Raw genomic sequence first — 57,671 nt, 5'->3', positions numbered from 1 at the left:
TTCATGGACCAGCCCAGACCGGTCCCGGGGGCCAAATGCGTATCCACCAATTTCTACGATTCCGCCTACCAGGCTGTCGGCCACCTGATTGAGCATGGCCACCGGCGTATTGACATGCTCTTCGGCGGCTCGCCCAAGGACTCCACCGACATGCGCATCCAAGGCTGGTATGAGGCGCACCTGGACGCCAACCTGCGCGCTGGCACCGTCATGCAGTCCTTCTATTCGCGTGAAGGCGGCTACCAGGCCACACTCGCGCTCCTGGACGAGCCGGAACCACCCACCGCGATTTTCGCCGCCTCGGACCTGGAGGCCATGGGCGCGCTGCGGGCCCTGCACGAACGCGGGCTGCGCATACCGCAAGACGTGGCGATCGTATCCTTTGACGGAACCGTGGACTCGCTCTACACCTGGCCGCAGCTGACAACCATGCAGCAGAACACGCGCGGCATCGCGGAACGCGCCATGCGGGCGGCCTTGTATCCGGACTCCACCCCCGACGTGCAACTGGTCGACGCCGAGCTGGTCATCCGTCAATCCTGCGGCTGCTGAACCGCCAGGGAGGACGGTGAGGACACCGTTGAACCGCCCATCCCCGGCAGCATGACGTCAAACAGGACCAAGTTCGGCCGCACGGCTAATCATCGGTACCGCGCGAGAGGAGCGCGTTCAGGCGCCGATCAAATCGAGCATCTCAGGGACGGATTTCTTGCCGAATTCAACGATCTGCTCACCGCCATTGTTGACCACAATGCAGGGCACGCTCATCACACCGTACTGGTCCTTGAGCTCGGGGAAGCGGGCCACGTCGTAGGCCTGGGCGCGCACCTTCGGGTTGTCGGAGGCTATACGCTGGGAAGAGAGCACGGTCGTGGGGCACATCGTGCAGGTCAGGGAGACCAGGAGCATCACGTCGATAGGGGCGCTGATGGCCTCGATGCGCGCCTGGGTGTCCGCGTCCAAGGACTGGCCGGGGCCCGCCACATTGTAGAGGGCCAGCACGAAGGAGTTGAACTCATGGCCGGAGGGGACCCCGTGGAAGCCTAAACCGCTGTGAACCGGGTCGCCCGTAGCGCTCCGCCGGCAAATCTCCACGTAGGGCCGAGCCAGGGGCATGTCGGCCGCAGGGTCGTAAGAGGCATCGGAGCGCTCAGCCACACGGCTGTCCAGCTTGCCGCTCGATAAGGCCACCAGCTCGCCGATGAAGCCCTCCAGCTCCTTGGACAAATCCGTCGAATCCAAGGTCAGCTCCAGTGTGAGCGGCTGGCCCATCTTGCCGAAAACCACCGCCAGTTGCTGACGAATCGCGTCGTTAAAGAAGCCGGATGCCTTGCCCTCACTGACCTTGCCGGATGCGGCTGGCGCCGGCGAGGTGCCTTCTTCGGAAGCGCTTCTGGCGGCGGCCGCCTCTTCCTTCTCGTAGGGGGAATCGTTCGGGCGCGGTGGCAGCAGACCGGTCTTTTCCGACATCTCGGAGGCGTAACGCTCCATCTCCACGGCGGCCACAGCACCGTCGGCGGTGGCGGTAATCACCTGGCGCAAGTTCTTTTCGCGCAAGTCGCCGGCCGCGTAGACGCCAGGCACCGAGGTCTCAAGGTTGCCGTGGGTGACGATGTAGTCGCGTTGGTCCAGCTCGACCACGCCTCGGACCAGGCTGGTCTGCGGCACATAGCCCGCGAAGACGAACACGCCGAAGGATCCGCCGTCAGCGGCCGTCCAAGTGGACTCCTGCCCGGTCTTATTGTCCTTAATCCTGGCTTCCACCAAACCGCCCTTGCCTGCGGAGACGCCAAGAAGTTCGGTATTGTAGCGAATCTCGATGCCGGGATTGGCCTTGGCGTCCGCGGCCACAGCCGCGTCGCAGGTGAAGTCCGGCTCCCGCACCAGGAGCGTGACCTTGGAGGCGTACTTGGTCAGGAAGACAGACTCCTCGGCGGCCGCGAACCCGCCGCCTACCACCAGCACCTCACGCCCGGAGAAGAATTCGCCGTCGCAGGTGGCGCAGTAGGCCACGCCCCTGCCGGCGTACTCCTCCTCGCCAGCGAAGCCAAGCTTGCGCGGGGTGGCTCCGGTGGCGATCAGGATGCCGAAAGTCTTAATGTCCCCTCTCGTGGTGTGCACGGTCTTCACATCGCCATCCACATCCAGGCCGGTGGCTTCGGCGCTCATGAACTCTGCCCCGAAACGCTGAGCCTGCTGGCGCATGGTCTCGGTCAGCTGGCGGCCATCCGTGTTAGCCACGCCTGGATAGTTGACCACCTCAGCGGTAATGGTGATCTGCCCACCGAAATCGCCTTTCTCCAAAATCAGCGTCCGGTAGCGAGCGCGGGCCAGGTAGAGCCCAGCCGCCAGCCCCGCAGGACCCCCGCCAATGATCACCGCATCGTACAAATCCTCTTGGTTCACGGAAATACCGTTCCCTCCACGTAGTGCTTCCTCATGCGTCTTGTCGCATAGTGGTTGCATTGATCTTGTGTGCTCAGGCACAGGGCCTACAGGCCGCGTCTTTCAAACTGGCCCAACTCCTGGATGGACGGCAGGCGAAACGTTCACTGGGCCAGCCGCTTACCGTCCGGGAGAAAGCTTGGGCCCCCGCCACAATCCTTGAGGCGGGGGCCCAATGGCGGGGCCATTGGAAGCTGGCCCCACCTGGCGGCGCTCAGAGCTGGCCGACCAGGTCCAGACTGGGCTCGATGGTCTCCTCGCCTGGCTCCCACTTGGCCGGGCAGACCTGATCGCCATGCTCGTAAACGAACTGGGAGGCCTGCACACGGCGCAGGATCTCGTCGGCGTTGCGGCCCACGTTGGAGGAGATGACCTCGTAGGCCACGACCTTGCCCTCGGGGCTCAGGATGAAGTCGCCGCGCTCAGCCTTGCCCTCGGACTCGTTGTAAGTGTCCAGGTCGCGCGCCAACGTGGCGGTCGGATCGGCCAGCATCGGGAACTGAATCTTGTTGATCTTCTCATTGGCCTCGTGCCAGGCCTTGTGGACGAACTCAGTGTCGCAGGAAACTGAGTAAATCTCGCAACCGACCTTTTGGAAGTCCCCATAGCGGGTGGCCAGGTCCTCCAGCTCGGTGGGGCAGACGAACGTAAAGTCCGCCGGATAGAAGAAGAGGAGGGACCAGTGTCCCAGCAGGTCCTGCTTGCTCACCTCATGGAATTTATTGTCCTGGAAGGCCTGGGTCTTGAACTCGGTCAGCTCATGTTGCAGTAGGGTCATCATTACCTCTTTGTCGTCGTGCGGAGTGGCATGCGCACCGACTGCGGCGCATGTTGCATCATACAAGCCTGGCCGCCGCGCGGAAACGCTGCCAAGCAGCGCTACCCGCTCCAACGCCCGGAGCCATGCGCTCCCCATGCTACCCGTCGCCTCCGCGCAACATAAGACCCCCGAGCATCCGAGAGTGTGGCCTTACGCACAAATCCCCACCATGCCCTCCTCCGGTCTCCGCAGCCTGGGACGGCGCTTATCTCGCTGACATCGTAAATTAGAAGGCATGGCACTCTGGCTGAACATCCTGTTGGTTTTCGTCTTTCTGCTGATTGGGTCCATCTTTTCGGGCACTGAACTGGCGCTGGTCTCTTTGCGCGGCTCGCAGCTGGATCAGATGGAGCAGGAGGATGCGCGGGGCGCGCGCGTGGCGAAAATCGCCCGTGACCCCAACACCTTCCTGTCCACCGTGCAGATAGGTGTGACCCTTTCCGGCTTCCTTTCGGCTTCCTTCGGCGCCTCTTCGATTGCGCCTTCGGTGATTCCGCTGGTGCGCTCCTGGGGGGTGCCCGCCAGCCTGGCTTCGACGCTGACGACAATTGTGCTGACCCTGATCATCTCTTACTTCTCGATCGTCATCTCCGAGCTGGTGCCCAAGCGCATCGCCATGCAGCGCGGCGAACAGATCGCGCGGGCCGTGGTGCCGGCCATCGACGTGTTCTCCACCGTTTGCAAGCCGCTCATCTGGCTGATCGCCAAGAACACCAACGGCCTGGTCCGCCTCTTGGGCTTCGACCCACAGCAGACCGACACCGAGGTCTCCGACGACGAGCTGCGCGTCCTGGTTTCGTCCAACACGAACCTCAGCAAGGACGAGCGGATCATCCTAGGCGACGTGTTCGACGCCTCCGAGACCTCCGTGGCCGAAGTAATGCGTCCTCGGGCCGACGTGGTCTTCATCAGCGCTGACATGAGCCTGCGCGAGGCCGCCGCATTCGTGCGCAAGGAGCCGTATTCCCGCTACCCGGTGACCGGCCGGGACTTCGATGACGTGCTCGGTTTCGTCCACGTGCGCGACCTGCTGGACGTGCGCGACCCCCAGGCGAAGACCGTAGCCGACGTGACCCGCCCTGGCATCTCCCTGCCTGGCACCTCCAAGCTCCTGCCCAGCCTGGAGAAGCTACGCAAGCGGGGCATCCATTTGGCCGTGGTCATCGACGAATACGGCGGCACCGACGGCATCGTCACTTTGGAGGATATGACTGAGGAGCTGGTGGGCGACATCCGCGACGAATACGACCTGCCGGAGGAGAAAGGCGGTCCCAGGCCCAATCGCACCGCTTTCGTGGGCGGCGTGGCCACAGTGGAAGGAGGCATGACAATCGAGGATTTCGCTGACCTGACCGGCATTGAGCTTGAGGACGGACCCTACGAGACGGTGGCTGGCTACTTCCAGGCCCACACCGGCAAGCTGGGTGAGCCAGGCGATGTCCTGCGCTCCGACGACGGCTACGACATGATCGTGGCCAGCATGGATGGCCGGCGGATCGAAACCGTCCAAGTGCGCAAACGCGAAGGAGAGGGAAAGGGCGAGAAAGACGGTGGGAGCGAGGCGCCTGACGACGACCAGGCGGAATCAGCGGCCGGTAAGGCAGGCAACGCGAGCGAAGCGGGCGGCGCCAGCGGCAAGGCTGACAAGGACCGATAGAGGCAGCGGCCAGCGGCCAGCGGAATCCTGAGCGCTGAGCGCGCACCGAATCGTCTGGCGAATCACACAAGTCGCAGGCCTCATGAGGTTGACTTCCTACACAGGTCATCTACTCTAGAAGTAAGGCCGAGCCCAACCTTGGCCGATTAGCTGTCAGGTGCAAAAGCCAGACCGGAATCGATCCGGCAGACAGCGGACAAAGGAGTAATCATGGCATTGGAATTCACCGTTCCCGGGCTCGACGCAGCCACCTGCGAGAAAATCGTTGCAATCTTGCAGAGCCGCCTGAGCAATGAGCAGGAATGCGCTCTGCTGCTCAAGCACGCTCACTGGAACATGAAGGGGAAGAACTTCATTGGCATCCACGAAATGATGGACCCGGAGGTCGACTCGGTGCTGGCTATGGCCGACGAGACAGCCGAGCGCATCGCCACTCTGGGCGGCCAAGCGGATGGACGTCCCGACGACATCATTAAGAACCGCACCTGGAAGGGCCTGGACCTCGCTGGCCGCCAGGAGGCCCTGGACTACCTGAAGGCCATGGACGCCTACTACAGCGAGTTCATCAAGGCTGACCGCGAAGCCATCAAGCAGCTCGACGACCTGGATGTGATTTCCTCGAACATCGTCCAGGACCACGTGCAGGAGCTTGAGCACTTCCAGTGGTTCATGCGCAGCCATCTGATCTGATTCGATACAGCAAACCTTGAGTGCGTAAGCGCCCTTTTCTCTAGCGGGGGCCGCAGGCCGCGGAAGGCCCGCGGCCCCCGCTCGCTTTCAGCCCTCGCGCAGCCGGCCGAGGAATCACCCCGGCCCGATTAAGACCCCTGGCGGTAAACCTTGGTGTAGGAGCCCTCGGCCCGAGGGCGGACCACGATTTGGTCGATATCCACGGTGTCAGGCTGGTCCAAAGCCCACTGAACGCAGCCAGCTACGTCTTCTGCTGTCAGAGGGTCAGGCACGCCAGCGTAGACGGCCTGGGCCTTGGCCTGGTCTCCACCGAAGCGTTTGACAGCGAACTCGTCGGTGTGAACCATGCCCGGAGCGATGTCTATCACCCGAACCGGCTGTCCAATCAACTCCAAGCGCAGGATTCGAGCCATGACGCGCTCAGCCGCCTTGGCGGCGCAATAGCCACCGCCGCCCTCATAAGGCTCGATGCCAGCGGTCGAGGAAATGACCAGGACCGTGCCCTCAGCTTCCTTCAGCGCCGGCAAAAGCTTTTGGGTAATCCGCAGAGTGCCCAGCACGTTGAGCTCGTACATGGACCGCCAGTCATCAAGGTTGGAAGCGGCCACAGGGTCCTTGCCAATCGCTCCGCCGGCGCAGTTGACCAGCGCTTTAACCGGCCCCGCCCCGAGGATTCCCTCCACAGCCGCCTGAGTGGAGGCCTCATCGGTCACGTCGCACACCCGGTAGGAGAAAGCACCGGCCAGCTCGTCAGACAGCTCCTTGAGACGGTCCTCTCGCCGGGCCAGGCCCACGACCTGCCAGCCAGCCGCCACCAGGGCCCGGGCCGAAGCGGCCCCGATCCCGCTGGAAGCGCCGGTCACAACCGCCCGCTTCACATCCTTACTCTGGTTCGTCATCCCGTCTCCTTCCAGTGGCAGCCGCCAGACGCAACCCCGGGCCAGCCAACCGTCCAACCTACTCATCGCCCTATGTATTACCTTATTCCACAAGATACCCCGCCCTTACCACCAGCGTCAGCTTCATGAGAACTGTGGTCGAACGTGCCACTTATCCACATAATTATCAACATATATCCACAGCCTGCGGCCGTCTCAGACGATGACATACCGGTTGAGCTCCCGCCGCACCTCCCGCCATCCAGGCAAGTAGGAGTCCATCAGCCCTTGGAACCGAGCCCCATGCCCCGATGCCCGCAGGTGTGTCAGCTCATGGACCAGGACATACTCCAGAAACCGGGGCTCCAGCCATGCGAGTTCCAGATTCAGCCGAATCCGCCCGCTAGCCGGCGTACATGAGCCCCAGCGAGTCGTCATTCTCCGCAGGGTGATCGACGTGGGCCCCCGACCCACCACGGGCACCCACCTGTCCAGCAGACCGGGCAACTGGCCGGACAGGATCCCGCGCGCCTGCCGCAGCCGCTCCTGCTCGTCATGCTCACCCCGGGCGGCAGGCCTCTCCCTTTCCGAACCTTCAGCACGGCTGGCCACGGCACCCGAACCGCCACCAAGCGCCCGCCGCGAACGCGCGATCCGCTCGCGCGCCCCTTCCACCCAAGCCATCCGGGAACTAACGAACCGTCGGATTTCAGCCTCAGGCAGGCGGGCCGGCGCGGTCACTTCAATCCGCCCCTCCGGCGGTTTAACGCGCAAGTAGACGTTCTTCACTCGCTTGCGAATCAGCAGCGCCCGCTGGCCGTCCACATCGATCCACCGGCGGGAGAACTCGCCACGGCCCCCTCGCCTGGGCCGACTTTGATCAGGAGTAAGAGGCATGGCCCTATTCTCCCCCGACCCGCTGATTTCGCCAATCCACGAAACACTCGCATCGCCGAGGCAAATTGACTTTCTGCGTCCATATGATAATCTGTCTGCTTGTGTGATTGCTTACCACACGGTTTGGGCCTGTAGCTCAGCTGGTTAGAGCGCATCCCTGATAAGGATGAGGTCGGAGGTTCAAGTCCTCCCAGGCCCACGCAGCGGATTCTTAATGGGCCGCGATAGTTAAATCCACATATTTTGGGGCTGTGGCGCAGCTGGTAGCGCATCTGCTTTGCAAGCAGAGGGTCAGGAGTTCGAGTCTCCTCAGCTCCACTTTCGGGAATCGTCCAGGGCTATCCTTGAGCCGTAGATGGCTGTTCACCGATGTATATCTGTTTCCCAGGCTGTGACTTCTGTCTAATGACCGCCATCACTGACTTTCGATTTGTCCAATCGTGTGCCAATCCCATCTTGAGAAGCCCCCGGCATCCAATAAACTCGTCGACTGTTGGGGTAGGGTGGAGGTATGCCACGACAGCTATTCACTGATGAGGAATGGGCGGCGTATGCACTGGACTTTGGACGGAACCTTCGCCGCTTGCGCGCCGAGCGCGGGCTCAGCCAGGAGGAGCTTGCTGCAGCGGCTGGTCTGAGTCGCTCACAGTGCCAACGGCTGGAATCCGGGGCCAACCGCAGCGGGCAGCCCAGCAACCCCAGCTTGCGCAACCTGCTGAGCCTGGCCGAAGCCCTCTCTATCGACCTGGATACGCTCATCCCTGAGCCTTCGCACAAGAACGAAGCCCGATAATCGAAGCGGTAGGGACGGCTGCGACGCATGGTGGGCGGGCGAGCCAGGCTCATCCGGCGACCCCTTGCCGAGCACCGGCAACCTGCTAGTCGGCCAGCCCACTAATAGCCAGCGAGCGCGAGCGCGCACAAATAAACGTGACTTCGCGCACATCAGCCCGCTCTTCCCGCCGTCCGGCGTCTTCGCGATGCCATAATTGGATGGTGAGCGAAGAACTGTATCAAAGCATCAATGAAGGCGAGCCGTCGGACCCTTCCAAGCCGGGTGCGACCCCCGGCAGAACCCCAGGCGCAACATCCACAGATGCGGACCAGGCGGCCCCCCAGCCCCTCTTCCCCGGGCGCACCTTCATCTCCACCGTGCTGGACGTCGCGGACAGCAAGGACACGATGACCGGCCGGATGACCAGCAAGTACTTGCAGCGGGCGGTCATGGCCGGCCTGTTCGTCGGCATCTTCTTCACCGCCTTCTTCTACATCATCGGCCAGTTCTCCGCCTATCCCGCCAACCCCGGACTCAAGCTGGCGGGCCGCGTCCTAGCCGCGCTCACCTTCGGCTGGGCCCTGGTGCTGATTTACTACACCAACTCGGAGCTGCTCACCTCGAACATGATGGTCGTCACGATCGGCGTCTACCACAAGCGCCTAGGCTGGCTGCACTCCTTACGCATCCTGGGCCTGTGCCTGCTGGGCAACCTGGCTGGCGCCCTGCTCATCGCGCTCATCCTGCGCTGCTCGACGATCATCTCCGGCCCGACAATGGCGCAAATGCTAGCGGCGTCAGCCACCAAGACCGGCTACATCACGGGCGGCTGGCAGGGGGTCGCGGACCTTTTTGTGCGCGGCATCCTGTGCAATTTCTGCATCAACATCGCCATGCTCATGGTCTATAACGGCAAACTCACCAATGATTTCACCAAGTGCACGATCATGGTGGTGGCGGTCTTCGTCTTCGCCTTCTGCGGCTTCGAACACTCGGTCGCCGACTCCGCCCTCTTCCTGATTTTAGGCACCTACGGCGCGGTCAACGCCTGGCAGGCCATCGGTGTGGTAGCGGTCGCCATGCTCGGCAATTTCGTCGGCGGCGGCATCCTTATCGGTCTCAACTTCGCCACCATGAACGACGAGCGCCGCTACGCCGCGTCCCTAGACAAATCCCTTGCCGAGGGCTGAGCGCCGGCTGGCCGGACTGGCTTAAGAACGGCACCAGCAGGCCGTGGGATGCGGGCACTAGCCTACTGCGCACAGCCAGCGTGGAAAGAGCGTGACGTGAGCACCGCATCGTGCAATCGATAAGGCCGCGGCCAGCGGGTTCCGCCAGCAGGTTTTCGACAACTAGGACTTCAACGACCTCGATCGCTTCATGCGCGAGGACTGCATCCGGCACAACCCCGCCAGCGCCGACGGCCTATCCTGATGCAGCCCCGACGAGGTCCCGAAGCCCGGCAACCGCTTTGACCGTGCCGCCCATGACGCGCTCCAGACCCCGCAGAGGGTCGCGAGCGCGCCCCATCAGCGTGATTCTTACTCTTATCTTGTCCATAGGCCGCTATTTTGCTAGGGTCGCAAGCAGTCACTTCGATTCTCCTACGACTAGGGTATGAGACATGATCAGTAAAGAACTCTTGAATCTTCCCGGCGCTGACTTGCGTCGATCCACCATCATCGGCGGGCTCCAGACTATCGGGGCCCTGGCTGAGACCCTGATGCTGCCACTTGCCATTTTCGCCCTCGGACGGCTCTTCGGCCTGGTTGCTCCGGCCTGGACCGCCTCGTTCATCTCCGACCCCCTCGCCGCCATCATTTGGCTGATGGTCCTGGCCGCGGTCAAGTGCCTGTGCGCCATAATCGCTAACCAGAGCTCGATTAAGCTGGGCGACGGCATGAACGCCGCGCTTTCCTCCGACCTCTACCTCTCCTTGTTCAACCCGGAGACCACGGAACGAGACCAAGCCGGCAAGGAACTACGCACGCCGCCCAGCCAGAGCATGGCGGCGCTCTCCACCGAGGGCGTCAGGTCGGTAAGCTCGTATTTCACCAGCTTCCTGCCCACCTTGATTCAATCCGGCTTGATGATCCTGGTTGCCGCCCTGGTTCTCCTGCCGATCAACTGGGCAGCCGGCCTGATTGTGATTGCAGGCATGGCGGTGATGCCCTTCGCGGCAAGCATGGCCCGACAGAAGAACATCGCTGCCCAAGTGACCCACCTCAAACGTTACGAGCGCGTTGGAGTGCGCTTTGAGGAAGCTCTGCGCGGTCTGGGGACTTTGAAGGTCTTCGCGACGGACGGCGACGAGGCCAAACGTTTGAGCGAGGACTCCGAAGGCTTCCGCAAGGCCACCATGCAGCTCCTGGCAGGGCAGCTGCGCAGTCTGGTCAGCTCCGATGCGGTCATCTGCCTGGCGGTCATCTTGGCCAGCCTCACGGCCGCGTTCATGGAGCGCTCCAGCCCGACGGGCCTCATATGCTCGATTGCTGTCGCGGCTGTCGGCGTCCGCCTTTTCACTCCGGAACGGCAGCTGGTGTACTTGACTCACTCCGCCACCGTTGCGATGCGGCAGGGCAAGGCCATCGCGGCTGCTCGGGCGCTCCGGGCGGGCGCTCCGAACCGAGCCAAGGATGCCACGGCCGAGGACGCCAAGTCCGCAGACACCCAGGCCAGTGATAAGGCCACGGTTCCAGTTCAACTAACCAGCGGCATATGTGTGAAAGGCCTCTCCTACGCATATCCAGATGGGTTCAAAGCCCTGCACGACCTGTCCTTCGACCTGCCTGCCCATGGTCATTTCGGTCTGGCTGGCGCCTCCGGTTCCGGCAAGAGCACCCTGGCTGGCCTGCTCTCAGGCCGTCTGACAGGTTACGAGGGTTCCATCACCATCGACGGCGAGGAACTGTCCAGCCTGCCTCAGGACCGCCTTATCGCCCTGGAAACCATGGCCGCCGGCAACGACCACCTTTTCAGTGGCACAATCCGCACCAATCTGGATCCGGCTGCCAGCGGCTACACGGACGAGCAGCTGACCGATGCGCTCAAGCGGGCCGATCTCGCGGATTTAGCAACCGCTCGCAGTGGTTTGGATGCGCCAGTCGAACAGGCGGGTGCCAACCTATCCGGCGGACAGCGGCAGCGTCTGGCTATTGCCCGAGCCCTCCTGCGCCGTACCCCGATTTACATTTTCGACGAAGCGACCAGCGCTGTCGACCGCGATCATGACGAAGCCTTGGCAAGCCTGATGGACGAGCTGGGACGCGACCACCTGGTCATCACAATCACCCACCGTCTGGCGGGTGTGCGCCAGGCGGACCGCATCCTGATGCTGGATGAAGGCCGAATCGCGCAGTCCGGCGATTTCTATGAGCTCACCATCCAGAACGGCCTGTTCGCCGACCAGTGGAAGGAGCAGAACCGCCTCGAAGGGTTGACCGAAGAGGAATCGCGAGCGGTGGCCAACCCCCTGTCATCCTACAATCTGAGCCTTCAGGTGCCGGAACTCGCCTCGCAGGGCGCGCCAGCCGGTCAGGCTCCAACTGACAGCCGTTTAAGCGCCGCCAGCACCAGCATGGACGGCAATCCCAGTAACCCTGATGGCCACGCTGCCGCTTACGCCGAAACCGCCGGCCATACGGGTCAGTCCAAGCGGGCTTCCCACGCCGGTGATCGATCCCAGGGTGCAATCGGGACGATGCGACGCATGACCAAGCTCATGCGGCCCCTCCTCCCGATTGAGCTCAGGGCCATCATCTGCGGGACCTTGAGACACTTGTGCGCTGTATGGGCCATCATGTGCGCAAGCGCGGCCATCATCGGCTTCTTCATCGGGGGCAAATCCCTGATCGGCCACTGGCAGATACTGGCGGTCACAGCGATTGTCCTTGCCCTGCTGCGAGGCCCCCTGGCTTACGGTGAGCAGCTCTATAACCATCAGATGGCCTTCAGCGCCTTGCGCGACCTTCGCGGCAGGGTCTTCGACGCCATGCGCGCCCTGGCCCCGACTAAGCTCAAGGAGCGTGGCCGCGGCGATTTGGTCAGCCTGATCACCGACGACATCGAGCTCCTGGAGATTTTCTACGCGCACACCCTATCCCCTGTCGCCATCGCCATCATCACCTCCGTGGTCAACGTCATCGTCCTGGCTTGCCTGTCGCCGCAGATAGCCCTGGCCGCCCTGCTTTGCTACCTGATCATCGGCCTCGCTCTCCCGCTGATGACCGCCCGCACCGCCTTCCGCTCGGCCCTGATTGAGCGCAACGCCGAAGGAGACCTCCATTCCATGCTTTTGGAGACGCTCGACGGACGCCGGGAGCTCTTCGGCCTCGGGGCAGCGGCTCGGACACGTCAAAGGCTTGCTGAAGCCACAGACACCATGCTCCAGGCCCGAAGCGACACCCAGTTCAACACCGGCTGGAATAAGATTTTCACGATGACGGCCTGCCTGATCGCCTTCTCCGGTGTCGCTTGCCTGGCTTGGATTCTGGTTCTCACCGGCCACATCGGTTTCATAGGCGCTATTGTCTCTTTCATCGGTTTCGTCTCCTCCTTCGCCCCTGTAGCCGCGATCTCGAACCTGGGCTCTGGCTTGCAGCCCACACTCGCCGCCGCCCGCCGTGTCTTCTCCCTGTTGGACGAGCGGCCTGCAGTCGTTGAGAATGAAGATGGAACCGAGGTTGAGCGCTTCTCCGGTATCCAAGCCAACAACCTGTCGTTCTCCTATGCTTCAGGTTCCGGCTCCAAGCCGGTCTTGGACGGCGTCAACCTGAGCATCCAGCCTGGATCAATCGTGGGCATCCAAGGGGCGAACGGCTCCGGCAAGTCCACCCTGATAGACCTGCTCATGCGCTTCCGTGAGCGCACCGGCGGTCGTCTGGAGGTGTGCGATCGCCCAATCGAGGACGTGCGCACCTCCAGCCTGCGCGGCCTGGAGACCTTGGCCAGCCAGGAGACCTTCATCTTCTCCGTGTCCATGGCGGACAACATCGCCATAGCGCGTTCAGATGCCAGCCGCGAGCAGATTGCGGATGCTGCTCGCCAGGCCTGTCTGGACGATGTCATCGACCAGCTTCCCAACGGCCTGGACCACATCCTGGCGCGCAACGGGGCCGAGCTGTCAGAGGGGCAGAAGCAACGGGTCGCTCTGGCACGCGCTTTTCTCAGCCAAGCCCCGTTCGTAGCGATGGATGAGCCGACCTCGAACATGGACGCCCTGCTGGAGGGAAGGGTCATCGAAGCGCTCTTGTCCAGTAAAGCAGGCAAGACCTATCTGATCGTCTCCCACCGCCCGTCAGTTCTGGCCCACGCCAGCCAGCTACTGACCCTGAGCGAAGGCCAGCTCACCGCGGTCCGCTGAAGGTAAGCACCCGCCCGTCATAGCGAGAGGGCCAGCAGGCACATCCGTGTCCGCTGGCCCTCTCCCCTTATCCGCCACACATACCGCCAATCGGTAGCGCGCCCGTCGGTATATATATACCCGCCTCGGGCCGACAGCCCACCGAGTTACGCTCACCACACCAGCGCGTCGAAACGGCGGAGCCGCACCCAGCCCCAGCCGCGTCCTTACTGCAGGGCCTGCGCGATAGGCGTGTCCCCCTGGATGATCTGGTACACCCGCCCCACGCTGCCCAGCTGCCCCAGACTGTCCACCAGCATGGCCGCCACATCCTCGATGGCTATGGGCCCGGTCTGCCGCCCATCCACGTTGACCGCGCCCGTCCTGGCCTCTTCCACCAGCGCCCCCGGCTCCACAATCGTGTAGTCCAGCCCGGAGTGCATCAGATGGTCGTCCGCAAAGTACTTGGCCGGGTAATAGTCCGGCAGCTGGTCGATGGCCCGCTTGACCTCAGGCTCGTCCCAACGCTCCAGTTCCGCCGCAAACAGCGCCCCCAGCAGCACATAGCGCTTGATGCCGGCCCCCTTGGCCGCTTCCATCGTCTTGATAGCCCCCAGAGCGTCCACATGAATGACGTCCGCCCCGCGCGATCCAGCCGTAAAGATGATGGCATCGGCCTGTGCGTCCTTAAATACCGTGATCATGGCATTCAGCGGCGCGGCCATATCAAACGCGACCGGCGTCACCAGTTCACTGGCCTCTATGCCGTCCAAATGCCTGGCGCAGGCGATAACGTGCCGCCCTTGCGCCTCCAGCCGCCGCACACACGCCCGACCAACCCGACCGCTGGCTCCTACGACTATGATGTTCATACCTATCTCCTTTGTGCGCCTAAACGCTGCCCTGCCAGCTAATCCACACTCTTCTAACCGCTTTTAATACTCTCGTGCTAGACACGCCAGGCAGATCCTCTTGAGCGTGAGTTTCAACATTTTGTACTATTCTGTGGAACTTCAATTTTTGCCGAAAGGATTTTTGCATGTGCATAACGGCAATCACATCTGCCTACCACAATTTAACCGTATCATTGTCAACTGACACCGAATTCGACTTTCCCGTCCATATCAACCCGGTCTTAGCAGAGGAAGCGAAGTCTTTGTTAAATCAATGGTTGGCCAGAGTTCTTGTTTTTTTGTGTCTCCTCATTATCATTCTCATTATCATTTTTCCGCTCGGCTACTTGTACGACTTTGTAAGAAAAGGCAAATACACAGATGAGTATTTTGCCAAGCATGTTAGGACCTGGCGTTTACTCCGAGCAGGGAGCGAAGAAGATCTGTACATAAACTACTGGATATGGCAACGGTACAAAAGGAAAGCTGCCCTCGTATTTCTTAGTTCTTCATGCGGCTTAAACAATGCGTATACGCGCCATGCCAGAAAACGTCACAAGGATGAAAAGTCGAAAATCCCCTTCAGAGAATCGGTAGTCAAGAAACATGGCTAACTACCATCTTGGTAACGTTTCATCTTATAGTTGCAGATTCGTTTAACACTTGCTCAGTACTGTGCTGTAAACAATAAATGTAGTGCTAATGCTGATTTACCCTACAGGTAGACTCTTCTTGGTGTCATTAATGATAGAATTCGTTGATACGGGTCAGTTACTTACTGTTAACAAGTGCCGGCTTCACACATGGCTGGGAAGTCTAACCAAAATAGAAAAAAGCGAGTCAGTGTCCGATTCGCAATTGCCTAATTATAAGGGCATCAACTCAACCATTGACATACCCTGCTTCAGCACAATGTTCTAACCTAGAAGCACATGAGAAGGTACACCTATGGCGGCGCTATATGAAGATCGCAACCTGGATTCCACTGATTGAGAAGAAAGAATCGGCATCGGCTGGATATGCAAAAAGCCCCGGGAAGCGTGGTGCTTGCCGGGGCTCTCGAACGTTTGTGTTGCGGCGGTGCGCTACTCTCCCACACCCTACCGAGTGCAGTACCATCGCCGTGCTGGGTCTTAGCTTCCGGGTTCGGAATGGGACCGGGCGTCTCCCCCAGGCTATGACCACCGCAAAACAAACAACAATCCATGAACCACCCCCGCGTTGACGGGGATGCTTGGTGCTGGCTCGGGGACCGGCTAGCGGACGCGTGTTCCTCATGATCGCTTGAAGCGCCGGACCCTGACCCGTTGAAGGCCGTCCGTCACGGCAAGCTCACGCCACGCCACGACCCCCACCACACGGCAAGGGCGTGATCGTGTCGTCATCGGCCGTTAGTACCGGTCGGCTCCGCCCCTTACGGGGTGTCCACCTCCGGCCTATCAACCACGTGTTCTGCGTGGGGCCTCCCGCGCCTCGAAGGCGCATGGAATCCTTATCTTGGAGGGGGCTTCCCGCTTAGATGCTTTCAGCGGTTATCCCATCCGAACGTAGCCAACCGGCCGTGCCACTGGCGTGACAACCGGCATACCAGAGGTTCGTCCACCCAGGTCCTCTCGTACTATGGGCAGGTCTCCTCAAGATTCCAACGAGCGCAGAGGATAGAGACCAAACTGTCTCACGACGTTCTGAACCCAGCTCGCGTGCCGCTTTAATCGGCGAACGGCCGAACCCTTGGGACCTGCTCCAGCCCCAGGATGCGACGAGCCGACATCGAGGTGCCAAACCATCCCGTCGATATGGACTCTTGGGAATGATCAGCCTGTTATCCCCGGGGTACCTTTTATCCGTTGAGCGATGCCGCGCCCGTGCGCCGGCACCGGATCACTATCTCCGACTTTCGTCCCTGCTCGAGCCGTCGCTCTCGCAGTCAAGCTCCCTTGTGCGATTACACTCGAAACCCGATTGCCAACCGGGCTGAGGGAACCATTGAGCGCCTCCGTTACTCTTTAGGAGGCAACCGCCCCAGTTAAACTACCCGCCAGGCACTGTCCCTGACCAGGATCACTGGCCGAGGTTAGAAGCCAGACAACAACAGAGCGGTATTTCACATCACGGCTCCACACGGGCTGGCGCCCATGCTTCGAAGCCTCCCGCCTATCCTACACAGTCGTTGCCTAACGCCAATACCAAGGTATAGTAAAGGTCCCGGGGTCTTTTCGTCCTTCTGCGCTTAACGAGCATCTTTACTCGTACTGCAATTTCGCCGAGCTCCTGGTCGAGACAGTGGGGAAGTCGTTACGCCATTCGTGCAGGTCGGAACTTACCCGACAAGGAATTTCGCTACCTTAGGATGGTTATAGTTACCACCGCCGTTTACCGGGGCTTGAATTCACCGCTTCGCCCGCGAACGGGCTGACGGATCCTCTTAACCTTCCGGCACCGGGCAGGCGTCAGTGCATATACAGCGGCTTACGCCTTCGCATGCACCTGTGTTTTTGGTAAACAGTCGCTACCCCCTGGCCTGTGCCGCCCCAAACCGCTCCGAGAGCAAGTCTCTTCACCGCCCGGGGCCTCCCTTATGCCGAAGGCACGGGAGCAATTTGCCGAGTTCCTTGACCAGGATTCGCTCGATCGCTTTGGTATGCTCTACCTGACCACCTGTGTCGGTTTCGGGTACGGGCGGCATGAGAACTCACGCCGGAGGTTTTCTAGGCGACAGGACACACCGGATTCGGGGCACAAGACCCCCCATCATCACGCCTCACGCTCATGCCAGGCGGATTTGCCTGCCTGGCGCGCCACACGCTTAACCACGGACTACCACCGCCGCGGCCCGGCTATCCCATCGCGTCGCTCCCGCGCTGCCATCCCCGCCCCCGCCATGAACCACCAACCCGGCGAACCGCCCGAAAGCGGCCGCCCGGCCGATGAAGGACACAGCATCGACGGTTCAAGCCTGACGCGCTCACGCCGGTACGAGACTATCAACTCGTTCATCCATTCGACTACGCCTGTCGGCCTCGCCTTAGGACCCGACTCACCCAGGGACGACGAACGTTGCCCTGGAACCCTTGGTCATCCAGCGGGCGGGATTCCAACCCGCCTCTCGCTACTCATGTCTGCATTCTCGCTTCCGCGCGGTCCACGGCCCGGTCACCCGGCCGCTTCACCCCCCGCGGAACGCTCTCCTACCCAGCGCGACGAACGCGCTGCCGCGTCTTCGGTGGCGTGCTTAAGCCCCGCTACATTGTCGGCGCGGAGCCACTAGACCAGTGAGCTGTTACGCACTCTTTCAAGGATGGCTGCTTCTGAGCCAACCTCCTGGCTGTCTATGCGACTCCACATCCTTTCCCACTTAGCACGCGCTTAGGGACCTTAAACGACGATCTGGGCTGTCTCCCTTTCGACGACGGAGCTTATCCCCCGCCGACTCACTGCCGCGATACACCTGACCGGTATTCGGAGTTCGGCTGCCCTCGGTACCCAGCAAGGGCCCTCAGGCATCCGGTAGCTCTACCCCCGGCAGACACTCACGCGACGCTGCACCAAAATGCATTTCGGAGAGAACCAGCTATCACGGAATTTGATTGGCCTTTCACCCCTAACCCCAAGTCATCCCCTCAGTTTTCAACCTAAGTGGGTTCGGTCCTCCACGCGGCCTTACCCGCGCTTCAACCTGCTCAGGGCTAGATCATCCCGCTTCGGGTCCAGGGCGCGCGACTGAAAAACGCCTTTTCAGACTCGCTTTCGCTACGGCTGCCCCACACGGGTTAGCCTCGCCACGCACCACTGACTCGCAGACTCATTTTTCGATAGGCACGCCGTCACCCAGGGCAAACCCCAGGCTCCGACGGATTGTAAGCGCACGGTTTCAGAAACTATTTCACTCCCCTCCCGGGGTGCTTTTCACCTTTCCCTCACGGTACTCGTTCGCTATCGGTCAGACAGGCATATTCAGGCTTACACCACGGTCGGTGCGGATTCACACGGGATTCCACGAGTCCCGCGCTACTCGGGAGCGCCCACAAGCAGGCCACGCGCTGACGGCTACGGGGCCATCACCCTCTACGGCCAGGCATTCAATCCTGTTCGCCTCACACGCGGCTTTATCACTGCCCCCAGGGTCGCCGGCCCCTGGACGGAACGTCCCACAACACCCCTACCGCAACCCCCGACGGGTATCACACGGCAAAGGTTTAGCCATCATCCGCTTTCGCTCGCCACTACTCACGGAATATCTCTTCCTGCAGGTACTGAGATGTTTCACTTCCCTGCGTACCCCCCGTTCAAAAACGGTGCCGGCCCATGACGGCCGGCGGGTTACCCCATTCGGAAATCCTCGGATCAAAGCCCTGTCGGCGGCTCCCCGAGGCTTATCGCAGCCCCATACGCCCTTCATCGGTCCTGTCTGCCAAGGCATCCACCATACGCCCTTACCAACGACGCGACCCCCAAGGGCGAACCCCCGGGACCACGACGCGGCGCACAGCCTACCAGACGACACATCAACACAATCAAGATCACAAAAACACATCAAACGATCAACCAGACCCCTGAACAACAGAGGCCCGGCGAAAAACATGCAGCAACCACGACCAGCCAACGGCCAGCCATGATCGCTCGCGTCCACTATCCAGTTCTCAAGCCACCACCACGCCACCGCCGACACGACCCACGAAGGGCCAGCCAGCCATGGATGGCGCCCAGGCGCCGCGAACAGCGGCCCGGGAACCCAACAGCATGCCCATACCACCCACAGCGATGATCGCTTCCGCACCAGTGGAACAGCCCACGCGCGCCCGCCCAACGGCGGCCGCCAGGGCCACGACCCCACGTCAAACAACGCGAGGATTCCAAGAAATCTCCGTAGAAAGGAGGTGATCCAGCCGCACCTTCCGGTACGGCTACCTTGTTACGACTTAGTCCCAATCACGGGTCCCACCTTAGACGGCTCCCCCCAGCGAACTGGTTGGGCCACCGGCTTCGGGCGCTACCCACTTTCATGACTTGACGGGCGGTGTGTACAAGGCCCGGGAACGCATTCACCGCGGCGTTGCTGATCCGCGATTACTAGCGACTCCGCCTTCACGGAGCCGGGTTGCAGGCTCCGATCCGAACTGAGACCGGTTTTCAGGGATCCGCTCCATGTCGCCATGTCGCATCCCGCTGTACCGGCCATTGTAGCATGCGTGAAGCCCTGGACGTAAGGGGCATGATGATCTGACGTCATCCCCACCTTCCTCCGGGTTAACCCCGGCGGTCCCTCGTGAGTTCCCGGCACTACCCGCTGGCAACACGAGGCGAGGGTTGCGCTCGTTGCGGGACTTAACCCAACATCTCACGACACGAGCTGACGACGACCATGCACCACCTGTGAACCCGCCCCGAAGGGAAGCCGCGTCTCCGCGACCGTCGGGAACATGTCAAGCCCAGGTAAGGTTCTTCGCGTTGCATCGAATTAATCCGCATGCTCCGCCGCTTGTGCGGGCCCCCGTCAATTTCTTTGAGTTTTAGCCTTGCGGCCGTACTCCCCAGGCGGGATGCTTAACGCGTTAGCTCCGACACGGAACCCGCGGAACGGGCCCCACATCCAGCATCCACCGTTTACGGCGTGGACTACCAGGGTATCTAATCCTGTTCGCTCCCCACGCTTTCGCTCCTCAGCGTCAGTGACGGCCCAGAGACCTGCCTTCGCCATCGGTGTTCTTCCCGATATCTACACATTCCACCGTTACACCGGGAATTCCAGTCTCCCCTGCCGCACTCCAGCCTGCCCGTACCCGGCGCCGATCCACCGTTAAGCAGTGGACTTTCACACCAGACGCGACAAACCGCCTACGAGCCCTTTACGCCCAATAAATCCGGATAACGCTTGCGCCCTACGTATTACCGCGGCTGCTGGCACGTAGTTAGCCGGCGCTTATTCAACAAGTACACTCACCCGAAGGCTTGCTCCCTGCTAAAAGCGGTTTACAACCCGAAGGCCGTCATCCCGCACGCGGCGTCGCTGCATCAGGCTTGCGCCCATTGTGCAATATTCCCCACTGCTGCCTCCCGTAGGAGTCTGGGCCGTATCTCAGTCCCAATGTGGCCGGTCACCCTCTCAGGCCGGCTACCCGTCGAAGCCTTGGTAGGCCATCACCCCACCAACAAGCTGATAGGACGCGACCCCATCCCATACCAGAAACCCTTTCCCACGCCACCATGCGATAGCGCGGAGCATTCGGCATTACCACCCGTTTCCAGGAGCTATTCCAAAGTACAGGGCAGGTTAGTCACGCATTACTCACCCGTTCGCCACTCTCACCAAACAGCAAGCTGCTTGGATCCCGTTCGACTTGCATGTGTTAAGCACGCCGCCAGCGTTCATCCTGAGCCAGAATCAAACCCTCCACAAAAAAAATGAAAGGGCAGAAACAAGCCCCAATACAAAACTGACAAAAAAGCCAACCACCAAACCAAACGGTCCAATGGAAGGCCCACACAAAAAAACCCGACACCAATTAAGCGCTCCCACGCACCCAACGCAAACACGCCAGGCAGGCATCAGACTGACAATCAAAAAACTATAAGCAGTACAAACACACTATTGAGTTCTCAAACCACTCTTACACACCCCTCTGCAAAGAACCCCTGTGGACTCTGTGCAGCTGAGCGGCAGCAAGTGATAAACTTACTACGAACAAGCTCCTATGGCAAATCGTACCCTTTTGACAGGGCATAAAACGGCGTTATTCCGCCATTCTACGGCGTGTCGTCATTAAAGTCTTCCCTGCACAGACGCAGCACCTCCCTATTGAAACGCCCCGGCTCCTCCCACTGCGGGCAGTGACCGGAGTGGTCGAACCAGACGAATTCGTGCGGACTTGTCAACCTGGCGGCATAGCGAGCCACCAGCTGGGAGGGCAGGTGCTGGTCGTGACGCCCCTCCAAAAAAGCCACAGGGGCAGTGAACGAACGGATGGCAGAGAAATCCACCCTATCCAGCTGCGAATCAAGGCGGGCATGCGACTGGTGCGCCCCTAGCAGCAATCCCCATAAACCGGCCAGCCCGTAGTCCGGGGACCGCAGGTAGGCGGCCACCCGGTCCAGACTTTGGCGCAGTCCACGCAACCAACCAGTGCGGCCCATCTCAACCAAGAGCAAGAGGAGGTCAGCCAGATTGCTCTCCTGGGCCACAAGCCGCCCCAGCCAGGCCGGGCTGAAGCCCGGGGTGGGGAGGGAACGCGCGTGGTGACTGGCAGGCATGCAGACCACCTGGCCAACGCCGATGAAACGGCGAATCAAAGAGGGCCAGCGGCGGGCGAACTCCAGGCCCAGGACACTGCCCCAAGAGTGCCCCAAGAGGGTGATAGGCGCGCCAGGATAGGCTCGGGCCAGGAGGGCGACGAAAGCGTGGATGTCCTCCACCATGCTCTCGATGGTGATGCTCTCACCCGGGCGGAAGGGGTAATAGGAGAGCCCACAGCCGCGCTGGTCCAGGTTGATGACGCGGAAATAGCGCTCCAGGGGCGTGTTGTAGCGCTCGGTCAGAGGGATGCAGGCATCGCCGGGACCGCCGTGCAAGTAGAGGAGGATTGGAGCCTGGCGAGGGGCTGGATTCATCGAAAAGGCCAGATTTGCGCCATTGATGGCGACCCTGTGTATACGGCTGGTGGAGTGAGGCAACGGACGGCCGTCCTCGTCCCTGGGCCCAGACAGGCGATGCGCACGCATCATGGGGCAGCCCTCCTCGATGCTTATCGTCACTCGCTGCGGCCGGGCTCGGACCCCGATAGCCTAATGGCTGACCTTGCACCGACCGGTATCTGATAGTTTGATAATAACTGCCTGCTGTGTGGAACGATTACCGGTTCGGCGGCCTGCTGAAAGCGTGCGGGGGGAAATCTGCTTTTATTAGCGTTCGAACCAAGTAGAAGCGCGCTCGATAAGCCGAAAATCAGTGGTACACATTCTGGCCGGCCCCTGATAGCCTTCTATACGCTCGATCACCATATCGACGGCACGCTGAGCGAAATCACCGGTATTGGGGTCGATAGTCGTCAGGGCTGGGTTGGAGTAGCGCCCTTCAGCCACATTGTCAAAACCTACAATCTGTACATCTTCAGGGATACTAAAACCTCGGCGTTGCAACTCATGCATGGTCCCAAACGCGAGCGCGTCATTGAGGCAAACTATGGCCTCAGGCAGATCAGCATTGGCTAGCATCGTACTCACCGCCCGTTCACCGTCACTGCTGATCCACTTATTGCCGGACACCATAATCCGCCAATCCACCCGCATTCCGCGTTCTTCAAAAGCCTCAATATACCCCCGGGTACGCATGGGACGCCCGCCTTCCTGGGCTTCGAAGACAAGCTGGCGGTCCGCACCATCAGGAGCACCGATAAGGCCTATGCGTTCCACCCCACCGTCGAGCAATCTTCCCACAACGGCTTTGACCGCATCGACGTTGGGCATCATAACGCTATCCACTTTCCCGTAGGACAGGTAATCACCAGCCAATACCAGAGGATAGTTCTGGTCGAGGATGGACTTGGGATGGGCCGGTCGGTCCATTAGGAAAACCCACCCATCCGCCCCAAGCTGGGGAATCTCTTTAAGGATCGTGCTCAGCCCTTCCCCGTCGCTGTCGTATGTATCGACGACGACCCCGTACTGGCGTTTACGAGCTGCCTTGACTACCGCGTCAACGAAAGTCGCTGGGAATGGTTGGGCGAAGTCGAACGTAGCCAAACCCAAGAGACGTGATTCGCCGGTTTTCAGCAGGCGAGCCGACATGTTAATCGAATATCCCAGACTGTCGATAGCCTGTTCGACCCGTTTTCGGGTTTGCGGCCTCATGCTTCCAGAATCATTGATGACGTTCGAAACAGTTTTGATCGACACATGCGCTTCGCGCGCCACATCTTTGATAGTCGCTCGCTTTTGCATGCTTCATCACCTTTTTACCTTCAGCATCGCGGGTGAGTCCGTTCACAACAAGGGTATACCGGCCCACTGCAGACGTGGGCCGGTTTTACCCATTAGGCCTTCACGGAACCAGCCGCCAGCCCTCCTACCCAGTATCGCTGAAGGAAAAGGAAAGCCAGAACGAGCGGTATAACCGATACCAGCGCACCCGACGTGATCAGGTTCCATACCTGCTCCGACCCCGCACCAGCATTCGATTTTACCTGCCACTGAGTCAAACCTACTGTAATCGGGAAGAGCTTGGTGTCAGAAAGCACGACCGATGGCAGGAAGAAGTTGTTCCAGCAGCCCACTACCGACAACAGGAAGACAGTTGTGATAGCGGGGGTCATAATTGGCAACGAAACCTGGAAGAAGGTCCTGAGTTCGCCAGCACCATCCACCCTCGCCGCCTCCATCATTTCATCCGGTAAGGAGCCCATGCAGTAAATCCTCATGAGGTAGGTGCCGAACGGAGATAGCAGGGAAGGCAAAAGAACTGCCCAGATAGTGTCGGTCATGCCAAACTGGGACATCAGGATAAAGGTGGGAATAACCAAGGCGGTCGTCGGGATCATCAGCGCGCCCAATACGACATTGAAGTAGAACTTCCGGCCATGGAAGCGGAACTTGGCAAAACCATAGCCAGCCATCACCGATATGGCTGTGGCCCCTATACCACCGACAACCGCGTATAAGAGGGAGTTGAACAGCCACCGCCAGTAAATACCGCCCTCATACGTGCTTAGCTGCTTGATGTTGCTCCACAACGCAAAATTATTGTCGAACCACATAGCTCCGTGAGCGCCGGAGAACAAGCCGGCGTTGTTTTTGGTAGCTGCCACTAATAGCCACCAGACAGGGAACAGGAAGTAAACGCAGCAGATAAGTAGCAGCACATAGGCTAAGCGGTGAGAGCTGCGGACGCGGCCGCCATCGGTAACTTGATTGCGTGAAATTCGCCTACCCATATCAATCCTCCAATCCTGACTGATGCCGGGTCAAGCGCATGAAAACGACGCTGAACACCACCACCAAAAGCCCCAAAGCGAACGACACCGTCGCGGAATAATTTAACTGGTTGTAATTGAAAGCGAGCGCCTGAGCGTACATATTCGGGGTGTATTCCGGAGCGATGACCGATGGGACGTTATTGCGCAGAATCATCGGCTCTGTGTAAAACTGCAAAGTCCCAATCAAGGAGAAGACAGTTACCATAACCAGCGAACTTGAAATGATGGGGGTTTTGATCCTTAAGGCAATCTGCACCTCTGAAGCCCCGTCGAGCCGCGCCGACTCATAGAGTTCAGGCGGTACGGATTGAAGGGCCGAATACAGAATAACCATGTAGTAACCAGTCCATTGCCAGGTCACGATATTTACAAGCGACCCGAAGATCCCGCTTGGGCTCAAGAATGCCGGCGCCTTCATTCCAAACAAGTCGAAAATGGAGGTAAACGGACCCATCTGCTTGGAGTACAGGAATCCCCACATCAGTGCCCCAATGACCACAGGAATGGCGTACGGCAAGAAGAAAGCCAGGCGTGAGAACGACGCAAAACGGTTCTTTACACTATCAAGCACCAAAGCCAGGATAAGGGCAAAGACCAGCTGCGTGGGCACCATGACCACCGCATACATGACCACGCGGCCCATGCCGGCCAAGAAAATGGGATCGCGGAAGGCACGGGTATAGTTGCCCAGGCCTGTGAACACAGCACCTTTCAACTGCGTATAAGAAAACAGAGAAACGTAAAAAGCGTATGCCAGTGGGATGACGAGGAAGAACAGGAAAATCACCGCGAAAGGCGCTGTAAAGAACCAGCCCCAGGCGTTTTCCTTCCTGGATATCCCTCGCTTACGCGCGGGGAGCGCTTTCGACCTGATTGATGACATGACTGTTGCCTCTCATAACCGGGGCCGGAAGGAACAGGCCTCCCGGCCCCAATTCTGCGCTACTTCTTGACCGTGAACCCTTGCTGAGTTGCATAGTCAGTGAGCGTCTTGTTCAATGCACGCAGTGAGCTGGGGACATCCGCTCCATTGCGCACAATCTCGGTGAAGACCTTGGTCTGCTCGTCGTAAGCGTATGGCTGGAAGGGCAAGAAGTCATAGCCCTTGTACCCTAGGGCTACTGGAGCTATAACCTGATTTATCTTTTGATCACCGTAGAAGGGATCCGTCATATTCTGGAAGCTCTCGGAATTCAAGACTTTGGTCCACGTTGGGAAGAGTCCGCTTTCAGTGATAGCCGTCTGCTGGATGGCAGGATCATCGAAGAACTCCATAGCTACCTTGGCGGCCTTTTTCGTAACCTTCGCTTGGTCGGTCACAGCCAAAGACGACCCGCCGAAGTTCACACTCGGCGTTGTGGAACTCCACCCAGGAGCCTTCGCTACCTTCCAGTCAGCGCTCGAATCCGCCCCACTGACCCCGCGAAGATTCCCTACCAGCCAGGACGCGCAAACCGCCGTAGCCCAAGAACCGTCAACAATCTTCTTGTACCACTCGGCGGTATAAGCGTCATCGGTGGTCACCACACCCTCTTTGGCGAGTCTCTGCCAGTACTCCATGACCTCCTTGGACTCTTTGCTAGTGAAGTCGACGCCCAACTTATCAGGCTGAGAGGCAGAGTAGTCATATACTTTGCCCTTGTTCTGGGCGATAAGCGTGACGTTAGAACCGTTACCGCTAGGTTCGTAGTTGCCGATATGCCCCTGGAAGCCCTTCTGCCGCAACTCTTTCCCGGCTTGCTCATACTCCTGCCAGGTGGTCGGCACCTTGACCCCGTATTTATCGAAAATATCCTTTCGATACATCATGACGTATGGGCCTTGGTCTACTGGAATCGCATAAACAGACTTACCGCCCCTCAAGCTCACCGCATTCCAAACACCTTTGGTGTACTTATCGGAAAGCTTGTCGGCCCCAAACTGGTTGAGATCGACCAAGTGCTTCTCGACGCCTGATACATACTGGCTCAGCACGTCATACTCGATTTGCACCACATCCGCCAAACCTGACTTCGCCTTGACTGCGGTGGTGATCTTCTGATATTGAGTCTGCCCCGAACCAGCTCTGGTCCAGCAAACCTGCACATCATCATGCTGATCGTTAAATGTATCGACCATCTTTTCCATGGCTGGGTACCAGGCCCAAACCGTGACCTTCTCAACACCCTTTTTCTTGATGGTGTTTTGACACTTCGCATCATCATTCGCCTTGGCGTCGCTATGCACCTGGTCAGCCCCTCCGGCGTCCTTGGAGCCTTGGGATCCCGGTGCGCCACAGGCGCTGAACGACAACAATGCCAAACATGCGACGCAAGCTGAAGCAATCCTCATCGATTTCTTCATTGGTCTACCTTCCTTTTTCGTACAATTGAGCTCGAAGCAAGCTGTCATACCAACCCGCTTGAAGTTTCGTTTTGCGCTTCCTCCCTTCTTTCTGATTGACCGATCACATCAATCAATCAGTCATCATTGCATCCCAGAAAGCCGAATCGCGCTCCATGAAACCGGGGGCAGGTGGATGGAGGCCTGACTGCCGGAGGCCGTTAAGCGGGCAGTCGTGTTCGGGTGAGGCAGGACACGATCCTGCGCTTCCAAAGTGTTGCTGGCCTGGATGTCATCGTCGTGCAAGGTTTGGGCCTCAATCCGTGAATAACCGGAGCAGGCCCACGCGGGCAGACGCAGGGTCAGGTCATACGGCCGAGAGCGCGACCGATTGGCGACGAAGATCGACAGAGAGCCGTCATCCTGGCTTACGGCCACCGAATCCAGGTCGGGCACATCACCGTACCGGGCCGTCTCGTAGAAGTCGCTGTTCATATGTGACTCGACGACATTGCCACCCTTGGACAGACGCGCCGTTGACGAGAAAGGATAAAAAGTGGTCTGCCGCCATGCAGGGCCTCCAGGTTCAGTCATGATCGGCGCGATGACGTTGACCAACTGAGCCAGGGAGGCTGAACGCACCCGGTCCGCATGCTTGAGCAAAGTAATCAACAAGTCACCGAAAACAACAGCGTCTGCGAGGCTGTAGACGTCTTCAAGGAGCCTCGGGGCTTGCGGCCAATTGCCAATCCCCTCAGGTGTGCGCGAAGGCTCGCTGTCCTGGTACCACACATTCCACTCATCGAAGGAAATCGCCACCTGGTGATCGCTCTTTAGCTTGGCGCGGGTGGCGTCGATTACTGCAGCCACTTCCCGGATGAAAGCCCCCATATCCTCACCGGACGCCAGGAACGAATCCATGTCACCATCGACCGGATGGTAGTAGGCATGACTGGAGATGAAGTCCACCTGCTCATACGTACGTTCCAAAACCGTGCGTTCCCAATCGCCGAAAGTGGGCATGCTGTGGCTTGAGGAGCCGCAAACCACCAGCTCGACATCCGGATCCATCTGCCGCATGGCCGCCGCCGCCATGGCTGCGGTGCGGGCGTAGTCGGCAGCATCCCGATGCCCCAGCTGCCAGGGGCCGTCCATTTCGTTGCCCAGACACCACATATGGATATCGAACGGGTCTTCGGAGCCGTTGCGGCGGCGTAAATCGGACAGGACGGTACCGGAGGGAATATTGGAGTACTCCAGCAAATCAAGGGCCTCCTGCGTACCTTGCGTACCCAGATTGACAGCCTCCATCAGCTCGTTTCCACCCAATCGCTTGAGCCATTCGACCATCTCGTGCAAGCCGAATTCGTTGGTCTCCGTGGAGTGCCAGGCCAAGTCCAGGCGCCGAGGTCGCTGATTGCGAGGACCAATGCCATCCTGCCAGCGGTAGCCGGAGACGAAATTCCCGCCCGGATAGCGAATGGCGGTAACCCCGAGCTCTCGGACCAACTCCATTACATCGGTGCGATACCCATTACAGTCAGCTTTGGGATGACCAGGCTCATATATGCCGGTGTAGATGCATCGGCCTAGGTGCTCGGCGAAAGAACCGAAAATCCGGTCTGGAACCGAAGCAAGTCGGAAGTCAGGATCCACGTCCAGCTGAGCCTGGTGAATCGAAGAGTCGAATGGAGATGCCATGATGCCCTTCCCTAGAGTTAGCACGCTATTTAATACAACGTTGTTCTAATGGTCAAACCAATGGCTTCGTTAGTTCTTGGCTTTTTTCATACAACCTTGTACTTATGAAGAAAATATACAACAGTTTCGTAAATTGCACAACTAGCTAGAAAAATCAAGGGTTATATGCCAACGACACCGTCGACGTTCAACCACTCAGGGAGGGTATGCGCCCACAGGTGACCACTATCGTTGTACTTCACTGATCATCCAATCCGGCCCAGAAGAGCGCATACGACGGTGGGCGACACCCTTGCGGATGCCGCCCACCATGTTTTCTCACTTCTTGCTTATCGCTTCACGCACTTCACTAGTAAGCGGTGAACGGGCTTGAGCCGCGCTGCCACCTGCCCAATCAGCAGCCGACAGTCAGTCCTCAACGACGCCAGCCTCGGGGGCCTCCACCTTCTTGTAGCGCTCGGCGCGGGTCAGGATCAGGAAGCAGACGATACCCAGGACCGCGGAGATGGCGATAATTCCGAACCCCTTGTCCCAACCGTTCTTGCCCACGAGAGCACCGATTCCATAGGAAGCGGTCGCCTCGCCGAAGATGTAGCCGAATAGGCCGACGAAGCCGGTGGTGCTGCCGATTGCGAACCGAGGTGCCAGATCGATGGTCAGGGCGGCGATCAGCATCTGTGGGCCGTAGACGAAGATGCCCATCAGCGCGATCTCGATGTCGATGGCCCACAAGGAGCTGGAGGCCCAGTAGCCCAAGAAGATGACACCCAGGAGGGCCATAAGAGCCGCGGCGATGCCAGCGCGCTTGCCGTGGAAGAACTTATCGCTCATCCATCCAATCAGGATCGTGCCGGGGATGGCCGCGTACTCGAACAGGGCGAAGGAGGAGCGGGCTTGCGCCAGCGAGAAGCCCTTGGCCTCGTTCAGGTAAATCGGAATCCAGTTCAACACGCCGTAGCGAACGATGTAGACGAAAGCGTTCGACAGGGCCAAGACCCAAATGTAGGGGTTGGAAGCCACATAGCGGATGAAAATCTGGGGGATTGAGAGATCCGAGTGGGACTGGAGCTTGGACTTGTCGATCTTCTCGCCCTTGTACTCGTCGGCCTTGAACTCCTGGATGGGCGGCAGGCCCACGGACTCAGGGGTGTCGGCGCCGAGCACGATGACCAGGACGGCCATGATGATCGAAATGACCGAGGGGACGAAGAAGATGCTCTTCCACATGTGGGGGCCGAAGGCCGCAAGCGCAAACCCGACGATTGGGGCGACGGTGCCGGAACCCAGGTTGTGGGAGGTGTTCCACATGGAAACGAAGGAGCCACGCTCTTTCTCCGCCCACCAATTGGATAGGGACTTGTGAGCCGCTGGGGCGCCCATGCCCTGGAATATGCCCATCAGGACCATCAGCAACATCATGACGCCCTTGCTGGCCGTCGCGCCGAAGATCAGGTTCAGGAAGGCCGAGGCCAGCAGGCCGGTGGCGATGTAGAAACGCGGGTTGGACTTGTCGGAGAGCATGCCCATGACGAACTTGCTGATGCCGTAGGAAACGGCTAGGCACAGAGTGATCAGACCAATGTCCGCAGTCGTGAAGCCGTAGTTCTTCTTCAGGTAGGGAGAGGCCACCGAGAAGTTTGAACGGACGATGTAGTAACCGGCATACCCGAGGTAAATGCTCAGGAAGACCCTGATCCTGTACTGCCGGTACTTACCGGCCACCTTACCTGCGGGCACCTTGTTGGCCGCAGGAGGCGCTGGTTTCAGAAAAGCGAACATTCGCCCAAATTCCTTTCTCTCTTCCGCATGCATTGCGGAAAACCAAGCAACCATCATGGTTCAACGCGAACCTTGGTTGCTTAAAAGTACTAGTATAAACTAGGGACAGTCTTTTGTGAAGTTCTTGTGTTTTTCTCTATACGCTTGAGATTAAAATTCCCAGATAAGCGAACGCCCATAAACCTGGGCCTGGGCACAGCTAGGATTGGGGCATGACTTCCCGCGACGACTCCATCCACCTGAACCCTTGGGCCGCCAGACTCATGCTTCTGGCAGCGGCCGCCGCCTGGGGGGCCGGATACACCTTCGAAAAAATAGCCCTACGCCAAATGAGCGTGCAGTGGATCATGGGCGTGCGGCTGGTGATCGCGGTAGCCCTGATGACCCTGATCCTATGGCCCAAGTTACGGCGGGCCCATCTGTTGGACATGCTGGTTCCCGGACTGACACTGGGGATCACCTACTGGTCCGCCTTCCTGCTGCAGATGGAAGGCTTGCGCACCATCGGCCCGGGGCGCAACTCCTTCCTGACCGCCACATACTGCGTACTGGTGCCCTTCCTGGTTTGGGCGGCCACCCGCAAGCGCCCCGCCTGGCGCAATTTCTTGGCCGCGCTCCTGTGCGTGGTCGGCGTTGGCCTCATCTCCTTGTCACCGAATGACTCGGCCCGCCTGGCTCTAAGCCCAGGAGACCTGCTGACCCTGGCCGGTGCGGTCTGCTACGGTATGAACATCGTACTGGCTGGCAGCCTGGCCAAGAATTTCGACGCGACCATCCTGACCTATTACGAACTGCTGGTGGCCGGAGTCCTCTTCCTCATCGGCGCCGCCCTGACCGAGCCAGCGCCGCAACTGGCCACCCTGCACCCCCAGACGATTGGCGCTCTGACCTACTTGGTGCTGGTCTCCACGCTAATCGCCCAGAACCTGCAAAATGTCGCATTCTCACAAGTGCCGGCCGCGCAAGGCTCACTGATCCTGTGCACCGAGAGCCTATTCGGCATGGCCGTCTCCGTCCTGGCCTTGGGCGAGGAATTGACGACCGCCCACTTGGTTGGCTTCGCGATCATCTTCGTGGGGATTGTCGTCTCCGAAGTCCGCATCAGAAGACCAGGCAAAGCGGGGGACCGCTGACCCGCTGCCTTGCCCGCCAACGGGACGCGAGAGCGGTGACGCAGCCGTTGAAACGGGTGAAACGGGGATGAGGTCATAGGGCATCTGCCGCTTGATTACATAGAAGACCAGAAGAAGGAAGGCCAGCAGGTTGACCCAGGAGCGCAGACGACCGCTCCAAGGGCCGAAGACAAGCAGGAGAACCGTTGTACGGGCCAGGTAGAAGGCCGCGCGCGTCCAACCCCGCCGAGCCCGCGTCTCCACGCTCATGTGAGTGAACGCCGCGCCCAAGGTCTGCCCCCGGCGCAGAAAGGGGATCAAAAGCTCGAAGAAGAGCAGGCTTGCCAAGTCCAGGGCGATAACCATGAGCCGCAGGGCGTGAGTGGAGACGGCCCAGCCAGCCAAATCGTAGTCGCCGTTCGAACGGTGACCGGCCCAAGCGTTGATCACGACCACCAGTCCGAAACCCAAGGAGGAGGAGAGGGAATAGACCAGGACCAGATCCACGGCCATTGTCACGCAACGGTGAAGGAAACTGGGGGAGCGGACCACTTCGTTGGCATGGGTCGAACGAGGCGGGACCAAGCGGTTGAGCAGGACCGCGCAGGCAAAGCCAATCAGGGCGCCGGAGGTGTTCCACAGGAGGTCATCCACGTCGAAGAGCCGGTAGGCGCAGCCCACTAGGCCGAAAGCTCCGGTCAGCTGGGCGGTCTCTATGGTCAGGGAAGTCAGGAAGCCCGCGGGCAGGGCCAGGCGCAGGCGCCAGCGGAAGACGCGGCCCATAATGAAGCCCAAAGGCAGGAAGAACACCAGGTTCAACACGATTTGCAGCAAAGCGTCACGGCCGCCGAAGGACAGGTCGGACAGGAAGCGCAGCGGATTGAGCTGGGGAGCCAGGTGGTGGGTGGCACAGAAGGCGGCGCGATCGTCAGGCATGGGCCACAAGGTGAAGCAGACCAGGGCCAACAGGTAGAGGATGACCAGGTAGGCGGCCAAGGCCGCGGCCAAGCGCAGGCGGTGGTAGCGGTGGTAAATCAGAGCCAAAACCGGCAGGGTCAGCAGCAAGGAGACGAAGGGCCAGACCGCGATGGACAGGCCGAACGAAGCTGAAAAAGAGCCAAGATACGAGAGCATGTGCGCAGGTTAAAGCCCGGAGCCGGCGGCGCCTTCACACCCCCGATACGAAGGGGCCGCCGGCTGTTCAGGACCGTAAACTAGTCGTCGCCCAAAGTCACGTGGATGCCGCCGACCAGGGAGCCGACGATGTTGTACAAGAAGGCGCCAATCGTGGCCAGGACCACGATGAAGACGATCTCGAAAATGGAGAAAATCGTGACCGAACTAATCACGGTGCCCAGGCTGAGCACGGAGCTCAAATCGAGGCCGCCGGCGTCCAGACCGGTCTTGGAAACCATCTGGGTGATGTTGTCGAACAGGCCGATCGCGTTCAGGAGGAACCATAGCAAGGAGGTGGCGACCACCTGGATGATGCCACCAGCGATGCCCAGCAGGAAGGAGACCTTGGCCACCGACCAGGGCTCGACCCTGGTCAATGAAAGCTGCATACGCCGGGCTCGCGGCACACGGACCTTATCCTCGCCGCCGCCGATCCCCGCCGAAGCCTGTCGGTTGGGACGGGCCGTGCGTGTGGAGGCCGCCGGACGCGGGGAGACCGCTGGACGGGCGGTTGCCGCGGGCCTGGCCGTAGGGGAGGCGGACGAGCGTGGGTGGGCGGAAGTCTCCTGCCGCCCCTTCAAACTGGCGGCGACCTGCGGGATGGATTCAGAGGAGGAGGAAGCGGCGGTCCTGGGCGCTCCAGCCCGACGGACCTGCTCCGGTTTAATCGGCTTCAAAGTCGCCGCCGCCGCTGCCGGCTTGGCTTCTACCTTGGGCTTGTCTTTGGAGGCGGCCGCCACAGTCGCGCCCATGCTGGCCGCCTGCTGGCCTTGCTTGCGCTTGGCAGCTTTGGCGGGATTGTCCTGAGCAGTCTTGGAAGCTTGCGCAGGGGACTTGGACTCCACCTTGCGCTGGGTCTCTTGAGCCTGGCCTTGACCCTTGACGGTGGCCGTTTGCTTCGCCTGTGGGTCTTGTTGCCCGGCTTCCTTCGCAGCGGGCTGAGCCTTGACGGGAGTCTGGCCCCTCGCCGGGGCGGTGGCCTGGGCCTTCGCCTGCTGGGCCGGTTCGCTCTTGGGCGCGGTCTCGGGCTTACCGGCCTGGGACGGTCGTTGGGATGCCTGGGCTGCGCCGGAGACCGACCGCCCGGGATGGTCGACACCCTGCTTTGGTTGGGACTTTCCGCTGTTGTTCTGGCTCATCGGTGCTCCTTGCTCATTTCAACCAAGACGACCCCACTGCGTTCGGAGCCCACGAGCCCCTCACCCTCTAGTGAGGCTACCAGCTTCCTCTGGAGGAGCGGGGGGCGGCCCCGCTCCTCCACACTACCGCCGGACCTGCCCTGATCAGACCTCGGCGGGTTCGGTCTCCGGTGTCTGCTGAGCGGTGTCGGCCCCGCCCGCCTCATCATCATCGCCGTCATTGTCGTCATGTTCGGCGTTGCGGGCGACCGAGATGATTTCGTCGCCTTTATCGGGCTTGGCCAGGGTGACACCCTGGGTGTTGCGCCCGGTGCGCTTGACCTCGGCGACGTCGGAGCGGATCACCTTGCCTGACTTCATGATCGCCATGACTTGGTCGTTCTCGCTCACCACCAACGCGCCGGTCAGGGACCCACGGCCCTCGACCAAGGCCAGGGCCTTGACCCCGTAGCCGTTGCGTCCCTGGAGGCGGTACTCGGACAGGGCGGTGCGCTTGGCGTAGCCCTGGTCAGTGACCACAAGCAGATCGTCGTCGGAATCCGCAGGCACCACGTCCATGCTCAACAGCTCATCGCCGGAGCGGAACCTCATGCCTTGCACGCCAGTGGTCTGCCGTCCCATCGGGCGCAAGGTCTCGTCGTTGGCCTCGAACTTGACGCTCATGCCATGCCTGGAGACCAGGATGATGTCATCCTGGGCGTTGCACAGGGCGGCGCCGACCAGCTCGTCGTAGACCGGCTCCTCACCACCGTTTTCGTCGGTCGCATCGGCCGGACGGGTCAAGGGCCGCCCATTCTCGTCCTCCAACTGCACCAGGCGCATCGCGATCAGGCCGCCCTGACGAGGGGAATCGTATTCGGACAGACGGGTCTTCTTGACCTTGCCGCTGCGCGTGGCCAAGACCAAGTAGTCGGCGTCATCGTAAGAGCGCAAGGAGAGGACCTGCTCGATCTGCTCGCCTGGGGCCAGCTGAAGGAGGTTGGCCACATGCTGGCCTTTGGAGTCACGTGAGCCCTCGGGCAACTCGTAGGCTTTGAGCCGGTAGACCCGACCCTTGTTCGTGAAGAAGAGAAGCCAATTGTGGGTGGAGGTCAGGAAGAAGTGGTCCACCACATCCGCCTCGCGCAGCTTGGTGCCCTTGATGCCCTTTCCTCCACGATGCTGGGCCCGGTATTCATCGGCCTTGGTGCGCTTGACGAAACCGGAGTGGGTGACCGTGACCACGACGTTCTCGTCGGCGATCAGATCCTCCACGTTCATCTCGCCCGAGTAAGGCAGAATCTTAGTGCGCCGCTCGTCGCCGTACTTCTCGACGATCTCGTCCATCTCATCGCCCACGATCCGCCGCTGACGCAAGGGGTCGGCGAGGATGTCGTTGTAATCCTTGATCCGGCGCATCAGTTCGTTGTGCTCGTCCACGATCTTCTGACGCTCCAGGGCGGCCAGACGGCGCAGCTGCATGGCCAGGATCGCGTCGGCCTGGACTTCGTCCACGCCTAGCAGATCCATCAGCCCGGTGCGGGCGCTCTCCACATCCTTGGAACGGCGAATCAGGGCGATGACTTCTTCGATCATGTCCAGGGCCTTCAGGTAGCCCTGGAGGATGTGGTCGCGTTCCTCGGCCTCGCGCTTCAAATACTTGGTGCGGCGCTCGATCACGTCCAGCTGGTGGTCCACCCAATGGCGGATGAAGGCGTCCAGGCTCAGGGTGCGGGGCACGCCGTCCACCAGGGCCAGCATGTTGGCCCCGAACGTCTGCTGGAGCTGGGAGTGCTTGTACAGGTTGTTCAGAACCACCTTGGGCACGGCGTCGCGCTTGAGCACGAGCACCAGGCGCTGGCCGGTGCGGCCCGAGGTCTCGTCCCTCATGTCGGCGATGCCCTGGATCTTGCCGTCGCGCACCGCCTCGCGGATGGAGACGACCAACCGGTCCGGGTTCACCTGGTAGGGCAGCTCGGTGACCACCAGGCACATGCGGCCCTTGATCTCCTCGGTGTTGACCACGGCGCGCATGGTGATGAGCCCGCGACCGGTGCGGTAGGCTTGCTCGATGCCCTTGTGACCCAGGATCGTTGCGCCGGTCGGGAAGTCAGGGCCCTTAATGATGGAAATCAAGGCGTCCAGGAGCTCTTCCTTGGTCGCGTCCGGGTGGTCCAGGGCCCAGTGGACGCCTCGGGCGATCTCGCCCATGTTGTGCGGAGGGATGTTCGTGGCCATGCCCACCGCGATGCCGGCTGAACCGTTGACCAGCAGGTTGGGGAAGCGGGAGGGCAGGACCGTGGGCTCCTGGGTCTTGCCGTCGTAGTTGGGGATGAAATCGACCGTGTCCTTGTCGATGTCGCGCACCATCTCCATGGCCAGCGGAGCCATACGGCACTCGGTGTAGCGCATGGCGGCCGCGGGATCGTCGCCGGGGGAGCCGAAGTTGCCCTGGCCGTCGATCAGGGGGTAGCGCATGGACCAGGATTGGGCCAGGCGCACAATCGTGTCGTAGATGGCCGCGTCGCCATGGGGGTGGTACTTGCCCATCACGTCACCGACCACGCGCGAGCACTTGTTGTAGCCCCGGTCGGGCCGGTAGCCTCCGTCGTACATGGCGTAGATGACCCTGCGATGCACCGGCTTCATGCCGTCGCGCACATCAGGCAGGGCGCGCTCGACAATCACGGAGATGGCGTAGGACAGGTATGAGTCCTTCATCTCCTTCTGCAGGTCGATCGGTTGAATCCTCTCGCCCTTGAGCAGCCCATAGTCGGTGTTGTCCATCTCTTGGGGGCTCAGGGGTTCGCGCGAGCCGTCGGGCAGGATGAGCCCATCGTCGTCGTTGTTGTTGCTGTTGTTCTCGTCTGCCACTGTCGGTCCTTACATCACAAATAGAAGATGATTCAAGCTTGTCCGCTGCGGCCGGGGCCGGCGGGGGAGGTGCCGCGCGCCCGCCCCGCCGCTCCCTGGCTCAGGCGTCCACGAAGCGAGCGTCCTTGGCGTTGCGCTGGATGAAGATGCGACGGGGTTCGACTTCGTCACCCATCAGCATCGTGAAGGTCTCGTCGGCCTGGGCCGCGTCCTCAATATGAATCTTCTTCAAGATTCGGTGGTTGGGGTCCATGGTGGTCTCCCAGAGCTCCTGGTAGCTCATCTCTCCCAGACCCTTATAGCGCTGGATGCCTTCGCCCTTGGGCAGCTGCCGGCCCTTCTCCTTGCCTTCGGCCAGCACGCGGTCACGCTCGGCGTCGGTGTAGACGAAGTCGTGCGGGCCCTTGGTCCACTTGAGCCGGTAGAGCGGCGGCATGGCCACATAGACGTAACCGGCCGTGATCATCGGCCGCATGTAGCGGAAGAAGAGGGTCAGGTTCAGGGTGGCGATGTGGGCGCCGTCCACATCGGCGTCGGCCATGATGATGACCTTGTGATAGCGCACCTTGGACAGGTCGAAGTCCTCGCCATAACCTCCCCCGACCGCGGTAATCAGGGACTCGATCGTGTCGGACTTCATCATGCGGTCCAGGGATGCGCGCTCGGTGTTCAAAATCTTGCCGCGCAGGGGCAGGATGGCCTGGGTCAGTGGGTTGCGGCCCTGGATGGCCGAGCCGCCTGCCGAATCACCCTCGACGATGAAGAGCTCGCACTCCTCGGGATCGTTGGACTGGCAGTCCTTGAGCTTGTCGGGCATGCCGGCGGTCTCGAAGATGGACTTGCGCCGGGTGGACTCACGCGCCTTCTTGGCGGCGATTCGGGCCCTGGAGGCGTCAATGGCCTTCTGGACGATGGCCTTGGCCTCCCCCGGGTGGGCGTCAAACCAGTCGGTCAAGCGCTCGGTCATCACCCGCTGGACGAAGGTCTTGGCCTCGGGGTTGCCCAGCTTGGTCTTGGTCTGCCCCTCGAACTGGGGGTTGGTCATCTTGACCGAGACCACGGCGGTCAGTCCCTCGCGCACGTCGTCGCCCGAGAGTTTCTCATCCTTGTCTTTCAGGATGCCCTTCTCGCGGGCGTAACGGTTGACCATCATGGTCAGGGCCGCGCGGAATCCCTCCTCGTGAGCACCGCCCTCGGTGGTGGAAATCGTGTTGGCGAAGGTATGCACGGACTCGGAGTAGGCCCCGGTCCACTGCATGGCCACCTCGGCGGAGATCCCCAGGGTCAGGTCCTCGGCCTCGAAATCGATGATGTCGTCCTCGACTGGCGTGGCTTTCTTTGAATTGACCAGGAAGGCCACATAGTCGCGGATGCCGTTCTCATAGCGGTAGGAGACCGTTTGCGGCTGACCCTCGGCTCCATCCTCGCCGGCCACCTCGTCGCCGGCCTGCTCGCTCGGGCGCTCGTCGGTCAAGGTCAGGCGCAGGCCCTTGTTGAGGAAGGCCATCTGTTGGAAGCGGGCGCGCAGGGTCTCGAAATCGTATTCGGTGGTCTCAAAGATCTTCGGATCGGCCCAGAAAGTCACCGAGGTGCCAGTGGACTCGTCCGCGGTCATCGGCTCGTCCTTGGACAAGGCGGCCACGGGTTGTTGGTCCACGTAGGTCTGCCTCCAGTGGAAGCCCTGCCGGCGCACCTCAATCTCGATGCGGGTGGACAAGGCGTTCACCACTGAGATGCCCACGCCATGCAGGCCACCGGAGACAGCGTAGCCGCCACCGCCGAATTTGCCCCCGGCGTGAAGCTTGGTCATCACGGTCTCCACGCCGGAAACACCCTCGCCTGGCACTTCGTCCACGGGGATGCCGCGTCCGTTGTCGTCCACTCGGATGCCACCGTCGGACAGGATGGTCACTTCTATATGGTCGGCATAACCAGCCAGGGCCTCATCCACTGAATTGTCGACGATCTCGTAAACCAGGTGATGCAGGCCCCTCGGGCCGGTCGAGCCAATGTACATGCCCGGCCTGATCCGCACGGCCTCCAACCCCTCCAAGACCCGCAAATCACTGGCGTCATAGTGTTCCGGAGCCAATGAATCGTCCAATTGGGCGTCCGTCAGCCGCTCCTGCCCGTCTTCTGGGACGCGCGAATCCTGGGACTGATCCGCATTCCGCTCTGCCACAGAGTTTCCTTCCTAGGCCCTCGGCTCTGTTTGCTAGGGTCGAGATAAGGGTCTTACGCTCTAGAACGCACAAAAAAGGCTCTCACGCACGTTCAACTATCTATACGTATCCTACCAGCCACAGGCGACGGAAGACCTCCTGCGGGCTCTTGAAGTGGCTCAGGACGCAATGCGCGCCCGCTATTGGCCTACCAGCGGCGGTGGGGGCGCACCCAGGCGTGTGTTCCCCTGGAACCAGAGCCGGAGCCAGGGCCGGAGACGACCACCTCAGTGACGGGCATCCCCAGACGGGCGGCGACCGTGGACTTGAGCTGGGGAATCAGGTAGGTCAGCTGGGTGGCCCACACCGGTGTGGAGGCTTGAAGGACCAAACGTCCTTCCTTGTAGGAGCGCACGGTGGAGTGAGCGGCGATCGCGGGGCCCACTACTTGATCCCAGTGGTCTTGGAGCTGGGCCACTTTCAAGTGGGGGAACCACCCGCCTTGGCCTGCCATCGACGTAGTCACCGAGCCCAAGCGCTTCGGGTCGCGGCCGGGCTTGCCGAAGGATTCCCAGGCCAATTCGGCGTCGTGCAGACGCTCCTTGCGGCTGAGGCTGCGCACCACGAAACGACGGAAAACCTGCGCTGGCAGCTTGCTGGGATTCAGACCAAGACTTTGGTCGACTGGCTTCCTCACGCCTCCGCCTCCCCCAGGGCCTCGCGCTGACGCTGCGCCAACTGGGCCACATTGATCAGGTGGGCGCCCTCCAAGGCCGGCAAATCGCCAGGAGCGGCGACCGTGATCAGGGCCTGAGGCTGCTCCCTGGCGAAATCCAGAATCTGCCCGCGACGCTCGTCATCCAACTGGGCGAAGACATCGTCCAGGATGAGGATGGGCGCCTGCCCGCCCTCCTGCGACAGGATCTGGTGCTCGGCCAAGCGCAGGGCCAAGGCCAGGGTCCACTCCTCGCCGTTGGAGGCGTATTCCTTGGCCGGCAAGCCATTGAGGCTGAAGGAAAGGTCATCACGCTGTGGCCCTAAAAGGTTGACCCCTCGGGCCAGCTCACCCGGCCAGACCCGCTGGAAGTGGCGGCTGATTTCAGCGGCGGCCTCGGGCCCGGGCCCCGCTTGCAAGACCTCCGCGAAGGAGGGCTCATAGGTCATCGACGCTTCTTGGCCCGCCCCGGCCAAGCGCTCGTATATTTGGGCCAGGGGTCCTTGCAGGGTCTGAACCAGCCGCTGACGGCGGGCGGTCAGGTCCATCCCCCGTTGGATGAACTGCCCGGTCCACACCTCCAAGCCGCTCAAATCCGCCTGTCGGTCCCCTTCATCGGCGCCGGCGCTCTCGGCTCGGGAGAGCCGTTTCAAGAGGGCGCTGCGCTGCTGGGCCAAGTGGGAGACATCCTGCTTGGCCTGATAGTAAGCCGGGTCCAGCTGTGAGGCGGTCTGATCCAGGAAGGAGCGCCGCCCGGAGGGATCGCCGGAGACCAGGCGCTGATCCTCGGGGGAGAACGTGACTGAGGGGACCCGGCCTACCAAGTCGCGCATGTAGAGGGAGGGTCCGCCGTCGATGCGGGCGCGGTTGGCGCCCCGGACCGGGATGGTCAGCTCATAAGTGGTCGTACGCCCGGCCTCCTGGGCGTTCGCTCGGACCGTGGCCCGGGCCTGGCCCCTTTGGACCAGGGGAGCCGAGGAAGAGGCCCGGTGGCTCGACCCAGTGGACAAGACCTCCAAGGCCTCCACCAGGTTGGTCTTGCCCAAGCCGTTGCGTCCCTGGAGGATGTTGACGCCTGGCTCCAAATCGAGCACCAGGGCCTGCCAGGAGCGGAAGTGGTCCACGGCCAACCGTGAGATGCGCACTGCCCCGCTACCTCCTTGACTGCTTTGCGTAAGAGCGCTCAGACGTTGAAACGCATGGGCACCAGCAGGTAGCGGTAGTCCATGGATTCGTCCGAATCGGCCTCCTGCTGACCGTTGAATTCCACGGCCTTGACCGCCGAGGTCATCTTCATGCGCACGAAGGGCTCTTCTATGGCGGACAGACCTTCGATCAAGTAGGTGGGATTGAAGGCCACGGTGATGTCCTCCCCGTCCAGGTCCACGTCCAAAACCTCATGAGCCTGGGCCTCATCGGCGGCGCCGGCGGACAGGGTCACCTCGTGGCCGCTGAAGATCATGCGGATCGGGGCATTGCGCTCGGCCACCAAGGATACTCGCTTGATGGCGTCCAGGAGGACCTGACGGCCGACCACCGCCTGAATGGGGTACTCGTCGGAGAAGAGGCGATCGACCGTCGGGAATTCGCCGTCGATCAGCTGGCAAGTGGTGACCCGGCCAGCGTTCTCAATGCCTACGATCTTAGGGTCGTCCGGGGTAAAGTCCAGGACGACGTTCTGGTACTCATCCAGGGAGCGCGAGATGTCCCTCAGGAGGGAGCCCCGCACCAGCAGGGTGGCCTCGGCGTCGGCATCCTGGGGGGTCCAGGTGAAGGATGACTGGGAGAGGCGGAAGCGGTCGGTGGCGGTCATGATGACCTTGTCGCCGCTGATTTGGATTTTCACGCCGGTCAGGACTGGCCGGTTCTCCTCCCTGGATACCGACACGATTGCCTGGGAGACGGCTTGGGCGAAGGTTTGCGCGTCCACCTGGCCAAGTTGGCTCGGCAGTTGAGGAAGGGCGGGGTATTCGGAATCGGGCATCAACTGCATGGTGAAAGTGGATTTACCCGAGGAAATGGTGATTTTGGAACCCTCAGTCGAGAGGTAGGCCTTCTCGGCGGGCAGGGATTTGGCGATGTCGGCCAGAAGCTTGCCCTGGACGAGGACGGATCCGGGTTCATCAATGCCGGCCTCGATATGGTGGCGGGCTGAGGTCTCGTAGTCGAATGCTGAGAGGTTCAAGGTTCCTTCGGCCGCCTCCAGGCGTACGCCAGCGAGTATGGGCGTGGCAGGGCGGGCTGGGATGACCCTGGTCGTCCAGGCTACGGCGTCGGAGAATGCGTGCGAGTTGATTTCGACTTTCATAGAGGCCTTCTTCGGGGATGGGCTGTACGTTCGCTGTTTTTATTCTAGCGGGAGCCTCCAGCACTTACTGAGAATGGCGCGGGGCGGAATTGATAATGAGAATGACGGGATTTTACTTACCTGGGGTAGTCGTAGTAATAAGCGCGGTGGAAAGTGTGGATAAACCTTAAAAAGAGCGGCAGGCCGCGAATGTGGATAGTTTTTTGTTGTCAAGGAAATTGTTAATTACGGTGAATAAATCAGAAGGTTACGCACAGTCGCCGGCGAGGCTTTCGTCTGTCCACATTTTTACGGCTTTTGCGCGCAATACGCTCACGGCTTGTCCACTGAAAAGAAAGGCTCCATCCCCAGGATTTGCCCACATCTGGGGATAAGCATGTGGATAACTTCTTTGATAATATCCACTTCTTAGGCGTGTCGCTTAATCGTTCTGAGGCTGCTTAAGCCGGACCGTCAGTTCCATGACGTAGTTGTAGATCTCACGCTTCTCCTGCATTTCGTTAGAGATGCGGGTATAGGCGTGCATGACCGTCGTATGGTCACGGCCGCCGAAGACCTCGCCTATGTCGACCAGGGACATTGAGGTCATCTCCCGGGCCAGGTACATGGCGATCTGACGGGCCATGGCGATGTTCTTGGTCCTGGTGCGCCCCACAAGGTCATCGAAGGTCAGGTGGAAGTACTTGGCCACCTGGGAGATGATGTCGGTTGGCTTGATCTCCACATCCGTGGCGAAGTAGTCCTGGAGCGTCTGCTCGGCCAGGGTTTGGGTGACGGGCTGGTTGTTCAGGGAGGCCACGGCCGTCACACGGGTCAGCGCGCCCTCCAGCTCACGGATGTTCTCGGTGAAGCGCTCGGCGATCAGGTCGAAGACCTCGTTGGGGATCGCAATGCCCATGGTGCCCGCCAGCATGCGAAGAATCGCCACCCGGGTCTCCCGGTCCGGCGGTTTGATGTCCACCGGCATCCCGGAATCGAAACGCGAAATCAGCCGTTCCTCGAACCCTTTCAGGTTCTTAGGGGCCACATCCGAGGCGATGACGATGCGCTTATTCGCGTCGTGCAGGGCGTTGAACGTATGGAAGAACTGCTCCAGGGTGGCGTCCTTGCCGCCCAGGAACTGGATGTCATCAATCAGGAGCACGTCCACCTGCCGGTAACGGCGGTTGAAGGCGGCAATCTGACCCTGGCTCCGGTTCGGGTCCTGCAAGGCCTCGATGAACTCGTTCGTGAACTCCTCGCTCGTCACGTAGCGCACCTTCAGCCCCGGGTCCTTGACCAGGGCGTAGTTTCCGATCGCGTTGAGCAAGTGGGTCTTGCCCAGTCCCGAGGCTCCGTAGATGCACAAGGGGTTGAAATCCTGGCCCGATCCCTCGGCCACGGCCATCGCCACCGTGCGGGCGAAGCGGTTGGAGTCGCCGGGCACGAAGGTGGCGAAGGTAGCGGACTTGTTCAGATGGGTTTCGGGGTCGCGTTCCACCTGGTTGGTGCCCATCGGGAACGTGGGGGGAGTGAAATCCTGTTGGTTGGAGTCGCTTTGCTCCGCGAAAGTCTGCTGGCGGTAAGACCTATGCTCTGCTTCGGGCGTTTGCTCCGTTGGGGAATCCTGCGCGGAGCGGTGGGCGCGCTCGTCCGGGTTCTCGTCGCGATGAAGGGACTCGGGGGTCTGAGGGGCCTGCGCCGTTTGGTTTTGCGTGACCTGCGCCGGGGGGTTAGGGTCTGAGGTTTGAGCCGTGCGCTCGGCCTGGGCGCGGGCTTCGTCCTGGGCCGCGGGCTGGCTCCGGTCCGACTGCCTGGCTTGGTGTTTCGCCTGGTCGTGGCCGCTCGCCTGGACGGGCGCCGCCGGTCCAGGCGCCTCCTGAGGGGCTGCTTCTGCTTGGGCGGGCCGGTCTCGCACGATTTTGATGGCCGGGATCATGTCTTTCCCTGAGACCAGGTTCAGGGCCTTGACCAGGGTGTCGCCCAGATCCCCTTGGATGGCCGTCTGGGCTGCCCGTGAAGAGACGGAGAGGACGATTGTGTTGCCGAAGACGGCTTCGGGGGTGATGTCGGCCAGCCAACCCTTGTCGCGGGCGGTGAGCGTGGCGCTGAACGCCAAGGCTTGGGAGGCAGCTTGCCAGATCGAACGCGCTTGTTGGGCAGGATCCTGCTGATCGTCGGCCATGCCCTCCTCCTCTCTATCGCTCACTAGCTCCCGTGGTTGGGTGCTTCAAACTGTCCGCGCGCCACCCGGAGATATAACCAGTCCATAATGGCACGCGGCATGGTCGCTTATCCACAGCCTTGCGTGTTGCAGGGGGCCGATTGTGAACAACGCTTGTGTTGTTTGTGGATAAATTACGGTCTCGGAACGGCCCCCTGATAAGGGTTACCGCCGGTCCCGCCCGCACTGTGATAAGGCGGGTCAGGGCCGAAGAGACGGATGATTTTTGCTTTCGTCCCCCTCGGCTTGTACTTTAGTAGAGCTTGAACTCATATGAGGAGCCATGCCCTCTGCGTGGCTAGTACTAGGAGCGTTGATATGAAGAGGACTTTCCAGCCCAACAACCGCCGTCGTCACATGAAGCACGGTTTCCGCGCCCGTATGCGCACCCGCTCGGGCCGCGCCCTGATCAACCGTCGCAGGGCCAAGGGCCGCAAGACCCTCTCCGCCTGAGACCAGTCCAGGCGTCGAGGTGGAACGGCTGAGGAGCCATCGTGAGTTCACTGCGGTCCTGCGGCGGCGGCAACGGGTCTCCAGTCGTGATGTGGTCATTCACCTGCTGACCGGTGAGGATGCAGCGCGCAACCGCAGGCCAAGGCAGGCCGAAGCAGGTCAAGGTACGCCAGGCGGCCGACGGATAGGGTTGGCCGTTTCCAAGTCCGTGGGTAACGCGGTCGTCAGGAACCGGGTGAAACGGCGTCTCCGCGCCCTGGCCCGCGCCCACGAGGACAGCCTCCCTCAGGAGTGCGACCTGGTGATTCGGGCTAAACCGAGCGCGGCGAGAGCCCGCTACCAGGCCTTGGACGAGCAAGTGGGCCGGCTCTTCGCCGATGTCGCCAGCAAGGGGCGCCGACCGGGCAACCGGTCCGGTGATGCCGGCACCAGAGCAGGCAAGGTGGGCGAACGGCCATGAAGCAAGCCAAGCGCGAGCCCGCCGAGCGCGGGGAGGACAAACCGGTCGAGGGCGTAAGGCCAAGTTTAGCCGCCCGTTGGGCCCTCAAAGCCGTGGCCTGGTACCGGCGTTCACTCTCACCCCTTTCGCCCCCCTGCTGCCGCTACTATCCCACCTGCTCCACCTACGCGCTCACCGCGATTGAAAGGTTCGGAGCCTGCAAAGGAGGGGCGCTGGCAGTCCTGCGCCTCCTGCGCTGCCGGCCCTGGTCCAACGGCGGCATCGATGATGTGCCCGCCCGCTTCTCTCTCTTCTACCGATTCCGTTGGTCCAAAGCCCACGAAGAGCCTCGGCTGGTCCCCCTGGCTTGGGCCCGGGGCGGTACAAAGCCCATGGCTTCGCTTAAGGAGACTATCTAACGATGTTCCGCAACTACAACACCTTCACCTTCGACGAGGGCATCTTCGGCTTCTTCTATAAGATTCTGCGCCCAATCGAATGGTTGATGACCTATGTGATGGTCTGGTGCCATAAAGCCTTGACCTTCGTGGGCTTCGAGGAAGGGCCCGGCCTGGCCTGGGCGCTCTCAGTCGTGCTTTTGGTGATTTTCGTCCGCTTGCTGATCCTGCCCCTGTTCATCAAGCAGATGCGCTCCATGCAACGCATGCAGGCCCTCCAGCCTAAGCTGATGAAGATCCAGAACAAGTACAAGAACAAGCAGGATCCCGCCTCGCGCGAAGCGATGAGCCGGGAGACCATGAAGCTCTACCAGGACAATCACGTGAACCCAGTGGGCTCTTGCCTGCCGGCGCTGATTCAGAGCCCTATCTTCATGACCATGTTCTACGTGCTCTCCGCGGTGCCCTTCATCGCGCATGGCACGCACGACCCCCTGGGCGCCTTCACCAAGGACGTTTCCAAGGAGTTCGAGGAGACGACCTTCTTCGGCCTCAAGATCTCCGACAACCTCACGACGGCCCAGGGGGCCGGCAAGGCCGTCATCGTCGTCTTCATCGCCCTGATGTGCCTGGCTATGTTCTACTCACAGTTCCACAATGTGCGAAAGAACTTGCCGCGCGCCTCAATGGAGGGCCAGCAGTACAAAATGCAGAAGATGATGGCCTACTTCTTCCCGGTCATGTACATCTTCTCAGGCGTGGCCTTCCCCTTCGCCGTGCTGATTTACTGGTTGACCAACAACCTGTGGAACCTTGGGCAGACCCTCTTCCAGGTCTACCATATGCCCACTCCGGGCTCCCCGGCTGCCGAGGAGAAGGAGGAGCGCGACCACCGGCGCGAAAACAACCGCCGCGCGCGTAAGGGCCTTCCCTCGATCGAGGAGGAGGAGCTGGCCAAGCTCAAGCAGATGGAGGAAGAGGCCAGGTCGGGTAAGAAGGTCTCCCACCAGCGCGAACAGCCCCACCGCAAGCGGCGCAAGGGCTGAAGTGCCAGGTGGCTCGGGCCGACCCTTTTGGGACAGGCGATGAGTATTCTTGGAAATCAAGCGAGTACGCGCGTGCCGGCGGTCGGATTAAGGTCCTGACCGGCCGTCCCCAAGGTAGGGAACGCCGGGGCGCGGACAGACACGAGTAAGGAGCGGGGCAAATGTCCCAAGACTTGGATCAAGACAAGAGCATGGAGCAGCTCAACGAGGAGGCCGACATAGCCGCCGACTACCTTGAGGATTTGCTTGACATCGTCGATTATGAGGGCGACATCGAGATGGGCGTGCGCAACCACCGTCCGACCGTCCAGATCGTGGCCGATGACGACACGGACATACAGCACCTGATCGGGCAGGATGGGGATGTTGTCGATGCCCTGCAGAGGCTGACCCGCCTGGCTGTGCAGCAGCGCACGGGCGAGCGTTCGCATTTGATCATCGATGTGGACGGATTCCTGAGCCGCAAGCGCAAGAAGCTGCGGCGGACCGCCCTTGACGCGATTGACGAGGCGGGGGAGACCGGCGAGCCGGTGGACCTGGAGCCAATGAACTCCTTTGAGCGCAAGATCGTGCACGATATGGTGCGCGAGGAGGGGCTCAAATCTCGCTCCCACGGGGAGGAGCCCCACAGGTATGTGACGGTGTACCCCAAGGTTGATGCTGCGGAGGGCGTGGACGAACTTAAGGACGATGCCGATCAGGCTGAGGAAGACGAGCGCTGATGACGGACGAGGGGGAGTCGCAGGTCCTTGCGGACGCTGAGGCTGAGGTCGGTGAGAACGCGCTTACGGGAAGTGCGGGAGCCGCCGCGTCCGTCGATCAGCTGGATGGCTCCCCTCTCTTGTCGGAGCTGTTGGGACCGGCCCTGGGGCCCTTGGAGCGATTCCACGCCAAACTGTTTGAGCAGGGCCTGGAGCGCGGCATTATCGGGCCTCGGGACGCTGGGATTATCTGGGAGCGGCACATCCTTAACTCCGCCGCTGCCGTCCCGTTCGTGAGGGACGCCTGCAGGGCCGCCGGCTCGATGCGTGTAGCCGATTTGGGCTCTGGGGGCGGTTTCCCTGGATTGGTTCTGGCGGCCTGCATGCCTGAGTGCGAGTTCACTCTCATTGAGCCGATGGAGCGCCGGGTGGTTTGGCTCACTGAAGCGGTCGAAGAGATGGGCCTGGGTAATGCGTCGATTCTGCGCGCTAGGGCCGAGGAATTGGTCGCTCCGAGGGCATCGAGCGGGAGTGAGCGAAAGCGCCATAGGGCTAGGAATGAGCGAAAGGGAGCTCCTCGAACCGGTTCGATGCAGCCCACGCATAGTGCTGTTCCAGCGCCGTTCGCCGTCGTCACTTGCCGGGCTGTCGCCCCAATGACGAAATTGGCTGGCTGGGCTTTGCCTCTTGTGGCACCAGGGGGCAGGCTTGTGGCTCTCAAGGGGAAGTCCGCTCAGGCGGAAATAGACAAAGCGTCCAAGGAGCTTCGTAAGTACGGGGGCCGGGACGCTCGTGTCGTGGAAGCGGCGGTCGGACCGGGCTTGGAGTCGACGCATGTGGTTTTAGTCGACAAAGTCTAGTGAATTAATGGGGCTTTGTCCCATGTGCTACCCGTTTCAACGATCCGGTGATTGAGCTAGGTTGGAGTGCCGGTGGTTCTTAAGGAGGCGGCATGTCCAAGAGCAGGCGTGTGGCAGGAAAAGCCGTGCTGGTGCTGTGCGTTGTCGTGCTGGCGATTGCCTTGTCCGTAGCCATTCCTGTCAGCGGCAAGATCCGACGTGAGCCCCTTTCTGGCTTTGCCCAAGAAGAGGTGCCTACCTTCTTTTTGCATGGTTGGAGCGGGTCCTACAAGTCAGAGACCCATATGGTCAATGCGGTTCAGGACGCGGGCGTTACTAAAACCATGGTCCGTGTGGGCGTGAGCCCTTCCGGACAAGCGACGATGACATCCAATCTGCCTCAATCAGCGCGAAACCCGCTGATTGAGGTCTCGTTCGTCGATAACACAAACGCGGATTACACGCTTTGTGGGCAGTGGTTCAAGAGTGTTGTCACCACAGTCCATGCCGTCTACCCGTTCGAACGCTACAATGTTGTAGCTCATTCCATGGGGAATATGGTCCTGGCTAATTACTTGCGTGATACGGCGGGGGATGCTTCCCTGCCTCAGTTACGGAAGCAGGTGGACTTGGCTGGCAATTTCAATGGGATTATCGGCGTTGACGATCAGCCAAACCAGATGACCTTTGATGCTGCGGGACTGCCGTCACCGCAGACGCCCGAGTTCAAGGCCCTACTGTCTCTGCGGAATACCTACCCACAGTCGGCCGAAATTCTGAACATTTATGGGGACAAGGGTGACGGCACGCACTCAGATGGTCAGGTCAGCAATGCATCCTCCAGAGCTTTGCGTTACTTGACCGGTGGGCGTGCGAAGTCGTATCGTGAGTTGAAGATTACAGGACCTGACGCGGCTCATAGCAATCTGCACGAGAGCAGTCAGGTTGACCGTCAACTCGTCGACTTCATCTGGCGGCGGTAGTGTGCATTCGTGGCTGCGCGCGTGTTTTCGCAGGTGCTTCAAGCATTGGGAGAGTGAAGCCTGAGCGGCGGCAAGTCGCGGGTGTCGATGGTTGGGGCTGAATGTTTCACGTGAAACATTCAGCGAAAGGCCTTGAGTGTCGTGCCCTCGTAAGATGCGTACGGTCAATTCAGGAGTCGTAGGAATCATTCTTCCGGGGCGGCTGTATTTCTCCTCTGTATTCGTACCGCCAAAAAAATAAGGAAGAACCTGACACTCTGAACTGCGTTCCTGAGATAGTGGATGAGGGGCGGCGGGGAAAGATGTCGTTTGGGGGAGGATCAGCATGAAACAGCCGAAGGTGCTGGATGATTCTCGATGCCAGAGTGTTTCACGTGAAACCTTTTGTAAAGGGCATAAGGAAACCCACGGTAGCGAGTTATGCACAATTTAAAAGAACGTAAAAAGTTGTCCACATTCGGAGACTGGACTGCGCCTTTCGTCTAGTATGATGGAGAGAAGTCCTGGAATCATTGACATTGAGCGCTGCTGAGCTTTTGGTGAGTTTGAGCAATGTGCGCAATGCTTGATGCGTTTATCCACACTTATCCACAGGCTTGTGGGTAAGACTGTGGAACGGTTTATGTCCAGCTGTGGCAAGAAACTTGAATAAGGACAAAGGAGGATAGTCAGGTGACCAAGGCGAAAGGAAAACGGGTGCGCCCGGATAAAAGCCGGGCGGGCGGTATGCCACCGAGACCGAAGATCGAATCGGCATCGGACGTGCTAAACCGCATCTTCGCCAAGGGGGACGACGAATTTTCAGTCGGCGCTGAGATCGCTAATCTGACATCGCGGTTCGCGGCCCTCCAGAATGTCGTGTTCCCGAAGCCTCCGCAGACTCGATTGATTGCGGTCGCCAATCAAAAGGGCGGTGTAGGTAAGACGACAACGGCCGTGAATCTGGCCGCGGCTCTCGCTGAGAATGGAGCGCAAGTCCTCGTCATCGACATGGACCCGCAAGGGAACGCTTCGACAGCGCTGGGTGCCCAGCGAACTCATGATATGGCCACCACCTACGATGTCATCGAGGGCAGGATCGGTATCGGGCAAGCAAAGCGTCCCAGCACGGTGTTCCCTACCCTGGATTTAGTGCCTGCCTCGATAGACTTGTCGGGCACGGAGCTGGAGGTGGCGAATCTGCCGGAGCGGAACCTCTTGCTCAACAGGGCGCTTTCCCAATTCTTGGCCGAGAGCCAGGTTCATTACGACTATGTAATTGTAGACTGCCCGCCAAGTCTAGGGCTTCTGGTCCTCAACGCTATGTGCGCCGTTACTGAGGTTTTGATACCGGTGCAGGCTGAGTATTACGCACTCGAGGGCCTCCAGCAGCTCCTCCACACCATTGAGCTGGTTCAGGAGAACTATAACAGGTCCTTAATCGTCTCGACGATGCTGATCACCATGTATGACCGTCGGACCTTGCTGAGTAGGGAAGTCTACGACGAGGTGAAAGAGCACTATCCGCAGATCGTCTTGAAGACGACCATTCCCCGGTCGGTTAAGATTTCGGAAGCGCCCAGCTTTGGCGAATCGATTATTTCGTATGACCCGCGAGGGGCGGGCGCAATTTCGTATAGTGAAGCCGCCCTGGAGATCGCCGAACGGTCGAAACGAGTCCTGAACATGATCAGCAAGAAGCAGTCCAGTTGGGAGAGTGAGTGATGGCGAAACGTTCAAGACTGGGAAAGGGCCTTGGTGCACTTTTCCCTGCGCTCCCTGGTGAAACACCATTGGATGGCTTGGAGGATGTGGGAAGCGGGGATCCCCAGGTCGCCCCATCCAAGCAGGCATCGGCCACCTTGGACAAGGCTGAGACTAAAGAAGTCAAGACCAGTGAAACGGTGTCCGCGAAGACAATTCGTGGTAAAAAGGCGGAGACCAGCGGGGGAGCGAAAGCCGGTAAGGAGTCGCGGGTTGCCGCCGCGAAGTCGGAGGCCGGGAATTCCTCCAAGACGTCTTCGGCTGCTGGCAGCGGAAAGCCCAACAGCAGCAAAAATGTTTCACGTGAAACATCGGCCAAGAAGTCACGGATTAACCGAATGCCAGTGCCTCAATTAAGCGAGTTGGAGCATCCTAGCGACCTTTTCTTCGGCGCTGGGGATGATACGGCCCCCAATGGTTCCGGAGCGAGCGCTGGTGATACCGGAAAATCCACCGTCGGCGCAGTCGTTGGCGCAGCAGGTGAATCGGCGGCGGACAATGATCTCCAGCCAGTCGCAGGTGGCTACTTAGCGGAGTTGAACGTGGATGATATCCGCGCCAATTCCGAACAGCCCAGGCGAATCTTTGATGAGGATGAGTTGCTGGAGCTCTCTCGATCGATTACTGAAGTAGGGCTTCTCCAGCCAATCGTCGTTAGGAAGGCTCCAAAGAAGCCAGTGAGAGGCGAACTTTCCTCCGCAACCACCTATGAAATCATCATGGGCGAGAGGCGCTGGAGGGCGAGCGTATTAGCGGGGCTGAAGACCATACCGGCCATCGTTAAGACGACCACGGACGATGAGATGCTCCGCGATGCCCTGCTTGAGAATCTGCATCGTGTGGCCCTGAATCCCTTGGAAGAGGCGGCTGCCTACCAGCAGATGATGGATGAATTTGGCATGACTCAGGAGGAGTTGTCGAAATCCATCTCCAAGTCGCGGCCACAGATTGCGAATACGCTTCGTCTGCTGAAACTACCGCTCAGTGTCCAGAAGAAGGTCGAATCCGGTGTCCTTTCGGCGGGGCATGCACGCGCCCTGCTCACTCTGCCCACTGAAGCCGACATGGAGGCCTTGGCTGACAGGATCATCGCAGAAGGGCTGTCAGTGCGTTCGACTGAGGAACTGGTGGCGCTCAAGACCCATGCGTCCGAGAAAAAGCCTCGCAAGCGGGCGGCTAGCGCGTGGGCTGGTTCGCCAATCCTGCACAACCTGGAGGACAGGTTTGAGACCAAGGTCGACATCAAGGGCAGCGAACGGCGGGGGAGGATAGAGATTACCTTCTCCTCGCCAGACGATATGAACCGAATTCTGTCCCTCTTGCTCGCGGGGCAAGGGTCGAGTCTCCAAGGCTCTGAGGCAGCGAATCATGACGGCTGGGTCTGACTCACAGTAAACAACGGTATGGGGAAGCCCGCAAGCGATATTTGCGCTTGCGGGCTTTGCCGTATGGGGCCGGAAGTGAGCCAGTGAACCCCGCCTAGGCGGGATCCAGGCGAGTCAGGTAGCCCTGAGCGTCGAGGGCGGCCCGGCAACCCATGCCGGCTGCGGAGATGGCCTGACGATAGACGCTGTCCACCGCGTCGCCGGCTGCGAAGACGCCTGGGACGGAAGTCAGGGTGGAGGCGCCCTCCACTTCGATGTATCCCTGCTTGTCCAAGGCAAGGCTTCCGTTCAGGAACGCGGTCTGTGGGGTATGGCCTATGGCCACGAAGATGCCGTTGACTGGGAGCTGGCGCGTTTCACCGGTCACCGTGTCAAGCAAGTCCAGGGATTCGACCCCTTGGGCGCTGCCGTTGATGCGAGTGGCTACAGCATTGAGGATGAAGTCGATTTTGGGGTTGGCCTGAGCCCTATCCACCATGATTTTGGAAGCGCGGAAGCCTTCTCGGCGATGAATCACCGTGACCGAAGACCCGAAACGGGTCAGGAAGTCAGCGTCAGTCATGGCAGAGTCACCGCCGCCAATCACCGCGATCGGCTTGTCTTTGAAGAAGAAGCCATCGCAGGTGGCGCAGTAGGAGACGCCGCGGCCACCGAACTCACGCTCACCTGGAATGTCGAGCTTGCGGTAGTCGGAGCCGGTGGTGATGACGACCGCTTTCGCTTGGTAACGCTCGCCCCCGTCGGTGATGACGGTCTTGATTGGACCGGAGAGGTCCGTTTCGGTCACATCTTCATACTCAATTTGGGCTCCGAAACGCTCGGCTTGCTCGCGCATGCGGTCCATCAGGTCAGGGCCGAGAACGCCTTCAGGGAATCCTGGATAGTTCTCCACCTCGGTCGTGTTGACCAGCTGGCCTCCCGGGGTGACCGCGCCGGCGATGACCAAGGGTTGATAGCCGGCCCTGGCTAGGTAGATGGCTGCCGTGTAGCCTGCGGGTCCGGAGCCGATGACGATTGCGTCGCGTACTTGTTCACTCATGTCCTACACTCTAGCCAGCCTTTCTGACCGCTCTTGCCTGAGGCTGAATGTGAGCCTTGCGGGCCTCTAGGCTGGGCGGGAAGTATGGTAGAGCGTATGGATAGCAAGACCCTGATCATCGCAATCGTAGTGCTTGTGGCGAACCTCGGCACCGCGGTTGTGGTGGGCGTGGTGTTTTGGCAAATCGATAAACTGATGCGGTCCAATCCCGCTAAACACGAGGGCGATCAAGGGCGCGATCAAGACAAATGGTATTCATTCAGGCTCTGGCTACCGAAAGACGACCCTGACTTCGCGGCTCCGCAGGTTCGTCAAGCAATGGAAGGCAAGCCTGGCTCCCGGAATGATTCGGAGCCGGCGTTGGGGCTGTCAGAACGGCCTGGCGAAAGCGCTGATCGAACCAAGCTGGAGTAAAGCTCAGGCAGGGAGTATCCGGCGGCCAAGGCCGACTGGGGTAACTGTGAGGTAGCGGTCATGCCGGGCGCCACATTCGACTCCAGGAAGAGAGGAAGGCCTGAGGCATCGACGATGAAGTCGGCTCGTGAGATGTCGCGTAGGCCCAGGGCGCGGTGGGCGGTCAAGGCGGCTTCCTGGGCCTTTGCCAAGGTCTGCCGGCTCAGCCGGGCGGGCGCATAGAACTTGGTTGGTCCGGGCGTGGCTCTTGCTTCGTAATTGTAGATGCCGTCGGGCGTCCAAATCTCCAGTGGTGGTAGGGCGCGTAGCCGGCCGTCAATCTCCAGGACCGAGACGGAGATTTCGGTGCCGTTGACGGCCTGCTCGATCAGGGCGACTGGTCCGTAAGCGAAGCAATTAATCAAAGCCTGCGGCAACCGATCCGGTGTGTCAACCAACGAGCAACCCATGGCCGATCCACCTTCACTGGGTTTAACGAACAGGGGCAGCCCGAGGGATTCAACCATCAGATCCACGATCTGCCGGGCGCCTAGCTCGCGGAAAATCGATTCTGGGAGTGTGACTGAGTGGGGGGTGGACAGGCCGGCCTGGCGCACTACGTTCTTGGCGATGGGCTTGTTCCAAGCTGTGCGCGAGGCCTTAGCGCGGGAACCGATGTAGGGAAGGCCGGTCATATCGAGAATGTCGCGAATGGAGCCGTCCTCCCCGTCGGCCCCGTGCAGGAGAGGCCAGACCAGGTCCGGGCGTGTTGCCGGGGCCGTCAGGTAGTCCAGCAGGGTCTGATCCAAGTCGTGGATGGTCACCTGCCAGCCCGCTTCCCTGAGGAAACCCCGGACCCGATGGCCTGAGCTCAGGGAGACGTCACGCTCGGTGCTCAGCCCACCGCAGACGACGAGAATTGAGGCCTGGCCGGGGTTTGGGCCCGCATTCGTTTCGCGCTCGCTCATCGTTCCTCCTGCTGGTCTAGGGTTGCTGGGAACTTGCTTGCCTCTTGTTTCGCGCCCTCGAAGAGCTGGACGGTTTCCAGCTCGCGGTCGATGACGCCGGCCAGGCGCCTGATGCCCTCTCGGATGCGCTCCGGTGTGGGATAGCAGAAGGAGAGCCGCATATGGTCGGCGCCCTGGCCGTCATTGTAAAAAGCGGTGCCGGAGACATAGGCCACCTTGGCGGCGATGGCGCGCGGCAGCATGGCTTTGGCGTCCAACCCTTCCGGGATGCGCAGCCAAATGTAGAAGCCTCCCTGGGGCTTGTTCCATGAGCAGAAAGGCAGGTATTCGCTCAAGGCGGCATCCATCGCGTCCCTGCGCTCCCGGTACATGCTTCTGTAGTCTTCTATCTGCCCGCGCCAGTCGAAGTTATCCAGGTAGCTGGTGATGGTCATCTGGCTCATATTCGAAGGGCAGAGGATGGCGGACTCGTTAGCCAGGACCAGTTTTTGGCGGATGCCGGGTGGGGCCAGCATCCAGGCCACGCGCATGCCTGGGGCGATGATTTTGGAGAAGGAGGAGAGGTAGACGACGCCATCTGGATCCATGGAGCGTAAGGCGGGGTAGGTGCGGCCGTCAAAACCGAGCAGGCCGTAGGGGTTGTCTTCCAGGATCAGCACATGCTCCCGGTGGGCGATGTCAAGGATGCGCGGGCGCCGCTCCAAGCTCATCGTCACACCAGCTGGATTGTGGAAATTGGGGACCGTATAGAGCATTTTGACCCGTTTGCCCTGACGACGTTGGGCCTGAATCGCTTCTTCGAAAGCCTCGGGAATCAGCCCATCCGCGTCCATGGGCACGTTGGCGACCTCGACCTGGAAGGATTGGAAAACACCCAGGGCTCCTACTTAGTTGGGCGCCTCGGCCAGCACCACATCGCCTGGATCGCACATGACCCGGGTGATCAGGTCCAGGCCTGACTGGGAGCCGTTAGTGATGACCACATCGTCGCTCTGGGCGTCCGTGATGCCCTCCAGGGCCATGATTTGCAGGACGTCCTCGCGCAGATGCGGGTCGCCTTGGGCCGAGCCGTACTGCCAGGCCACCTCGCCCCGCTCCCTGAGCATTTGCGTCACTTGGTCGGCCAGTTGGTCGAACGGCATACGACCCAGATAAGGCATTCCGCCAGCCAGGGAGACCACGTCGGGCCTGTTAGCCACCGCGAATAAGGCCCGTATCTCCGAGGCTCGCATGGACTCGGCCCGAGCGGCGTAAGAGCCATACCAGGGGTCGTTGTTAATGACTTTCGGGGCAGTGGTGGGGTCGTCGGCCATGTGTCCGCCTTTCGCTTACGGGCAGAGAAACCCTTGCTAGGTCATCGTAGTACAGCAGGCAGGCCAAAGGCTGCCAACCGCTCGGCGCTCACCAAGTCGGTACAGACGTTTGACCGCCACCAATTCGCTTGCGCCGCTCAAGCCATTGGTGTCAGTAGACTTTGACCTCGTTGAAATGCAGTGTCCCTCCCGCCGGCAAGCCGTCTTGGGGGACCCAGATGATTAAATCCTGGGTGGTGACCGGTTTTGTGAGCGTGACCCTGCTGACGCCAGAGGGGTCGAATGAGAAGTCCGCTAGGGATTGGCCAGGCGTGGGCTGGGAAGCGGACGCATTGGCGAAGATCTGGGCGTGCCCGCCCTGCTGGCGGATGGAGACTTCCACACGGGAGACCTCGTGGGGCGCGTCCAGGTGTACGTACCAGGCGAAGCCCGGTTGCCCGGCGGGGTGGCTCAGGAAGGTTTGCCTGAGTGTTGGGTAGGCAGTCGTGTTGGTCGGCTGCCTGGGGGCGGGCACAGCCGAGGCTGACTTGGTCCCATGCTTGACCGTTGGGGCCGGGGATGCTTCGCCGGACTTCTGTCCCGCTTTCTCGCCCTCCTCGGGTTGCTGGGGTTGGGCCGTGGACGAGGAGTCGGATGAGTCGCTCTTGTGGCCTGGGAAGGGCACATTGGACATTTGCGGCCAGCCCGACGCTTTCCCCTCCTTGGGTCGCCGGTGGCCAACCAAGGTGAGGGAAGCCCAGATCAGGCCTATGACCACCAGGCATGAGGCCACGGCTATGACCACGGATTTGGTGGTGAAGCGGCCGAATAGACGGGCATCCGCGACGTCCTCGTCGTCTTCGTCATCTCTGTCATCGCCGGGTTCGTCCAGCCCGAATGGACCTCGTTGCGATCGGACGTTGATGGCTTGTTCGGCGCTGCCGGGAGCGAAGCTGGGCGGCAGGTCCAGTACGGATTCGGCTTGCGCATGGGCAGGGGACCCGGCCCCGGCACCAGTTGCAATGGCCTGTGCGTCCTCCGCCTGCTTGTCCGGCAGGTCGGCCGGATCGGTCTCCTGCGGGCGGGCCAAGTTGATTTCACCGGTGTCAGCGAAATCCCACACCATCGCGGGCACTGCGGACCGCGCGGCCTGATTGCCCTGGCCAGCGAGCGGCCTGGCGGGTATCCGCGCGAACAAATCAGTGCCCTGATCGTCCTCAGGCTCCTGCTTGCCCTTGTTTGCAAGAGAACGCTGACCGCCCGCCGTGGTGGAAGCCGTATCGCTGAAGTCTGAGCTGCCGACTCGCCGTAGCTCGCTGGCATCGACCATCCGTGTTGGCCAGGTGGAACGCTCGCTCTGCCCGAGTGGTGCGGAAGAGGAGCGACGGTTCTGGAGCTTGCGTTCGTCGAACATGGAGAAGAGGTCGGCATCGGATTCGGCAGGATTGACCATCTGCACTTCGCCGCGACCGGGGAAGAGGAGCTGGTTGGCCCCCCACCTCGGCTCAGCAAGGGTGCGTGAAGCCGTGCGCCCGGTTATCATCAGGGAAGCCGGGATTGGTAGGCGGTCGCGTTGAGCTACGGGCTTGAGGCGGACGGTCTCGATTGAGGCGCTTCCAGAGCCTTGGGGCCAGTGGATGTCGCGTTCGCCCAACTCTTCCGGCGGCGTCCAGGAGCCTAGGAGGGCGGTCAGCTCAGCCAGGGTGACTAAGCGGGTGGGCGCAGGCCTCTCGGGTGCGCGCAGGCCCAGGCCGCGCTCGCAAATGATGCTGAACGCCTCGGGCACGTCCGCCGGAAGCGCTTGCAAGGATAGGGATTCGCTGCTGTCATTGGGGATTGAACCGGTCAAGAGGGCATAGAGGATCCCGGAAAGTTGGCGGATGGCCAAGCTTTCGCTGCCATTGTCGTCTTCGGTTCTGCTTGGTAGCCAGGGCTTGAGCATGGAGAAGACCGATGCGTCGGCGATGCAGATTCGTGGCGCTGCCAGGCGAATCAGGCTAGGCGAAAGCGACAGGTTGGTCAGGCCGGCCTGGCGTAGGGTGGTCAGGTCCTGAGCGCTTTCGCCAACGATGGTGCGGATGGCTTCAAAGCTGGGGCGCTGGGCTGGCTCCTGGTTCTCCAGGAACTCTCGGAGTGAGGTGCCTTCGTCCAGGCCAGTGAC

38 protein-coding genes, 2 tRNA genes, 3 rRNA genes and 2 pseudogenes (2 of these 45 only partly in view) are annotated in these 57,671 nt (G+C 60.6%); 18 read left to right on the top strand and 27 right to left on the bottom strand.

Annotated features, from left to right (window positions below):
- Window positions 1-552 carry the 3' portion of a LacI family DNA-binding transcriptional regulator gene (locus tag AB656_RS05930; RefSeq protein WP_033504536.1) on the top strand. 465 nt of this gene lie to the left of the window's left edge, so 552 of the gene's 1,017 nt are visible here — the last part of the coding sequence; its start codon lies beyond the left edge, outside the window; the stop codon is at window positions 550-552.
- 117 nt (window positions 553-669) lie between these two features.
- Here the strand turns inward: AB656_RS05930 and AB656_RS05925 are convergent, their stop codons facing one another.
- Both AB656_RS05925 and AB656_RS05920 read right to left on the bottom strand, forming a co-directional pair.
- Window positions 670-2,466 (bottom strand): FAD-dependent oxidoreductase, encoded by a 1,797-nt coding sequence (locus AB656_RS05925; RefSeq protein ID WP_081925008.1) that lies wholly within the window; start codon window positions 2,464-2,466, stop codon window positions 670-672.
- A 193-nt stretch (window positions 2,467-2,659) separates the two neighbouring features.
- Window positions 2,660-3,223: a redoxin domain-containing protein gene (locus AB656_RS05920; RefSeq protein ID WP_033504539.1), complete on the bottom strand. Its 564-nt coding sequence runs from the start codon at window positions 3,221-3,223 to the stop codon at window positions 2,660-2,662.
- Window positions 3,224-3,500: 277 nt separating this feature from the next.
- Between AB656_RS05920 and AB656_RS05915 the strand changes: the two genes are divergently transcribed.
- Together AB656_RS05915 and AB656_RS05910 are read left to right on the top strand one after the other, a co-directional pair.
- Window positions 3,501-4,922 (top strand): hemolysin family protein, encoded by a 1,422-nt coding sequence (locus AB656_RS05915; RefSeq protein WP_081925007.1) that lies wholly within the window; start codon window positions 3,501-3,503, stop codon window positions 4,920-4,922.
- Window positions 4,923-5,132: 210 nt separating this feature from the next.
- On the top strand, window positions 5,133-5,612 hold the full coding sequence (locus AB656_RS05910) for a Dps family protein (protein ID WP_033504540.1): 480 nt from the start codon (window positions 5,133-5,135) through the stop codon (window positions 5,610-5,612).
- A 128-nt stretch (window positions 5,613-5,740) separates the two neighbouring features.
- Here AB656_RS05910 and AB656_RS05905 read toward each other — a convergent pair whose 3' ends face one another.
- Together AB656_RS05905 and AB656_RS05900 are read right to left on the bottom strand one after the other, a co-directional pair.
- Window positions 5,741-6,511 carry an SDR family oxidoreductase gene (locus tag AB656_RS05905; RefSeq protein WP_033504541.1) on the bottom strand — a complete coding sequence of 257 codons (771 nt, stop codon included), beginning with the start codon at window positions 6,509-6,511 and terminating at the stop codon, window positions 5,741-5,743.
- A gap of 195 nt (window positions 6,512-6,706) precedes the next feature.
- On the bottom strand, window positions 6,707-7,387 hold the full coding sequence (locus AB656_RS05900) for a YgjP family zinc-dependent metalloprotease (protein WP_033504542.1): 681 nt from the start codon (window positions 7,385-7,387) through the stop codon (window positions 6,707-6,709).
- 125 nt (window positions 7,388-7,512) lie between these two features.
- Between AB656_RS05900 and AB656_RS05895 the strand changes: the two genes are divergently transcribed.
- From AB656_RS05895 to AB656_RS05875, 5 genes are all read left to right on the top strand, one after another.
- Window positions 7,513-7,586: transfer RNA gene (locus AB656_RS05895), tRNA-Ile, on the top strand.
- A 46-nt stretch (window positions 7,587-7,632) separates the two neighbouring features.
- Window positions 7,633-7,705, top strand: a tRNA-Ala gene (locus AB656_RS05890).
- Window positions 7,706-7,898: 193 nt separating this feature from the next.
- On the top strand, window positions 7,899-8,180 hold the full coding sequence (locus AB656_RS05885; RefSeq protein ID WP_052201424.1) for a helix-turn-helix domain-containing protein: 282 nt from the start codon (window positions 7,899-7,901) through the stop codon (window positions 8,178-8,180).
- A gap of 200 nt (window positions 8,181-8,380) precedes the next feature.
- Window positions 8,381-9,352 (top strand): formate/nitrite transporter family protein, encoded by a 972-nt coding sequence (locus AB656_RS05880; RefSeq protein ID WP_081925006.1) that lies wholly within the window; start codon window positions 8,381-8,383, stop codon window positions 9,350-9,352.
- Window positions 9,353-9,786: 434 nt separating this feature from the next.
- A complete protein-coding gene (locus tag AB656_RS05875) occupies window positions 9,787-13,524 on the top strand; it encodes an ABC transporter ATP-binding protein/permease (RefSeq protein ID WP_033504544.1) in 3,738 nt (1,245 codons plus the stop codon).
- Between the two features lie 206 nt (window positions 13,525-13,730).
- Here the strand turns inward: AB656_RS05875 and AB656_RS05870 are convergent, their stop codons facing one another.
- From AB656_RS05870 to AB656_RS05810, 11 genes are all read right to left on the bottom strand, one after another.
- Window positions 13,731-14,375, bottom strand: a complete 645-nt coding sequence (locus tag AB656_RS05870) for an NAD(P)H-binding protein (RefSeq protein WP_033504546.1) — start codon at window positions 14,373-14,375, stop codon at window positions 13,731-13,733.
- 1,093 nt (window positions 14,376-15,468) lie between these two features.
- A 5S ribosomal RNA gene (gene rrf, locus AB656_RS05860) occupies window positions 15,469-15,585 on the bottom strand.
- Between the two features lie 183 nt (window positions 15,586-15,768).
- Window positions 15,769-18,843 (bottom strand): 23S ribosomal RNA (locus AB656_RS05855).
- Window positions 18,844-19,266: 423 nt separating this feature from the next.
- A 16S ribosomal RNA gene (locus tag AB656_RS05845) occupies window positions 19,267-20,794 on the bottom strand.
- The 16S, 23S and 5S rRNA genes sit together here, the layout of an rRNA operon.
- Before the next feature lie 346 nt (window positions 20,795-21,140).
- On the bottom strand, window positions 21,141-22,115 hold the full coding sequence (locus tag AB656_RS05840) for an alpha/beta fold hydrolase (RefSeq protein ID WP_081924934.1): 975 nt from the start codon (window positions 22,113-22,115) through the stop codon (window positions 21,141-21,143).
- Between the two features lie 177 nt (window positions 22,116-22,292).
- Window positions 22,293-23,330, bottom strand: coding sequence for a LacI family DNA-binding transcriptional regulator (locus AB656_RS05835; protein WP_033504920.1), 1,038 nt, complete (start codon window positions 23,328-23,330; stop codon window positions 22,293-22,295).
- 92 nt (window positions 23,331-23,422) lie between these two features.
- Window positions 23,423-24,319: a carbohydrate ABC transporter permease gene (locus AB656_RS05830; protein ID WP_081924933.1), complete on the bottom strand. Its 897-nt coding sequence runs from the start codon at window positions 24,317-24,319 to the stop codon at window positions 23,423-23,425.
- Between the two features lies 1 nt (window position 24,320).
- The gene (locus AB656_RS05825) at window positions 24,321-25,244 is read right to left on the bottom strand and encodes a carbohydrate ABC transporter permease (protein ID WP_033504919.1); all 924 of its coding nucleotides are present in this window, start codon (window positions 25,242-25,244) and stop codon (window positions 24,321-24,323) included.
- 59 nt (window positions 25,245-25,303) lie between these two features.
- Complete coding sequence (locus tag AB656_RS05820; protein ID WP_033504918.1) at window positions 25,304-26,704, bottom strand: ABC transporter substrate-binding protein; 1,401 nt, start codon at window positions 26,702-26,704, stop codon at window positions 25,304-25,306.
- A 123-nt stretch (window positions 26,705-26,827) separates the two neighbouring features.
- Window positions 26,828-28,384 carry an arabinosylfuranosidase ArfA gene (arfA, locus tag AB656_RS05815; RefSeq protein WP_033504917.1) on the bottom strand — a complete coding sequence of 519 codons (1,557 nt, stop codon included), beginning with the start codon at window positions 28,382-28,384 and terminating at the stop codon, window positions 26,828-26,830.
- Window positions 28,385-28,792: 408 nt separating this feature from the next.
- The gene (locus tag AB656_RS05810) at window positions 28,793-30,163 is read right to left on the bottom strand and encodes an MFS transporter (RefSeq protein WP_033504916.1); all 1,371 of its coding nucleotides are present in this window, start codon (window positions 30,161-30,163) and stop codon (window positions 28,793-28,795) included.
- Between the two features lie 212 nt (window positions 30,164-30,375).
- Between AB656_RS05810 and AB656_RS08115 the strand changes: the two genes are divergently transcribed.
- Entirely contained in the window at window positions 30,376-31,296 is a 921-nt protein-coding gene (locus tag AB656_RS08115; RefSeq protein WP_081924931.1) for a DMT family transporter, read from the top strand.
- Between the two features lie 582 nt (window positions 31,297-31,878).
- On the opposite strand, the pseudogene AB656_RS08145 reads toward AB656_RS08115, so the two are convergent.
- The 8 genes and pseudogenes from AB656_RS08145 to dnaA all read right to left on the bottom strand — a co-directional run.
- Window positions 31,879-32,409 (bottom strand): annotated as a pseudogene (locus tag AB656_RS08145) (VanZ family protein); the annotation flags it as partial.
- Window positions 32,410-32,489: 80 nt separating this feature from the next.
- Window positions 32,490-33,119: a DUF3566 domain-containing protein gene (locus AB656_RS05790; RefSeq protein ID WP_236681928.1), complete on the bottom strand. Its 630-nt coding sequence runs from the start codon at window positions 33,117-33,119 to the stop codon at window positions 32,490-32,492.
- Window positions 33,120-33,734: 615 nt separating this feature from the next.
- The gene (gene gyrA, locus AB656_RS05785) at window positions 33,735-36,443 is read right to left on the bottom strand and encodes a DNA gyrase subunit A (RefSeq protein WP_033504913.1); all 2,709 of its coding nucleotides are present in this window, start codon (window positions 36,441-36,443) and stop codon (window positions 33,735-33,737) included.
- A gap of 100 nt (window positions 36,444-36,543) precedes the next feature.
- Entirely contained in the window at window positions 36,544-38,562 is a 2,019-nt protein-coding gene (gyrB, locus tag AB656_RS05780; protein WP_193786724.1) for a DNA topoisomerase (ATP-hydrolyzing) subunit B, read from the bottom strand.
- Window positions 38,563-38,813: 251 nt separating this feature from the next.
- A complete protein-coding gene (locus AB656_RS05775; RefSeq protein ID WP_033504911.1) occupies window positions 38,814-39,302 on the bottom strand; it encodes a DciA family protein in 489 nt (162 codons plus the stop codon).
- Window positions 39,299-40,465 carry a DNA replication/repair protein RecF gene (gene recF / locus AB656_RS05770; protein WP_034983479.1) on the bottom strand — a complete coding sequence of 389 codons (1,167 nt, stop codon included), beginning with the start codon at window positions 40,463-40,465 and terminating at the stop codon, window positions 39,299-39,301. The genes AB656_RS05775 and recF overlap by 4 nt, the downstream gene beginning before the upstream one ends.
- A 38-nt stretch (window positions 40,466-40,503) precedes the next feature.
- Window positions 40,504-41,628 (bottom strand): DNA polymerase III subunit beta, encoded by a 1,125-nt coding sequence (gene dnaN / locus AB656_RS05765; RefSeq protein WP_033504905.1) that lies wholly within the window; start codon window positions 41,626-41,628, stop codon window positions 40,504-40,506.
- Between the two features lie 421 nt (window positions 41,629-42,049).
- Complete coding sequence (gene dnaA / locus AB656_RS05760) at window positions 42,050-43,792, bottom strand: chromosomal replication initiator protein DnaA (protein ID WP_033504904.1); 1,743 nt, start codon at window positions 43,790-43,792, stop codon at window positions 42,050-42,052.
- Window positions 43,793-44,149: 357 nt separating this feature from the next.
- Here dnaA and rpmH point away from each other — a divergent pair, with 357 nt between their 5' ends.
- The 9 genes from rpmH (at window position 44,150) to AB656_RS05715 (ending at window position 51,818) form a co-directional block, all read left to right on the top strand.
- Window positions 44,150-44,284, top strand: coding sequence for a 50S ribosomal protein L34 (gene rpmH / locus AB656_RS05755; protein WP_024540161.1), 135 nt, complete (start codon window positions 44,150-44,152; stop codon window positions 44,282-44,284).
- 19 nt (window positions 44,285-44,303) lie between these two features.
- Window positions 44,304-44,744, top strand: a complete 441-nt coding sequence (gene rnpA / locus AB656_RS05750; RefSeq protein ID WP_081924929.1) for a ribonuclease P protein component — start codon at window positions 44,304-44,306, stop codon at window positions 44,742-44,744.
- Window positions 44,741-45,142 (top strand): membrane protein insertion efficiency factor YidD, encoded by a 402-nt coding sequence (yidD, locus tag AB656_RS05745; protein WP_081924928.1) that lies wholly within the window; start codon window positions 44,741-44,743, stop codon window positions 45,140-45,142. The genes rnpA and yidD overlap by 4 nt, the downstream gene beginning before the upstream one ends.
- A gap of 2 nt (window positions 45,143-45,144) precedes the next feature.
- Window positions 45,145-46,167, top strand: a complete 1,023-nt coding sequence (gene yidC, locus AB656_RS05740; RefSeq protein WP_033504903.1) for a membrane protein insertase YidC — start codon at window positions 45,145-45,147, stop codon at window positions 46,165-46,167.
- A 161-nt stretch (window positions 46,168-46,328) separates the two neighbouring features.
- On the top strand, window positions 46,329-46,889 hold the full coding sequence (locus AB656_RS05735; RefSeq protein ID WP_033504902.1) for a Jag family protein: 561 nt from the start codon (window positions 46,329-46,331) through the stop codon (window positions 46,887-46,889).
- Complete coding sequence (locus tag AB656_RS05730) at window positions 46,889-47,728, top strand: 16S rRNA (guanine(527)-N(7))-methyltransferase RsmG (RefSeq protein ID WP_081924927.1); 840 nt, start codon at window positions 46,889-46,891, stop codon at window positions 47,726-47,728. Before AB656_RS05735 ends, AB656_RS05730 begins: the two co-directional genes overlap by 1 nt.
- A gap of 92 nt (window positions 47,729-47,820) precedes the next feature.
- On the top strand, window positions 47,821-48,690 hold the full coding sequence (locus tag AB656_RS05725) for an alpha/beta hydrolase (RefSeq protein WP_033504901.1): 870 nt from the start codon (window positions 47,821-47,823) through the stop codon (window positions 48,688-48,690).
- Window positions 48,691-49,416: 726 nt separating this feature from the next.
- Complete coding sequence (locus AB656_RS05720) at window positions 49,417-50,394, top strand: ParA family protein (protein ID WP_033504900.1); 978 nt, start codon at window positions 49,417-49,419, stop codon at window positions 50,392-50,394.
- Window positions 50,394-51,818: a ParB/RepB/Spo0J family partition protein gene (locus tag AB656_RS05715; RefSeq protein WP_033504892.1), complete on the top strand. Its 1,425-nt coding sequence runs from the start codon at window positions 50,394-50,396 to the stop codon at window positions 51,816-51,818. The genes AB656_RS05720 and AB656_RS05715 overlap by 1 nt, the downstream gene beginning before the upstream one ends.
- 94 nt (window positions 51,819-51,912) lie before the next feature.
- On the opposite strand, the gene trxB is transcribed toward AB656_RS05715, so the two are convergent.
- The 4 genes and pseudogenes from trxB to AB656_RS05695 all read right to left on the bottom strand — a co-directional run.
- A complete protein-coding gene (gene trxB / locus AB656_RS05710; RefSeq protein ID WP_033504891.1) occupies window positions 51,913-52,857 on the bottom strand; it encodes a thioredoxin-disulfide reductase in 945 nt (314 codons plus the stop codon).
- Between the two features lie 311 nt (window positions 52,858-53,168).
- Complete coding sequence (locus tag AB656_RS05705; RefSeq protein ID WP_051905410.1) at window positions 53,169-54,218, bottom strand: D-alanine--D-alanine ligase family protein; 1,050 nt, start codon at window positions 54,216-54,218, stop codon at window positions 53,169-53,171.
- A pseudogene (locus tag AB656_RS05700) lies at window positions 54,215-55,360 on the bottom strand (aminotransferase-like domain-containing protein). Before AB656_RS05700 ends, AB656_RS05705 begins: the two are co-directional and overlap by 4 nt.
- 322 nt (window positions 55,361-55,682) lie before the next feature.
- A protein-coding gene (locus tag AB656_RS05695) for a lipid II flippase MurJ (RefSeq protein WP_476559199.1) crosses the window boundary here: on the bottom strand, window positions 55,683-57,671 show its end. 2,394 nt of this gene lie beyond the right edge of the window; 1,989 of the gene's 4,383 nt are visible here — the last part of the coding sequence; its start codon lies beyond the right edge, outside the window — the gene reads right to left on this strand; it ends in the stop codon at window positions 55,683-55,685.

Source organism: Bifidobacterium actinocoloniiforme DSM 22766, from assembly GCF_001263395.1.
Classification (GTDB): Bacteria; Actinomycetota; Actinomycetes; order Actinomycetales; family Bifidobacteriaceae; genus Bombiscardovia; species Bombiscardovia actinocoloniiformis.
Note: the sequence above shows the minus strand (reverse complement) of the source record. Positions and strands in the feature narration are given on the sequence as shown.

Excerpts from the sequence above, each read along its gene's own strand:
- AB656_RS05925 (WP_081925008.1), bottom strand. The coding sequence starts at position 2,466 with ATGCAACCACTATGCGACAAGACGCATGAGGAAGCACTACGTGGAGGG.
- AB656_RS05920 (WP_033504539.1), bottom strand. The coding sequence starts at position 3,223 with ATGACCCTACTGCAACATGAGCTGACCGAGTTCAAGACCCAGGCCTTC.
- AB656_RS05915 (WP_081925007.1), top strand. The coding sequence starts at position 3,501 with ATGGCACTCTGGCTGAACATCCTGTTGGTTTTCGTCTTTCTGCTGATT.
- AB656_RS05910 (WP_033504540.1), top strand. The coding sequence starts at position 5,133 with ATGGCATTGGAATTCACCGTTCCCGGGCTCGACGCAGCCACCTGCGAG.
- AB656_RS05905 (WP_033504541.1), bottom strand. The coding sequence starts at position 6,511 with ATGACGAACCAGAGTAAGGATGTGAAGCGGGCGGTTGTGACCGGCGCT.
- AB656_RS05900 (WP_033504542.1), bottom strand. The coding sequence starts at position 7,387 with ATGCCTCTTACTCCTGATCAAAGTCGGCCCAGGCGAGGGGGCCGTGGC.
- AB656_RS05885 (WP_052201424.1), top strand. The coding sequence starts at position 7,899 with ATGCCACGACAGCTATTCACTGATGAGGAATGGGCGGCGTATGCACTG.
- AB656_RS05880 (WP_081925006.1), top strand. The coding sequence starts at position 8,381 with ATGGTGAGCGAAGAACTGTATCAAAGCATCAATGAAGGCGAGCCGTCG.
- AB656_RS05875 (WP_033504544.1), top strand. The coding sequence starts at position 9,787 with ATGATCAGTAAAGAACTCTTGAATCTTCCCGGCGCTGACTTGCGTCGA.
- AB656_RS05870 (WP_033504546.1), bottom strand. The coding sequence starts at position 14,375 with ATGAACATCATAGTCGTAGGAGCCAGCGGTCGGGTTGGTCGGGCGTGT.
- AB656_RS05840 (WP_081924934.1), bottom strand. The coding sequence starts at position 22,115 with ATGATGCGTGCGCATCGCCTGTCTGGGCCCAGGGACGAGGACGGCCGT.
- AB656_RS05835 (WP_033504920.1), bottom strand. The coding sequence starts at position 23,330 with ATGCAAAAGCGAGCGACTATCAAAGATGTGGCGCGCGAAGCGCATGTG.
- AB656_RS05830 (WP_081924933.1), bottom strand. The coding sequence starts at position 24,319 with ATGGGTAGGCGAATTTCACGCAATCAAGTTACCGATGGCGGCCGCGTC.
- AB656_RS05825 (WP_033504919.1), bottom strand. The coding sequence starts at position 25,244 with ATGTCATCAATCAGGTCGAAAGCGCTCCCCGCGCGTAAGCGAGGGATA.
- AB656_RS05820 (WP_033504918.1), bottom strand. The coding sequence starts at position 26,704 with ATGAAGAAATCGATGAGGATTGCTTCAGCTTGCGTCGCATGTTTGGCA.
- arfA (WP_033504917.1), bottom strand. The coding sequence starts at position 28,384 with ATGGCATCTCCATTCGACTCTTCGATTCACCAGGCTCAGCTGGACGTG.
- AB656_RS05810 (WP_033504916.1), bottom strand. The coding sequence starts at position 30,163 with ATGTTCGCTTTTCTGAAACCAGCGCCTCCTGCGGCCAACAAGGTGCCC.
- AB656_RS08115 (WP_081924931.1), top strand. The coding sequence starts at position 30,376 with ATGACTTCCCGCGACGACTCCATCCACCTGAACCCTTGGGCCGCCAGA.
- dnaN (WP_033504905.1), bottom strand. The coding sequence starts at position 41,628 with ATGAAAGTCGAAATCAACTCGCACGCATTCTCCGACGCCGTAGCCTGG.
- dnaA (WP_033504904.1), bottom strand. The coding sequence starts at position 43,792 with ATGGCCGACGATCAGCAGGATCCTGCCCAACAAGCGCGTTCGATCTGG.
- rpmH (WP_024540161.1), top strand. The coding sequence starts at position 44,150 with ATGAAGAGGACTTTCCAGCCCAACAACCGCCGTCGTCACATGAAGCAC.
- yidD (WP_081924928.1), top strand. The coding sequence starts at position 44,741 with ATGAAGCAAGCCAAGCGCGAGCCCGCCGAGCGCGGGGAGGACAAACCG.
- yidC (WP_033504903.1), top strand. The coding sequence starts at position 45,145 with ATGTTCCGCAACTACAACACCTTCACCTTCGACGAGGGCATCTTCGGC.
- AB656_RS05735 (WP_033504902.1), top strand. The coding sequence starts at position 46,329 with ATGTCCCAAGACTTGGATCAAGACAAGAGCATGGAGCAGCTCAACGAG.
- AB656_RS05730 (WP_081924927.1), top strand. The coding sequence starts at position 46,889 with ATGACGGACGAGGGGGAGTCGCAGGTCCTTGCGGACGCTGAGGCTGAG.
- AB656_RS05725 (WP_033504901.1), top strand. The coding sequence starts at position 47,821 with ATGTCCAAGAGCAGGCGTGTGGCAGGAAAAGCCGTGCTGGTGCTGTGC.
- AB656_RS05720 (WP_033504900.1), top strand. The coding sequence starts at position 49,417 with ATGCCACCGAGACCGAAGATCGAATCGGCATCGGACGTGCTAAACCGC.
- AB656_RS05715 (WP_033504892.1), top strand. The coding sequence starts at position 50,394 with ATGGCGAAACGTTCAAGACTGGGAAAGGGCCTTGGTGCACTTTTCCCT.
- trxB (WP_033504891.1), bottom strand. The coding sequence starts at position 52,857 with ATGAGTGAACAAGTACGCGACGCAATCGTCATCGGCTCCGGACCCGCA.
- AB656_RS05705 (WP_051905410.1), bottom strand. The coding sequence starts at position 54,218 with ATGAGCGAGCGCGAAACGAATGCGGGCCCAAACCCCGGCCAGGCCTCA.